The organism is Schlesneria paludicola DSM 18645, assembly GCF_000255655.1.
GTDB lineage: Bacteria > Planctomycetota > Planctomycetia > Planctomycetales > Planctomycetaceae > Schlesneria > Schlesneria paludicola.
The window spans coordinates 369,880-427,550 of the sequence record NZ_JH636435.1 but is presented as its reverse complement, the minus strand read 5'-3'; the positions used below and the strand labels follow the sequence as shown (position 1 = coordinate 427,550).

Sequence of the window (57,671 nt, the reverse complement as noted above, 5' to 3'; positions counted from 1 at the left end):
CAAACGGAAGGCTTCGACTCTTGCCAGCGCGATCGAAATCAATCGTCCGGTGAATTTGAAGAAGTGCTTGCGCGCCCTCGACACTTGTGATGGAGTCGTACGGCAAGTGACCGACCAGGAGATTCTCGACGCGAAAGCTCAAGTTGGTGCTGGTGGATTCGGTTGCGAACCCGCTAGCGCAGCGAGTGTTGCGGGGGCCAAGAAACTTCGAGCCGAAGGCGTCATCGCGCCCAGTGATCGTGTTGTCTGTATTCTCACCGGGCATCAGCTCAAAGATCCAGACGCCACTGTTGCGTATCACTCAGGCAACGCAGAACTGTTCGCCGAGAAATTGGGAAGCCGTGGGGTCGAAACGGCCGCCTACGCGAACAGCCCGATTGTCGTCGAAAACAATCTCCAGAAGATTATCGACGTGCTGAAAAGCTGACGTCGTCGATTGCCTTGATGCGGGGGCCGTAAAACGTGGTACGCACTTTTGAACGTGAGCCGGAATGCTCGCTTCGTTGCTCAACTTGGCTCCGTGAAATAGCGCAAGCATCACCTTGAGGGCCGCCGGCGAGAGATCGTTCGGTCTCTGCCGCGGCCACACAAGCTAACTCACCGACTGGCGCCATTCGTCCTGTCTCAGATAGTTGTTCCGATAAAGTTCAATCAGTCTTTCCAGCATCTCAATATCACACCGGAACTGCTCGCCGCGTTCCGTATCCGACATTCGGCGAGGGCGATCCCACTCGCGGATCACCGAAACACTGGGAACGATATCGACGCCTTGTCGTATGGCAGCGTCAACCGATTCAAAATGGTGGTGCTTGGCGAGAATTGTGCGATCGGCTTCCAGCACCAGTGTGTAACCGTGGTCGCCATACGCTTCCGAGAAGGCCCCGTCGATCGTGATGGCTTTCCCACTCCGCTTGAGTGGCGACTCGCCGTTCTCGATCTTCACCGGCACATGCCCGTTGACAATCAGGCCCCTGTCCGTGTCGACTCCGAATTCCGCGAGAACCTTTTCGCAGAACCAGGGTTCGTGAATCAGAGAAAAGTAGGGATCCTTTGTTTCGTGATGGGGTGTCTTGTCGGCAATGAAGTCGCGTTCCAGGGTGGCGATGCGGTCTTTCCCGAATAGAGGTGAGCGTGGGCCGCTCCACAGATACCACATCAGATCCAGGTCCTTTTCGCGTCGATCCTCTAGCGCCCTGGCGACGAGGTTCTCGATGGCATCGAACATCGCTCGACCACTCAACCATTGCCCGTCGACGGGCATCGGCAGGAAGTTGCCGGCTGTATCAGAGGGAATGCAGCCATGGAAGATCAAATGATTGTCGCGCCGCAGATACATCGATCCATTGGCGACGATATACCGCATATGTTCGGACAATTTCTGGCTGCTGACGAACGAATGACGCATGCGATTCATGCACAATTGTTCCTCGTCCGTCAACTTGTACGGATCGGCAGGATCAATTGTCGGAAAGAGTGTGTCGCGTAGTTCGTACGTGACGCCATCAACCTGGATTGTGCCGTTTCGATGATCAATTGAATGCAGCAGGCGGCGATGATCGAGATCCCATTCCGGGTTGCGTGCTAGCATCGGCCCTTCGAGCTTGAATTGCATGATGGCCATGGCCTTCTGCATCCTCGCCACGAGGAGATTTGGGCGCATTCCACTGGCCTTCGGCATGAAATGTACCGCGGGATCGTCGGCGTAGATCGTTCGTGCCAGGTGTTCGATGGGTGTGAGCGGAATACTGTACCCCTCGTCGAGCTGACCAAGTCGTCGATATCGCAGCGAAACTCGAAGTACGTGGCAGATCAGTGCATCGTGTCCCAGATTCGCTCCGAGCCACGCAATATCGTGATTGCCCCAGATGAAAGAGACTTGCGGTTGCTCACGCAAATAGTCGACCACACGGTCTCCGCGCGGTCCTCGATCCCAGCAGTCGCCTCCAATGATCAGCTCGTAAATTGCGAGATTGCGGATCAGGCGTCCTGTAATATGAATCAGATGGAGCGCACGTCCGCGCAGCAGCAATTCGTCGACGATTGCTTCGACGAATTCCGTTCGCCGATCCGCGGTGGGTTCGTGCAACATCTCGGCGAACAGGTCGGCATACTCGCGGGGAAAGACTTGCATCGCGCGTTTCAGGCTATATCGCGCGGCCAAGACGCGGACGAGATCAAACTGGTATCTCAGGGTACGACGAGCAAACGTACGCAGTTCCTCTCGGTCCGTGAGCGTCTGTTCCAGCCGGCGAGTGACCTCGGCAGGATAAAAGATCAGTGTCAAGAATTCTTGAAACTCACGCGGGTCCATCCTCTCTCGGAACAGCCGTTCCACCAGTGGACGCAGCGTTCCAGAGGCATTGTTGATCACGTGCCGCAGCTTTTTATCTTCGCCATGGACGTCACTGATGACGTGCACAGTCCCTTTCGGCAATGTGAGTACCGCCGAAAGGCGTGCGATCTCGGCAAGTGCCGAATCAATATTGGGGAACTGCCGCGCCAGTGCCCGCAACTGCGTCAGTTCGTACCGACTGGGTTTGTGATTCTGTCCTCGACACGCCTGAGCCTGATCGTCGTGATTTTCTGCGGTCACCATGTCGCGTCCACGCTGATGGAAGGATTGCCTTGGGTGTCATGAAACCTGAGAACGGAAGTCTAACGACGACGATAGTAGCGAGGCCACCCATATTCGAAGCGAAAAAACCGAATTGACGACGTCTGTTGCTCGATTGATTCGTGCCATCTGGAGAACCACTCAGGGCACTTTGAAATGTTGCTTCGGTTTCGATACACAATCCAATCAATTTCGATGAGAACGGTCGTGCAGTCCCCGCCATCCCGTCTAAATGCCGATATTCCGTCCTGACGCCGTGCAGGAACGAGTCGTTGTCGAGATGCATTCGGGGAACGCACAGCCTTATTTGTCGATGCTGCGAAACAGCGAATTGTGCGCCACACCTACTTAAAGCGAGTGACATTATGGTCCGACGTTTCCGACGATCGATGTTCGTCCACATGGCAATTCTTGTGAGTGGCATAACCGCGGGGGTGACTGCTCTTTCGGAGGCGTGCACCCGGGCCGTTTACTTCGGCAAAGACGAGCAGACCGTCACCGGGCGCACGATGGACTGGGTGGAGGACATGCACAGTAACCTTTGGATTTTTCCGCGTGGGATGAAGCGGGACGGAGGGCTGGGCGATGTCTCACTGAAGTGGACCAGTCAGTATGGCAGCGTGATCACTTCGGTTTACGAAGCAGGGACTGCCGATGGAATGAACGAAAAGGGTTTGGTCGCGAACTTGCTCTACCTGGCCGAATCCGAATACGCGCCCACAACGGATACGCGTCCGGCGATTATGATCTCGGCATGGGCGCAGTACCTGCTCGATAATTTTTCGACTGTCAACGAAGCGGTCGCCGAATTGAAGAAGGAGTCTTTTCGAATTGTCACGACCGAAGCTCCCAACGGGGCAAAGGGAACTGTGCATCTTGCCATCTCTGACTCCGCGGGCGATTCGGCGATTTTTGAGTACATCAAAGGAAAGCTCGTCATACATCACGGCAAGCAGTTCCAAGTGATGACGAATTCACCCGTCTTCGACGAACAACTCGCCCTGAACAAGTACTGGCAGCAGATTGGTGGAACAATCATGCTGCCAGGTACGAACCGTGCTGCCGATCGATTCGCACGCGCGTCGTTTTATATCAACGCCTGCCGACAATCAGGTGATTTACGCGAGGCCGTGGCCAGCGTCTTCAGCGTGATGCGGAATGTCAGTGTGCCACGAGGAATTGGTACAGCAGACCAGCCAAACATTTCATCCACTCTCTGGCGGACAGTCTCTGATCAAAAGAATCGCGTGTACTATTTCGAAGATACGTTCATGCCCAGTGTCCTCTGGGTGAAGCTTGATGAGATCGACTTCAACGCGGACGCAGGAACGCGTAAGTTGACCGTCACGGGAAAAACTCCCGTCGGAGGTGATCAGACAGGCAATTTTAAGAAGGCAGAGCCGTTCAAGTTTCTCGCCCCAGAGAAGTAGCTGTTGGGATTCGCGTCTCGCCGCACTCTGGCAATTGTGCGCGACGCGAGCTTGAAGATGTCGACGACCTCTCGTTGACTGACCGAAGTTACGGCAAATTTGAGATCGCGACGAGATTGCGGCACGAGTCCATATCTCACCAACTTCGAAGCGGGGCTCGTTCGTCAGTCCGACAACGGTGACGTCTGGAACCAGGATTCGAGACCCTTGGGTGGCGGTATGTTCTGAGTGATGGGACTATGCGCATTCCGTTCTGGCGCATCCAAACTGCTTCCCACCGACTGTCGGGACGATACAAAGCCACGCAATCAAGCAATTCGCCGCTGCGTTGGATGATGATTAGGCACGATTCGGACGAATCTCAAGCGGGCGTCCTTTCGGGCAGCGGGCGTCCGGAAATGAACTTCGTATTGACGCCCGAATGGCAACACTGATTCGAGGGATCGACGAAGCGAGTTAAATCTTTGCTGGTCGATGTAACCTCTCGAATTCATTCAGGGCGCGTTTGCTTCCAGATGTCCCGCCCTATTGCGTTCAATTACGCTGGATAATTCTTGCCGTCAAGGTCTACCCAGTCTTCGGAACCGGCAATCCCGTCACTTTGCGCCTCTGTGGTATCCATCGCACAAACGGAACGACGAATCGACTGCAACCTCCCTCATGAGAGGGCCGATAATTTCGGTACGTCGATTCTGGAATCAAGGATGATTCCTCTGGCCGCGAAAAGGATTGAACCACGATGCGATTCTGGTCCACTGTCGCACTGATGAGTGTGCTTTTTCATGTCGTTGGCTGCCAATGCGTGCAGACACAATCCGTCTATTGCCCAACCTGCCAACAGCCAGTTCAAACATATACATCAATTTCCTCGACCCCGCACGGTGGGAGCCAAGGGAACGCCCGCTGTCCATCGGGGCAGTGTCGTTCAGATGGATGCAATGGCTGTGGATCATTGAGTTGCCTTTATGGGCGATTGATCAGCGACGGAGACTGTGGAACAATTCGCGTGTGGGGTTATCCACAAACGCCATGCTGCACGCCGACGTGTCGGTGTCCAGGTCACTGACGCCATCATCCTTCGCCTTGCCGTCGCGCGATGCACTAGGGGATTCATGCGAGCGGACGATTCAACTCCGATTGTAATGCACGTCGTTCGTCGTCTCGATCCGACAACTCGCTCGGCCCAATATCTCGACGCACGCGAACCTTGTCGGCCGATTTGGCTCTGATACGATTTCAGAGGAGGTCGAGCTACGAATGACGGTTCTGGTTACTGGCAGCGCGGGACATCTTGGTGAAGCCCTGATGCGAACGCTGCGAAAGCTCAATCGCGATGCGATCGGCGTCGATGTGAAGCCCTCGTCTTACACGAATCACATTGGGTCCATCGCTGATCCGCATTTCGTCGAAAAGATCTGTAGTGGCGCCACTCACGTCATTCATACGGCCACGCTTCATAAGCCGCACATAGCCACGCATTCGCATCAGGCGTTCGTCGACACGAATGTCACCGGGACCTTGACGTTGCTTGAGGCGGCGGTTGCGTCCAGGGTGCAAAGTTTCGTATTCACAAGCACGACCAGCACCTTCGGTTCCGCACTCAATCCTATGCCCGGAATGCCTGCAGCTTGGATCACGGAGGACGTGACGCCCATTCCGAAGAACATTTATGGTGTGACCAAGCTTGCCGCGGAACACCTTTGCGAGATGTTCGCACGACGGGGGCGGCTTCCTGTGATCATCCTGAAGACCTCTCGATTCTTCCCGGAAGAAGATGATTCTGCAGAAGTTCGCTCTCAGTTCAGTCTGGAGAACGTTCAGTTGAATGAGCTGTTGTATCGACGTGTCGACATGGAAGATGTCGTGAGCGCTCATTTTCTGGCCATGGAGAAAGCTCCGGGACTTGGGTTCGGCTGCTACATCATTTCTGCGCCGACGCCATTTACGAAGAAAGACCTGCCAACACTCCGCGCCAACCCGACAGAGGTCCTGCTCAAGTACTTTCCCGAGAGTGACGCAATCTATCGTGCCCGCAACTGGACAATGTTTACGGAGGTCGATCGCGTCTACGTCAGCGATCGAGCCCAGACGGAACTCGGCTGGCGGCCCCAATGGGACTTTGGCTTCGCGCTCAAGAGCCTTCAGGCGGGACGCGGAATTCGCAGCGAGCTCGCTCTCGATGTTGGTGTGAAGGGCTACTACGCTCAAAGCTTTGATGTGGGGCCGTACCCCATCGAGTTCACGACGCCGCGCTGATTCAGTGGTCCGCGGTATCTCTATTCTCCATGATTCGCTGGCCAGACGGCGGTTACGGCCGTCATTGCGAAATTGGGCGGTTCGTACAGATCCGGATGCTTGTCCTTGCGGATCAGGGGTATCTTTGCACACCATAACCAGCTATGGATTCGCATTCTGCAATGCACCGCGCCGAATTCGACAATGAAGCCGTGGCGAATGCAGAATCGTGTTGGCGAAGTCATGCCCCCCAAGAGTGACATCATGAAATGTGTTTCTCGTCCTCACTTGGAAACGATCGGCATTCGAAGCTCTTTTGCGTTTTGGCAAAGGGCATTCAACTCCGCCTTGGTGCTGGGTGTGCTGTGCGCATCCGTGATCAGGGTGAGCGAGCTTCGTGGTCAGGATTTCGCGAAGCAGGCCACGGCAACCGTTACACGGCCCATCTGTCCGATGTTGATTCGTAATGCGTACGGGCCGTTGTTGCGCATCGTTGTCGCCGTGGAAAAAGGGGCTGCCGTACAGATCCGGACCCTGGGGTTCACGCTCAACGGAACAGACGACCTCGGCGACCTTGATTCGCTGATGTTGTTCGCAACGGGCGATCAAGACGTCTTTACGACAGGCACCGTCGTTGGCAAGACCCTTGCGCCTGCTGCGACGATTCTCTTTGAAGTCGATCAACCGCTTCACGAAGGCAAAAATGTGTTCTGGCTGGCATGCCGACTGAAGGACACTGCCAGTCTTGCGCATCGAGTTGCGGCGACTTGCACGGTCGTTGAAACGACCCTTGGACATCTCGTCCCGCAAGATCGTCACATAGAACTGCGTCATCGCATCGGCGTCGCACTGCGGAAGCACAATGACGACGGTGTTCACACCTACCGAATCCCGGCGATGACAACATCTCCGAAAGGATCTCTGCTGGTGGTCTGCGACATGCGCCGTCGTAAGGGCCGCGACCTGCAAGAGGATATCGACATCGGTCTCAGCCGCAGTACTGACGGCGGACAGACCTGGGACCCGGTGCGCGTCATCATGGACATGGGAGAGTATGGTGGCCTGCCCCAAGAACTAAATGGTTGCAGCGATCCCGGGATCATTGTTGACCAGCAGACGGGCGAGATCTTTTGCTTCGCCCTCTGGATGAGTGGCAAGCCCGGACAGCATCAATGGGTCGGGGACGGTTCAGAGCCGGGGTTTGAAATTGGAAAGACGGCTCAGTTTATGATGGTTCGATCGAAGGACGATGGAATCACGTGGTCCAAGCCCGAGAACCTGACTCGCAAGCTAAAGGACGAATCATGGTGGTTGCTGGCTCCCTCGCCACAGTCTGGAATCTGCCTGTCCGATGGAACGCTTGTGATGCCGGTACAAGGGCGCACTGGCCGTGAGAAACTGGAGACGTTTGCAACACTCATGGTCAGCCACGATCATGGCGAAACCTGGACCGTCGGCAAGCCGGGATACACGGGCGGAAACGAATGCCAGGCGGCGTTGCTGGATGATGGCTCAATCATGCTCAACGTTCGCAACGACCGCGAACGATTTCGAGCGGTTGTCGTCACGAGCGATCTTGGCCAGACATGGACCCCGCACGTCACAAACCGCTGCACTCTGATCGAGCCGAACTGCAACGGCAGTCTTTTGAGCGTCCGCTACCATCGTGCGAGTGAAACAAAGCACATCCTGTTGTTTGCCAATCCTCACACGCAGAAAGGGCGAATGAATCATACGATCCAAGTCAGTTTCGACGAGGGGGCGACTTGGCCAGATTCGCACCATTTGCTCCTGGACGAAGGTGTCGGTGCGGGTTATCCAAGTCTGACTCGCGTCGGTCAGGATGACATCGGAATCGTTTACGAAGGAAGTCAATCTCAACTCGTCTTTGAACGAATCGCTCTGGACGACCTTCTCGTTCCTGCCCGTCGACTGGCCGCGGCGGATGTTTGGCAGAGAGAGGTCTCGGCCGAGGGACGTCGGTACCTGGAGAAACTTCGCACGGGCACGCCATTTGGAACTCGGCAGTTTGATCTAACGGCGCTGCGTGCCGGGATGGGATCACGCCGAATGCCGACGATTGACGGTGTCAAACTGACTCGTGTGAACGTGGGAGACATTCCTTGTGAATGGGTGGTTGCTCCCGGCGCCGACCCAGACGTACGACTGCTTTATCTTCATGGAGGCGGATTCGTGTCAGGCGCGGGTGGGTTCTACTTACCGCTGGCCGCACATCTCTCGGCCACTGCCCAATGCGCAGTCCTTCTTCCGGATTATCGTCTCGCGCCGGAACACCCGTTTCCTGCCGGACTCGATGACTGCGTTCGAGCGCATGATTGGATGGTCGCGAACGGCCCCAGCGGACCCTCCCCAGCGCATTCAACATTCATTGCTGGGGATTCCGCAGGCGGCAATCTCACCTTGGCAACTCTGTTGGCGATTCGAGATCGCCACTTGCCGCTTCCTGCGGGAGCAATTGCGATTTCTCCATGTACCGATTGGACTTTCCAAAGTGATTCTCTGAAAACGGTCGACGATCCAATCATTAGCGCTCGAACAATGCCGGTATTCCGCGACCACTATTTAGGCACAGCAGATCAACGCGATCCGCTGGCGTCGCCTGTCTTCGGCGACTTTCGAGGGCTTCCCCCGCTATTGATCCAAGCGGGAGAACATGAAATGCTTCGTGACGATAGCATTCGAGTCGCCAAGAAGGCACGCGCTGACGGGGGTTCGGTCCGCCTCGAAATCTGGCCAGGCATGTTTCATGTCTTTCAGTCGCACGAACCATTGCTTCCTGAGGCACGTATCGCCATCAATCAGATCGGCGAGTTCATCAGAGCGCATGGGCGACCAGTGTCGCCGCCAGCAAATTGAGTTTGATCGGCAAACGACGAATGACGTCCCATCATCACGCTGAGTCGGATTGATGTTTTCGGACTCCACGGCCGGAAGCTGCCGAACACGCTTTATGGATCTGCACATCGAAATTGATGCGTCGACGTACTCGCTCAGAGCACGTATGCGTCTTTGCGGGCGATGCTCGCGATCCGGCCAGGACCGAGCACATCGCCTCTAGACGCTTACGGTTTCTTAAGGTATGATTGACCGTGCTTCAAGTTCGATTGCCGCGGGTTGATCGATCCCCCGCCCTTTCAGTGTGAGCACATTGCGTCCCCTTGCTCTTGTCGAACCCATCTTATTCGACAGTCGCAAGAGTCTTGATTGGATATCGAATGAATCTGAGTATGCACGGAGGTGCTTTCAGAGGGGGCTTTGTGGTTGATGGTTCGACTCCAGATGCCCTGCTGTGAGTAAGGCACTTTTGTTTCGAAACGCGCATCACGCCGGCCTGGCGCCGAAACTTATGCATTGTTGAATGCGGATAGAAAGGATCTCCCAGTGCCGTCTCGTCGTCTCTCTAAGCCCATTCTGAATTCCGGCGGCATCATTCGTCAGGGCAACCTGTTCCTGCGAATTCCGGTTAATCTTGAGCAAGAAAGCGATCAGGGGCGATCCGCTCGTGCAGCGCTTTTCGTCGCAGACGTTGAGCGCCGTTCGCTCTATCGACGACTAGTGCCTTTTGGCGGAAGTATTGTCGCGCTGACTGCCGCGGCCCTGATTGTGGGTTCAATCAAGGGGGGGTGGGTGTCCGCTGCCACACTTGGACTGATTGCGCTGGGGCAATGCGTTGCGTTCCTTGCACCGAATCGTCCTACCGCGGAAGTACTGAGAAACCAGTGAAATTGATTTCAAGCGAATAGAGTCTTTTCGCCCCCGCCACGACATACTGCTGTCAGTCTCATTTCACCGCGACATCTTCTCGCCAAGCTGGCATCATCAGCGTGATTCTTATTAATGACGCCCGCACGACGAAACTGTGGTTTTCGGTTGCTGACGGTCGATATTTCTTAGAAATCCCCTAAATTCACTTGGCTTCTCAGCTCGCCACGTGGCAATTCTGAGAAGCGCGAGCAGATCTTCTGCACGATTCCTGGAGGCTCTGCGGTCTTGACGAGAGCCGTTCCCTGTTTTCGTGTACAATGAGGTTCGTGATAAGTACCTCCGTGATAGAGACATAGCAAAAGGCTCTTTAAGAATGCCCCAGGCCACTCAACAGAGCCTCACCGAGGCGGAGGTTCCGCGCGGCGATGTGCGTGGATTCAAGCGTTATCTCTCCAATGACCTGTTGTCTGGATTCCTGGTATTTCTGATTGCGTTGCCGCTTTGTTTGGGGATCTCTCTCGCGAGCGGATTCCCGGCGATTGCTGGAGTCTTCACCGCGATCGTCGGCGCGATCATCACATCGTTGATCAGCAATTCGGAATTGACAATCAAAGGGCCTGCTGCCGGCCTAATCGTCATCGTGCTGGGAGCCGTTACCGATTTCAAAGCAATTCTCGGTGACGATCCAGATGCGGCGACACGTGCCTACCAAATGGCATTGGCGGTTGGCTTTGTTGCCGGCATCATTCAGATTGCATTTGGAGCGTTTCGGCTGGGGTTTTTGGGCGAATTTTTCCCAAGCTCAACCGTTCACGGGATGCTGGCGGCGATCGGCGTCATCATTATTTCAAAACAGATTCACATCGTTCTCGGTGTGATGGGAGTCACGGGTGAGCCGCTCCATCTTCTCGCCAAGGTGCCCGAGTCAATCTTGGGAATGAACCCCGAAGTCGCCGTCATTGGTCTGGTCAGTTTGGCAATTCTCTTTGGCTGGCCACTGATCAAAAATAAAAACATTCGCCGCATCCCGCCGCAGTTGGTCGTGATTCTTGTGGCGATCCCGCTGGGGCAGTATTTCGATCTTTCGCACGACCACACGTACTCACTGGCAGGTCATGAATTCAAACTGGGTGAACGTTTTCTGGTGAATGTGCCCAAGAATCTGATCGCTGCGATGGCGCATCCCGATTTCACGGCTCTAAAGTATCCGGCGGCCTGGAAATGGGTCGCCTTGTTTGCGTTGATCGGCAGCCTGGAATCGTTGCTTAGCGCCAAGGCGATCGACCTGCTTGATCCGTGGAAGCGAAAGACCAATTTCAACCGTGACGTATTGGCCGTTGGCATCGCGAATACGGTGGCCGCTTCGATCGGCGGCCTACCTATGATTTCCGAGATCGTGCGTAGCAAGGCGAACATCGACAATGGCGCTCGCACGCGCTTCGCCGATATGTGGCACGGATTGTTCCTGCTGGCGTTCGTCGCATTTGTACCCGGTTTGATTCATCAGATTCCGCTGGCGGCCTTGGCGGCAATGCTTGTCTACACGGGATTCCGCCTTGCTCACCCGCGCGAGTTCTTGCACGTCTACCACATCGGCAAAGAACAGCTTCTGATTTTTGCCTGTACTCTTGTCGGCGTGTTGGCGACCGATCTTCTGATCGGAATTGTGATCGGAATCGCAGTGAAATTTACCGTGCACCTGATCAACGGTGTGCCCATCAAGTCCCTTTTCAAGCAGTACCTGGATGTCGAGCAGACGGGTGAAAATACGTACCTTGTTCGTGCGTACGGCTCTGCTGTTTTCAGCAACTGGATTCCGTTCAAGCGTCAGCTCGAAGAAATCGGTTTGTTGCGACGGAATAACCTGGTGATCGACCTGTCCGAAACGAAACTGGTCGACAGCAGCGTGATGGAAAAACTGCTGCAGATGCAGCGAGACTTCGAACAGGAAGGCTTAAACCTGACGATCACTGGACTGGATCTGCATCGCCAACTCAGTGAACACGAGTTTTCCACGCGCAAACGTGGATTGGTTGCGATGCGCCGTCTGACAATTGTTGCCGACGTTGGTCTGCAGGAGCAACTCGTGACAGAATTCGTTCGCCTGGGGGCGTCCGGCTATACATTAATTCCTTGCCAGGGCGCTGGCCGCCGACACCTCTCAACCAGCTTCGAACCGAATTCGTCCCTTGTAAGAATCGAAGTCGTCGTGACCCGCGCCGTCTCCGACTCGATGCTCGACTACCTTCGTCGCGACATCTTGAACGAACATCATGTCACAATCTGCGTTGAAACGGTCGATGTCGTCAATCCCGATCAGTTTTGACACTCCTCACATGATTGGGCAATGCTTCTCGCACAAGCTGGCACGCGAGTGATCTGTCGTATGGCATGAATGAATCTCCAAGGACTGTGTGTCGAATGAGATTCAATTGCTCACACAGTTTGTTGGTACCGCACAGCGACAGCCGCTGGGGTTCGTTTCGAGGCGAGATGCGGATGCCTCGACGGACTAAAAGCGTAGGACTTGATTGTCCGTGGCCGTATCGTCGTGAGCAGTATGTTGTGCGGAATCCGAGTACAATCGTGAACGCTTCGCAATCACCATCTTGACTCAGCTTAGAAAGTGAGATCCTATGTCGGCACGGATGGAATTCGGATTTTCGTTTGCAAGCCCGCAGGTTCAATCAGACCGTCCGCGAGACGACGATGCGCCGCTGAAGGTTTTGGTTCTTGGAAATTTCTCTGGAAACGGCTCCGTCACGGGATCACAGCCGCAGCATGCATTACGACAACGGCCCGTGATCCGGATCGACATCGACCGCTTTGACGAAGTCCTGCAGCGTCTTGCGCCCCGTGTGTCACTTGCGGATGGTGTAAGCGCTACGACGAACCAGGATTTCGAGATCCGTGAATTGGATGACTTTCGTCCCGAACGGTTGTTGCAAAGGTTGCCGTCCGTTCGGGCTCTCATGGATCTGCGCCAAAAGCTGACGAACTCCGCAACATTCAGCCAAGCTGCCGCCGAACTCAGGCAAGGTCTGCTGGCAAATGCGTTGTCCGCCCAGCCGACTGTCGATGCCCCATCGGCCTCGCCATCGGGGCCGATGGAAGATGACGCCACCCTGCTTGAGCGACTTTTAGGGCAGCCTTCACCGGGGAGCTCAATGTCTGGCAAAGCACCGGCCCCAATTTCCGAGCCCCTTGGCGTTCATCAGTTGATCGAACAAGCCGTGGCGCCATACATCGTTCCCAAGGCCGATCCGCAACAGGGCGTGTATCTATCCGCTATCGACAAGGCGATCGGCGACGAATTGCGAAAAGTCTTGCATTCCCCTTCGTTCCAGTCGCTCGAAGCGTCCTGGAGGTCGTTGCAGAGTCTCGTGTCAAACATCGAGGATGACGGGGCAATTCAAGTGCACCTGTTAGATGTCGCCTATGACGAACTGCTCGCAGACATTCCTAAGGATGACGACCAACTTGGAAAGTGGGACCTCTTTCGGCGGTTAGTTGGCGATTCGAACCAAGGCGTCGGCGCCGTGCCTTGGGGGGTGATAATTGGAGACTTTACGATCGCCGCACGGCCGAATGATTTCGCATTGCTTGGGGCGCTGGCCGCAACGGCAGAACGAATTCAAACGCCACTCATCACCGGAGCCGCAAGCAGCCTTCTGGGATGCCCGCAGCTCTCCGACGCTTCAGATCCATCTGGATGGCAGCCGCTGGACGCTGAGCTTTCCGATCGTTGGCAAGCGATTCGTCGCTCATCCGCGGCGGCTTGGGTGGGGCTCGCATTGCCGCGTGTTCTACTGCGAATGCCTTATGGTCGCGAAACCGACGAAGTTGAAGGGTTTGCGTTCGAAGAATTCTCGCCGGACCGATGTCACGAGGCGTTCTTATGGGGCAACCCCGCCTATCTCTGTGCCGAGTTGATCGCGCAGGAGTTCGCGGCAGATGGTTGGGGGATGCAATTGCCACTCCAGACTGATGTGGGAGATCTGCCTGCATACACCTATCGCGATGATGGTGAGGTCAAACTTCAACCCTGTGCCGAGTTCGCATTGGGTGAACGTGCAGCAGATGCCATGCTGCAACGAGGGCTCATGCCGATTCTGAGTTGGAAAGATCGGAATGCCGTTCGATTCGTCCGATTCCAGTCCATCGCCGTCCCTGCTGCACCACTTGCGGGCCCTTGGTCTTGAGGCCCGGTACCGAGCGTCCGGACACCGCGGGAATTCCCGGTGGTGGCCGGACGTCACAGCGGGGCACCGCTCAAAACGGACCTTTCGGCCATTGAATTTCGACACCTTGTGCTCGCAGTCGCTCTTGGAATGCCGATCTCAATTCAACGCTGGCATGCACGGCCCGAGGGGTCGTGTTTCTCGACTTCGCAAATGCGATCAGTAGACCTGCCGATTCGCCAATGTTCCATTCAACCGGATGTAAGCGATACCCGCCGTTCGTGACGTGTGTGGTGCCGATATTCTTACATGCGGGGATCAGGTTCTCGACGCGGACCGGCACCAGCGAGCCTAGTGGAATCTGAAATGGCAGTGATGCGAAATCGATGTAGTTGTCGCCTGTCGTTGTGGGGTGCAAGTCGATCCGGTAGCTGCCAATACCGACGGAGTCCGGGTATGCCTTCGCGATCACGTCCGACTCGGCCTGGCCGATTGCGAGGGCTCGAGCTTCGACCCCGCAATCCTGTTCGACAATCGTTGTGACGGCCTGGATTCGCCGAGCTTCACGAATGTAGGGATATTTCGCCAAACCGTCTTCCGTACCAAGCACATCACCACGTAGGCGAAGTTCGCGCCACCCGGTCTTGCCATCGGAACGGGGCGCTTCCGTTTGCAGCCAATACAGCAATGACAGGCTGAGTTGCTTTGCGCGAGCAATATGAGCGAGGCGATCGTCGTCACTGACCCCGATGAGATTGCCGAGCAGATAGTCGTTCTGTGGCCAATTGACGAGTGTGATATCACCCGCATATGTTCCTATCTGGAAGTTGTCTTTGCTGGCAATCCGCCGATAACGCCAAAGATTCGGTTGATCACTTTTCGTTGCGCCAGTCGGATCAAATGCAAAACGACGCGGCTTCAGGTGGTGTGGATGGCTGCTGCCCAGATCCAGCAATTTGCCGCTCCACGGCGGCGTCAGTGGTGGCACATAATCACGCCAGAAGTTGTACTCCTTCGGTTTCTCGATGGTGTTGTCCGAATCCGGTACATAGTCCATGGCGAAACAAACCGTAAACGCTTGCTGGTTTGCCGGATCAGCCTTCTCTGGCATGTGTCGCTCGCCAGTCGCCGCCCTGCCCTCGCACCCGGTGACGAACTCTGTCTTTGTGAGCGGCAGCAGGTCCCCCAACTCTGTCGCATCAATGAAGTACGCTGCTTCGACTTCCCGTTTCGCGCCCGATCTAAGGCTGCGAACGGTGACGCCTCGCACTTGGTCATGCTCGATGTCTGCTGCGACGACCTGGTGTTCCAGCAGCAAAGAAAGTCGTCTCGTTGCGATGAACGGCGCGAGCCAGCTTTCCAGTACCGCGAGACACACTCGCGGTTCATGACAAAGTCGAGAAACGCCGCCACTTCCCGGGTTCAAGTTCCAACGTGCGCGGGCTTCTTCTGTGAGCGGATAATAGCGACGATAGTATTCGCGAATGTCGCGTCGCAGCTCACGGTACCATCTCGTGCTGCCGTATGATTCGATCCATTCATGCTCGTCTGGAGGAACTCCCTGTTGTGTCAGTTGCCCGCCGATCCAGTCGGTCTCTTCCGTCATCAATACCTTTAATCCAGAACGCAGTGCGGACAACGCCGCGGCGACACCCCCAAGTCCACCGCCAGCAATCACGACATCGAATCGACCTTGGCCAGTTGCCGACGCATCCACTGCGGCACGCGTAAAGCGAGGTAGAAAGAGCGTCGAACCTGCTGCAGCGCCGCAGACCGTCAGATGGAGAAAATCACGCCTTCTCATTGGTACAACACTTTCCGATTGAATTGTGACGCGGCCAAGTGCAGCAGGCTGACACGCGGTGCAATCATCAGGAAACGACGCCCCGTGTCTCAGTCTGTGAAAAGACGAGGACCAACGCTGCACGGATTCAAAAAACGCGATGGCTTCTTGAAGAACATGGTGTCTGTTCCCCTGATTTGAGTGAACCGATGCGGTGCTGGTGAGCCTGTACGCTTGATTTCAACGAGCCGGATCTGTGATCGTGGAACTTGCCTCGGGACAGGATACACCGATTGACGCAGACCAATCAATTGCCGCACCCTTCTCGACTACCACAGGATACTCTCAGATGGCCGCGTGCTTCCGAATCGTCTCCGCCTTCATCGTTGTCAGTTCGACTTGTTACTTGTCGGCGCACTCGCTGGGCGAGGATTGGCCACAATGGCGAGGAGTAAACTGCACCGGGATCTATCGTGCGGCCCAAAAACTGCCCACGACATTTTCGCACAGCGACAACGTGAAATGGTCGGCAGAGATTGGTGATGGAATCGGTGCGGCTACCATCGTCGGCGGCAAACTGTTTGTCACTTCAATGCGATATCTACCAGGTCAAGAACCGAAGAATGATCCTGCGAACGGCGAGACATCCGAGCTTCCAACTCAGTTTTACGTGTTTTGCTACGATTCGGCGACGGGTGACAACTTGTGGCAGAAACAATACTCCGCGGGCGAGAAGCGACTTCCGACGATTCACCACACGAATAGCTATGCCTCGGCGACGCCTGCAGCAGACCACGAACGCGTCTATATCTATTTCACGAGAATCGGCCTGGTCGCTCTGGATGTCAGGTCCGGTGAGCAAGTCTGGCAGCAGAAAGTTCCCGAGCCATTCTTCGTATTTGATTGGGGCCCCGGTATGTCTCCGGTGCTCTACAATGACTGCTTGTTTTTCTGCCAGGACGACGATCTGACGCCGACCCTCTACTGCCTCGACAAGAAGACCGGCGAAATTCTTTGGCGCGATCAACGCACCGATTTCGCTGTGAGTTATTCGCATCCGATCGTCTGTGAGACTCCCAACGGACCGGAGCTGGTCGTCGCGGGAACGGGAAAACTCATCGGTTATGACATCGCCAATGGGCAGCGCAAGTGGGCGGCCGAAATCTTCTGCCGCAATATCAAGACAACTCCGCAAACGAAAGATGGAATCGTCTATCTCTCAGTGGAAAGTTTTGGGATCTCGTATCAATGGCGTGCGACTGCAGACGAAAACGGTGATGGCAAGATCACTCGTGAAGAGATCATCAACAGCCGTAAGGACAAAGACTACGGCATCCCCGACGCATTCTGGGCGAAGTTCGCACGTGGAGACAAGAACAACGACGGAGTTCTGGAAGGGGACGAAATTGACGAAGCGTTCCTTGACCCATCCAACAAAGGCGGATTGCTTGCCAGCGAAGTGCAGAACCGCGGTGGTAACGAAACTGACTGGAAGAAATTCGATTCCGAATCGCAGACAGAAGCCTCCATTCAGGCGGTGCGGGGCGGCGGAGTGGGAGATGTCTCGCGATCGCACACCCTGTGGAAACACAAGACAAAGGCCGTCGATCATCTGGTGTCACCGCTCGTTGCGGACGGACGAATGATCCTCGTCAAATCCAATGGGTTTCTGAGTGCCTTTGAAACGGAGCAGGGCAAGCCACTTTTCGTGCGTAAGCGATTCAACAATACCAGCACGTATTTGGGCGCCCCGGTGTATGGCGATGGCAAGATTTATATTCCGGCCGAGAACGGTAAGGTCGTCGTATTCGCAGCAGGTGACGACTTTCAAGAGCCACTGGCGATCAACGACATGGGCGAAAGCGTGATCAACACCGTCGCGATCGCCGACGGGCGGATTTACATCCGGTCTAGGAATCACATTTTTTGCATCGGACAATAAGCCTTTGAAGGATCTTGAGCCGTGCATCAACGTTGCAAGGCCTTTCACAACCAGAGAGAATCCGTTACACGATCGGAAAACGGTTGCTCGCCCCATTTGAGGATCACCCCATGTTGTCCCGTCAACTTTCTCGCCGCAGGTTTATCGGTCAGGGCTCAATCGGTATTCTGGCACTGACGATCGGGACTCGCACAGCCCGATCACAGCAAGCGCCGCCAGCTGTAGCGGACCTGATCACTCGCCAGATCACTCCATTCAATGCCGAACCACCACTGCCAAAGTTGATTGAGAACTGGATCACACCGGTTAATTCGTTCTTTGTTCGCAGTCACGGAACGGTTCCGTCGCTCGACGCGAAAGAACTCACGTTGACAGTCGACGGGCTTGTCGAGCGGTCATTAACCTTCAGGCTGGCGGAGCTCCTCGAACGATTCCCCGCCGCCACGACGACGGCGACGATTACCTGTGCGGGAAACCGCCGCGCAGAATTCGCAGCGATTAAGAAAGTCGGTGGAGTCCAATGGGACGCAGGGGCCATCGGAAACGCAGAATGGCAAGGCGTTCGTCTGGTCGACGTGTTGAAGCTGGCAGGCATCAAATCGGGGGCCCGTCATGTCTGGTTCGAGGGACAGGACGAGGTTACCGAGAAGGACAATAAGTTTCCCTTCGGTGGCTCGATCCCACTTGAGAAGGCTCTGGACGAATCGTTAACCGGTGCGAGTCTGCTTGCAACACGTATGAATGGCAAGCCACTTACACCCGATCACGGATTCCCCTTGCGAACAATTGTTCCGGGTTTCATCGGAGCTCGTAGCGTGAAGTGGTTGAACAGGATCACAGTGGCTGACCGCCCTTCACCGAATCACTTCGTGGCCGACGTTTACAAAGTCGTCCCTGAAGAGAACGCCGAACTGATCGCGAAGACAACGCCGATTTATGAGTTCATGTTGAATTCGGCGATTTGTGTGCCTGCGGCAGGTGCGACGGTGGCCGGTCATTCTTTGAACGTGAAAGGCTTTGCGCTGACCAATGGAACCAAAGGACGCAAGGTGCAGCAAATCGATGTCTCTGCCGATGGCGGAATGACATGGAAAGCGGCAAAAGTGACGTCCCCGGTCCGAGACTTCTGCTGGGTTCTCTGGACAGCCGATGTCCCCGTCACCGCCACAACATCAAGCCTGCTCGTGCGTGCGACGGATTCTAGTGGAGAGGTTCAGCCCGAAAAGTGCCCTTGGAACTACAAAGGCTACCAGTTCAACGGTTGGCATAAAATTAACGTGAAGCAGAGCTGATGCTACCCGGCGGCTTTGATCGACTGACGGACTTCGGCGAGCAGTTGTATCTCATGGCGATTGAGAACGTTCACAAATGGAATCTGTGACGTTCGTTGACAGTCGTCAAATTGACTTTCCGCAATCATCGCCGCGATGGCTAAGTCGGAAAAGCAATTGAGGTTAGAGTCTGAATGGGAGCGGATCTGCTCAACTTCCACGAAGGAAATAGAAAAGCACTTTCCGCCGATCCAGACGGTGAAATTCCCGTTTGAATTCATCTTGGGCTGCTCTGGTTGGCGAGTTGGGTTTGAAACGTGAGAAACGGTGCAGATTGAGATAGGCAGTGCTTTTTACATCGGCTTATTGCGCTAAAAAAGCGCAGTAAAAAGTCGTCGACACCATCACTCCTGTGCGAGATTTCAGTTTTTTTCATTTAGATCGGGATACATCGCTGTCAAAGAACGCGAATTGCAGCGACCGATCGGTTCAACGAGCTGCTGTACGACTGTGTGTGCCCACACAGTCGAGGGCGTTTCGAGTTTCTGGAAGGACATAGGACTGCCGCGTTCGATACGATCTTGAGACGCTCGTTTCGAATCTCGCAGGACACTCTGAATGGCCATCAGCAACTTGATTTCGTCATGGGCCCCCGACTTTACGCTTCCCGGCGTCAAAAATCCGTTGTTGCCGGTGGAAACGCTCTCATTGTCGGACTATCGCGGATCGTGGTTACTTCTCATTTTCTACCCCCGCAATTTCTCGTTCGTCTGTCCGACGGAACTCACCAGCTTCAGCAGTCGATCGCACGATTTTCAGCAACGAAACTGTCAATTGCTGGCATTAAGCGTTGATCCGATTGAATCTCATGTCGAATGGCTTCGAACCGCACCTGCTGATGGAGGTCTCGGCTCGCTCGAGTTCCCCCTGGCATCCGATTCCGATGGCGTCGTCGCTCGCGAGTATGGCGTTTGGTCACAGGCGGAAGGGGTCTCGCATCGCGGTACGTTTATCATCGATCCAGATGGAGTTGTGCAGTACAGCGTCGTTCACAATCTGTCCGTTGGCCGCAGTGTTGATGAAACTTTGCGTGTGCTTGACGCCTTGCAAAGCGGAGGGCTGTGCCCTGCCAGTTGGACTCGTGCTGACGGAAACCTTGATCTCGAGAACGCGCTCAAACCAGGCAGGGTCTTGGGGCAATATCGCTTGATCGAAAGTCGCGGCGACGGGGCCTTCGGCCATGTGTTTGCTGCCTGGGACTCACGACTCGAGCGGTCGGTCGCTCTGAAGGTCTTTAAACGGCAGACGCGGCAGTCTCGCCAGGACATTCTGGGCGAGGCCCGCGCGGCGGCACCTCTGATGCACCCGAACATCTGCACGATCTACGCAGTGGATGAGATTGATGGGCTTCTTGTCATCGCGATGGAACTGCTGCATGGGCAGAGCCTGGCAGAATTTCTCAAAAAGCCATCTCCGTTGGTCGTCCGACTGCGCATTGCCGAAGGGATCGCCGCGGGGCTGGTGGCTGCTCACGCGAAGCAGATTGTGCACGGCGACTTGAAGCCAGACAATATTCATGTGGGGGAAGATTCCATGGCCCGCATTCTCGATTTTGGACTGGCTCGCAAACGTGAGTCCTTGCTGATTGCAGTGAGCCAGCAGACCACTTCAGGCTCTGTGCCTTCGTTCACAGATCACCCGATCGGTCCGCTCGACGAAACCGTGCGGATGCCGAAAGAGATCGTCAGCGAAAATGATGAAGGCGGCGGAATCAGCGGTACACCCGCGTACATGGCTCCAGAGCGATGGTCCGATCGGGCGGTGGCACCAGCGAACGATATCTACGCCTTCGGTCTGATTTTATATGAATTGACTACCGGTCAACGCGCCCTTAAGCAAACGGATCTCACTAAGCTATTGAAGGCAATTCAAGACCCAGGTTTACCAGCCCGACTTTCGAGCGAAATGCCACCAGAATTAGGCTCGTTATGCGCGATAATGTTGGCACACGAGCCTGAGCAACGTCCAACCGCAGTCGAGATTGGCAAACAATTGCAGTCGATTTCCGTTGCGTATGACCAAGAAAATACATAGCGCTGTGATTCATTTGCTAGGCTTCAAACCATGGCAACAGTTCACAGCCTGAAGAGAAGGCGACAGCCACAATTTCCCGGATTCATTCGAATTTGCAGTGCATCGACCAGAGCAACTCTTCCCTTTGCCACGGGAAAATGAGCCGGTCCTCGGCTTGTGAACGGTGACCATACCAAGGCGCACGACAACGATCTGTCGTGCACCTTGGCTCACCATCGGTATGGCCAAAAATGGGAACGTCAACGAGAAATGTCCACCGCGCTTTCAGGACCGCCGCCATCGAAGTTGCTGCGTTCGCGATCATTTGATAAGGACGGGAAATGTCAGAATTAACCAGGGAGGAATTGGATCAGCGAGGCGGAGCGACTGTGGTTGAGTTCGGCACCAGTTGGTGCCCGCATTGCCAAACCATTCAGTCAAAAATGGCGAGTCTGCTGACGCAGTATCCTCAGATCCAGCATCTCAAAATTGAAGACGGCCCCGGACAACGTTTGGGGCGATCATTCCAGGTCAAGCTTTGGCCGACGTTGGTATTCATGCGCGAGGGCCGAGTCATCGGTCAAGTGGTGCGTCCGTCGCAGAAAGAGATGGAGGACGGATTTTCCACGTTGGCATCGGCTGCTGGCGACTAATTCGTGGCAAGATCCCATGAAGGCGAAAGTAGCTCGCCGCGCAGTCATCGTTGTCGTAACCACTCTGGCCACGTCAACTCGGACCACCCAACATTGGGAATGAATTGTGAGGACGGCTTAAACGGCGTCGCGGGTGTTAGCGGGCGAGATGGCGGGACCGGCATAATTGGTGGCATCGGGCGATAGTCGCCGAGAAGCCCGGTCGGAATTGTACCAGCCAGCCAGGCAACTGGTTTCCCGTGATGGTCGAGGGCGCTCCCTTTGTTTAGCCGACCAAGCCAGCTCAGTGTCACGGACGAGAAGAAGTGACCATCAGCAACGAATGCCACCCAACTGATATTGGCATCGAACAAATTCGCTCCGTCGAACCAACCCACAAGGCCCGATGACTTATCGAATAGTGGCGTCACGTTTTCTCGTTCCTGGAATCGTTCCACAAGTCTCATATCTGCCGTTCGAACTTGCACTGAACAGCAACCCATGCATCATCAGCCCCTCGGCCGTAGACCGGTTCACGTTCAATCTCACTCAGACGTTATCGCCTGCGGTAGAAGTACGTCTCGGATTGGTCGGCCCTTTCGCCCCCCACTTCCATCCACTGATGGACGGCAGGTCATCACCATGCTCGTCAATGTATTCCTTGTGTTCGACAAGCTTCTCGTGGACGGCCTGTTTGAAATAGGCCGCTCGGGCACCTAGTTGAGGCAAGCGGTCAATGACGTCCTCAACCAAATGAAATCGATCGAGATCGTTCATGACGACCATGTCAAATGGAGTTGTCGTCGTACCTTCTTCTTTGTATCCGCGGACATGCAGATTCTTATGATTGGTCCGACGGTACGTCAGCCGATGAATGAGCGACGGATAGCCGTGGAACGCAAAGATGATCGGTTTGTCTTTCGTAAAAAGTGCATCAAAGTCACGGTCTGAAATCCCGTGCGGATGCTCACTCTGAGGTTGTAACCTCATCAGGTTGACGACATTGACGACGCGAACTTTCAGCTCCGATAGGTGTTGATGAATCAATTCCACCGCGGCCAGTGTCTCGAGCGTCGGAACGTCGCCGCAGCAGGCCATAACCACATCAGGTTCGCACCCTTTGTCGTTCGATGCCCACTCCCAGATGCCAAGCCCCGCGTTGCAGTGCTTGATCGCTTGATCCATCGTCAGCCACTGCGGTGCTGGTTGCTTGCCCGCAACGACGACGTTGACATAGTTGCGACTGCGTAAACAGTGATCGGTTACCGACAGGAGACAGTTGGCATCGGGTGGCAGATAAACGCGGACCACCTCTGCCTTCTTGTTGACGACGTGGTCGATGAAACCCGGATCCTGGTGACTTAAGCCATTGTGATCCTGTCGCCAGACATGTGAGCTGAGAAAATAATTGAGGGATGCGATCGGTCGTCGCCAGGGGATGTGATTGCAGGTCTTTAGCCATTTTGCGTGCTGATTAAACATCGAGTCGATGATGTGGATAAACGCTTCGTAGCAAGAAAAGAATCCATGTCGGCCTGTTAGAAGATAGGCTTCGAGCCAACCTTGGCACTGGTGCTCGCTCAGGACTTCCATGACTCGACCGTCAGGCGAAAGATGATCATCCTCCGGATAGATCTCGGCCATGTAACAGCGATTGGTGACCTCCAGCACGTCTTGCCAGCGGTTTGAGTTGTTTTCATCTGGACTGAACAACCTGAAGTTCTTGCTGTCGAGGTTAAGCTTCATGACGTCGCGCAAGAACTTGCCCATCTCACGAGCCGACTCCACGGTCGTGGCCCCCGGGCTCGGTACATCGACCGCATAATCACGAAAGTCCGGCATCTTCAGATCCTGCATCAACAATCCGCCGTTGGCGTGGGGATTGTCGCTCATTCGACGATGCCCTTTCGGGGCGAGTTCTGCCAACTCCGAACGGAGACAGCCCTGCGCGTCGAACAGTTCCTCAGGTCGATACGTCTTCATCCATTGTTCGAGAATCCGGATATGCTCGGGCTTGTCCATGTCGCCCATCGGGACCTGATGGCTGCGCCAGTACCCTTCGCACTTCTTTCCATCGATTTCAGCGGGGCATGTCCAGCCTTTTGGGGTCCGCAAGACGATCATCGGCCACGCCGGACGCTTGACGACAGCTCCAGTTGCACGTGCGTCTGTCCAGATTTGTTTGATCTCCGCGACAACCGTGTCGAGAACGCCCGACAGTTGCTGATGGACGTCGGCAGGATCGGATCCCTCGACGAAGTACGGCTTGTAACCCATTCCCTCGAAAAACTTCTGCAACTCCTCCTTGGGGATGCGAGCCAGAAAGCACGGATTGGCGATCTTGTAGCCGTTCAAGTGAAGGATTGGGAGGACACATCCGTCTCGAGCCGGGTTCAGAAACTTATTGCCATGCCAGCCAGTGGCCAGTGGTCCGGTTTCTGCTTCGCCATCGCCGATGATGCAGGCGACAATCAAGTCCGGATTGTCAAACGCAGCGCCATACGCGTGGCTGAGCGCATATCCAAGCTCGCCGCCTTCGTGAATACTACCGGGTGTTTCGGGCGCAACGTGGCTTGGAATTCCGCCTGGGAAGCTGAACTGCTTGAACAGCTTTTTCATTCCATCCGCATCTTGGCTGATGTTGGGATATACCTTGGAATAGGTGCCTTCCAGATACGCATGCGCCACCAGTGACGGACCACCGTGTCCGGGACCGATGATGTAGATCATATTCAGGTCGTCGTTCTTAATAACTCGGTTGAGATGAACACAAAGCATGTTCAACCCCGGACAGGTTCCCCAATGGCCCAGTAACCGTGGCTTGATGTGCTCTCGTCTGAGGGGTTCGCGAAGCAGCGGGTTGTCCATCAGGTAGATCTGGCCGACGGCCAAATAGTTTAACGCACGCCAATAGGCGTCCATTCGGCTCAGTTCGTCCGTAGTCAGTGGTCCCGTTGCCAACAGCTTTCCGTCTGACTGTGCATTTCGCTTTACTTCGGTGGTCGATCTGGACATCCGTTGTTCCTTGTCGAGGGTCATCAAGCGATCGGAAACCGGCGCGATGGTTGATTGCCTGAAGAGGGCCTGTTCTTCGGGGCAAACCAATGTTGTGGTGCGCGATCGAGCCGCAATGCCCTCCCGCCGTCAATCAGAATACCCCAGCAGGCAATTTAAATCAGGTTTATTCAGTTTCTCGCAGTGCCTCTTCAACTAACGTGGTGTCGAATTGGCAAGAGAATTTTCGCGCGGCATCGTTTTGCCGCCATCGGGGGCGAGGACCAACGCAGTATGATCGATGTCGAACTCACGTTTCATTGGCAGCAAATGTCCGCATTCGCGCATGCGAAGAAGTGAATCGACAGTCTTTGATTGACACCAATTGATGCAATGCACGTCGACCCGACACCAACCATTTCCAATGTTCTATTCTGTTGGATACGATCGTTCTGTCGCGACGGCTGCAGGGTTGGTGGCGTCTTGGACACAGAAAGATTTATCGTTCCACGCAGGTGCATGACGGGATTGGAAGTGAGCCTCGATCTGGCGCCAAATCCGTTGAGCGACTCGTCGGTGGACGGATTGCCGAGCCGGCTAGACATGTCTGCTATCTCATCGGCTCTTCCCTGGATGGATAGACGCGATGCTTCGATAACTTCTTCGCACGACAAGAATTAATGGCACACACGTGATCGAGCCCCAATATCCGTTCCTGTACGGGAGCGGACATTGGGGCTCGATTGTAGACCGTGAATCGTAGCCTGTCCTAAACAACTCGTCTTGGGAAGGTGGGCCGCGATCGATGCGATTCTGGCACACCGATGTCGTTGAACGGTGAACTACTCGTCCTTTTTTTCGTCGATCTTCTCGTCCTTCTTGTTGAGAGCCGCCGCCAGCTTCTCCTTCAACTGAGCGAGTTCATCGTTTGCTGACTTGAGGTCCGCGGCCACTTTCTCTTTTTCTTCAGTGGCCTTCTTGGATTCATCGCTCGCTTTTTTGGCCTCTTCAGCCGCCTTTTTCGCGTCCGCTTGAGCCGCATTCACTCGCTTCGTCAGATCGTCAACAGCCGTTGCCAATTCCGCTTTGGCGTTGGTTGCAGCAGATTCGGCTTCAACTTTCGCCTTGGCGGCAGCTTCGGCGGCCTGCTTTGCTGCAGTCGCCTGAGCCAGTTGATCTTTTGCGTCTTTGGCCGACGCGGCGGCTTCCTGGCGAGCCTGATCTCGTTCTGCGACAGAGGCTTTCAGCTCTGCTTGGACCTTGGCCAATTCGGCCTGCAGGTCGTTCCGTTCTTGTGTGACTCGGGCGAGCGCTGCTTCTGCAATCGTCGCGTCGTCCGCACGCTTCAGTGCAACGTGATACGGCAACAAGGCTCCTTGGCAGCACCTCGCTTGAATTTGTGCAGGTACCGAATCACATTTTTGGAGTCGCTCGCCAGCACCTGCGGCGGACGCAAAACTCATGGCCGCGACCAAACCGCAAGAAATCAAATGTTTTTTCATGACGGAACTCCGCTATTTATATTGATGGAAATCTTCAAAAGTGTTGTGATGCGCGTTGTGCGCAAGCCCGCAACAGAGCGCCGTGGCCGCAGGCAACTACGACACTCGCCACAGCTTTGCACATATTTGGCGGCGAATGGACGCGCTGTCCAACATTCAAAGACTTCCGCCCAAGAAACTTGTGCAAGAAGGGCAATCTGTAGTCGCTGTAGCGATTTTGCCGTCGTGATCACGACCCGCCAAGAAGGCATCAGTGACGATGGCGACTCTTTTCATCGCAGCCAACAGAGCCGGACTTTGGCCCTAACCCGATTCAATGGGGCGTCCAAATCAAACACCGTCAATCCGGGAAATGCGAAGTCCCGCAACCTACCAAACTACTGTGCTGCGGCGTCGTTCCCATCGGATTGATTGGACGTTCCAAGATCCAACTTTGACCACTTCCGTGCGGACAATTTTTTGAGTCCTTCAGCGGTGATTGAGCCATTTTCCTTGAAGGTCAAAGATTGAAGACTTTTCATGGTGAGAAGCTTGTCAATCGCGCTGTCAGTGACTCCCGTGACTCTGATTGACAGATCCTTCAAGTTGGGTAACTGGCTAATCACATCAACTGTCTCATCCGTCATCTGAGGCACGGTCCAGATATCCAGCAACTCCAGCGACTTGAGGCCTGCGAGATGCTTTAAGCCCGCGTCACCCACGGACGTTAGTTCGTGGAGATAGAGCCTGCGTAGTTGGGGCAGATCGTCGAAGACCTCCATGGCGCGGTCGTCAACATTGGGCAAGTCGCGTAGCGTCAACCGGATGAGCCCCATTCCCTTGAGGGCCAGCACCCCGTCGGACCCGAATCCCTGGCAGCGGAAGATTTCGAGTTGCGACAGCTTGCTGAGTTTTGCCAGATGCGGGCCGGATTGATCGGTGATTACGAAATCCTGCAGAAGCAGTGACTCCAATGCCTGCCCCTGACTGAGATACTCAAGTCCCGAATCGTTGACGGCAGTGCTTCGATGCTTGAATGACTGAAGATGAGGCAGTCCGGCGACCACTTCCAATGTCATATCGCCCGCCTCCATGTTGCCACGCAGGTCAAGCGAACGAAGCTCTTGCAACTTCGAAAGTCGCTGAGCACCGATATCGTTGATCTGGTTTTGAACCAACGTCAGTCGTTGCAGCTTGCCAAGATTGCTAATGATCTTGACCACGCCGTTTGTCATGTTCGTGTTTGAGGACAGATCCAGTTCCGTCAACTCCGGGAACGACTTTACGATCGTCTCAACGCCCGAATCATTGATCACCGAGTTCGTCAGGGCCAGGCTTGTCAGGCCCTTCAAGCCACTCAATTGGGCAACCATCTCGTCATTCAAGGTACGACAGTTGAAGATTTGGAGCTTCTTAAGGTCGCTGAGCTTGCCGAACAGGACAAGGTCTTCTGATTGCAGATTTGATCCATCTTGAATGACGATTTCCGTCAGCAGATTTCCGTCTTTTGGGGCGTACTTCGATCGCGATCCCAGGGCGGCGATCCGAGCTTTGGCTGCCGTGACATCTTTCGCTTCGGCCGTGGATGCGGCTTTCGAATCGACTTGCGTTGCGAGTTTCGAGCTGCCTTCGGTCGATATCGGTGTTTCCGAACCGCTTTGCGGCTTGGTACACCCCGTCAGACAACTTGATCCGAGCACGATGCAGGCAACTGTGCCACGCAACCAATTGAAATTTGCCACGATCCTCGCCTCATTCAATGATTTGACGCAAGCCTAAAGCAATCCAGGCGAACTCTGCCCGAATTTCCGAATGGATTGGTCACTTCAACCTCGCACAACGAAGGCAGTGGCCAATCCGAATTCGACGTATTTTTCAGAAGCAACACACTTAAAAACAACCGTAGTACAGCAAGCTGTACTACGGTTGAAGATCTACGGCTCACAACGTGGATTGCAAAAGCGCAGACACACCATGAGCTGCTTTCAGCGGTCGGCAGCAGCCACTAGTCCAACCGGTGGCCTTCCGCATAGGCGGGCTTAATCAGGTCTGCAACACGTGGGGTCTTCAATGCCGCAAGGTTGGTGACCTTGAGATTCTTTGCATCCCACTCAACCTTTTCACCCCACTCGCCCATGGCGCCTTCAGTTCCACCATTGGCGGCGGCCCACACCGCGAGATTGCCCAGCAAAATGGTTTCGGTCAGTGGTCCCGCGCGCTCGATGAAATTCGACTTACAGATCATCGGATTGCCGGCACGCTTCGCTCGGAACAACTCGTACATGTTGTTGACGTCGTTGTTGCCTTTGACCTCGGCCTTCTCGTAGTCGACTTTGACCTTTTCGACGCCTTTCAACTCGTAGTTGCCGCAGTAGTCGTCAGTGCTATAGAAGGCACCCTTTTCGCCGATAATCAGCACGCCACTGTCCGAGACCTTCGTGATCCCGTATTTTTCAAAGACTTCCATCGGCGGCTTGTTGCCCTTGCGGTCATACCACCAGAATGGAATCGCAGGTCGTTCGGATGTCTCGGGGAACTCAAACCGAATGACCGAACTGGCTGGGAAGCTATCAAAATCGTGCCCCGTGGACTTGGCAACCACCGAAATCGGATCGCGCAATCCGCATGAAGCGAAGGGCACTGTCAATTGATGGCAGGCCATATCGCCCAGTGCCCCGGTGCCGAAGTCCCACCAGCCGCGATGCTGGAACGTGTGGTAGATGCCGGGCCAGAACTCTCGTGGAGGCGCAACACCCAACCAGGCCTTCCAATCGACGCGTTCGAGCGCCTTGGCGATCTCTTCCTTCTTCTTTTCGATCAACTTATCCGCATTTTCTGCATCATCCTTCTTCGCCTGAGCGATGAATTTTTCCAGCGTCATGCGGCGACCAGGGCCTTGTGCCCAGACAGGTCGGTTCGACCAGGCGAAGACTTCTTTCAACGTGCCCAACACGCCAGACTTGATCTGGGCAATCGCTTCCCGGGACGAATCGAGCGCGGTCCCTTGATTGCCCATCTGGGTGCAAACGCCCGTTTCTTTTGCGACCTGGCCAAGGAGTCGCGCTTCGTAGATTGTCCGCGTCAGCGGCTTCTGTGTGTAGCAGCCTATCCCCAGTCGCATGGCTGCGAGTGTGATCGGGCCGTGCATGTGATCGGGCGTGCTGACCGTGGCAATATCGATCTTCTTACCGAACTTTTCCAACAGCTCCCGGTAGTCCACAAATTTCTCTGCGGCTTCGAACCCTTTAGCCTTTCCTTTGGATTCCAGCGTGTTTCGATCGACATCGCAGATTGCAACGACATTTCCGAACATTGCTGCGTTGTTCGAATCGCCGCCCCCTTTACCGCCTACGCCGAAGCAGGCGACATTCAGTTGCTCGTTGGCCGATCGCTCCTGACCGCGAAGATCGACGGCTCCACCGACGAAAATGGCGGCTCCGATCGCGGAGGTGTTTTGTAGGAACTCGCGACGTGATGATTTTGCACTCATGAAGTCTCTCCTGGAAGCATTCCTGTGATGCCGCAGACCTGTAATGGGCTTAAACCCGAGATTGGCAGTCAACCGGCCAAGCAAGCTCACATTGTAACCGTGCGGCCGGAAAATTTGCAGCCTAACGAACACGCAACTTGCGTCGCGAAGTGCATCCCTAGGTCGAAGATTCAGGCTGGATTAGCAGGTCCGCGACACCTGCCGTCGGGCTATCGGCGAGAATTGCGGCGTTGTTTGCGCATCACCACGTTGGTTCGACTCCACGTCATGGGCTTTCACGGCAGATGCCATCGCCTTCGCAATCGCCCTTATCACAGATTGGGGCCCCTCACTCATGTTCGTCGCTGGTCTTCTGTTGGGCGACGGCCGGCAGTAGACCAGCGACGCCACGATTCGATGGGGGGAAACCCGTGAAATTGAGAGACGCGTGACCTCGTTAGACGACGCAACAGGGAATTGAGATCGAGATGAGCGTGTCCATAAATCGATCAATAATTTTAATACAGATAAACGGGGGCTGTTCACTATATATGGCCAATGGAACGTAATTGTGTTGAATGCCATACTCCTTGACTTCCTACACACAAGTTATCTCTAATGCGCGCTTTAACTCGACACTCAATGGAGATAGACAATGGCTAAGAAGGCAGCTGCAGCAGAATTTAATATGTCCGAAGCGATTCGTGAGATCCTGACTGAGAACCCCAAGCTCAGCAGCCAGGAAGTCAACGACGCAATTATGGTGAAGTACCCGACAGCTAAGATTAACAAGAATAGCTATTCGGTCGCCTACTACACTGGCAGAAAGAAGCTTGGAATCGGTTCGCCTCGTCAAGGAAAGAACGTCGGTATTCGAAAGTCGGCCTCGGCCACGAATACAACGATTGACATCGGTATGATTCAGTCCGCCGCGAAGTTCATCCGTGAAGTTGGCAGCCCAGAAGCGGCGCTCGAAGTCATTAAGTTGCTTCAGGTGCAGTGATTTTGTGCGGCGATGAGCAGATGTCAATCCATAGACTAACGTGTCGATGGTAAAAAGAATCGTCGGTTAACCGTCTGTTGAAATACCGCGCGATTGCTCCGCCCAGATTCAAAAACTGCCATGACATCGTGAAGACCATGGCGCCCCTCCTCCCTGCCCCCAAAGGCTGTTAAGGCACATTGGAACAGGCGGTTGTGCGTCTTCGCGCGTTAACGAAACCGAACCGATTTCATGGGCTGTTCGTTCACGTCTAGTTGGAAGACATCCGGTCGGGAATAGTGACCTACCACGTCAAAGTCGAATTTAGCTCGAGCCAATTCCGCTCGATGAATTTCGGCCGTCAGAATGCTCTCTTCGCCAAAAATCGGACCCGCCAGGAGCTGCCCCAATGGGCCGATGATACAGCTTCCGCCGCGGATCAAGTCCTTTTGGGATTCCGGGAATCGCCCCGCCGGGTAACCGGAAGGAAGATCGTTTCGCTCAAGGAATTGGCAGGCTGATAGCACGTAGCATCGTCCTTCAAGGGCGATGTGGGTGACCGTAGGCAACCAGGTGTCGCGATCATCGACCGTGATGGCGCAGTACAACTCGATCCCTTTGGCATACATCGCCGTCCTGAGGAGAGGCATGTAGTTTTCCCAGCAGATCACCGAGCCGATTTTGCCGAGCTTCGTATCCACAACGGGAAGCGTTGAGCCATCTCCGCTGCCCCAGATTACCCTTTCCATCGCGGTTGGCATCAATTTGCGGTGCTTGCCAAGCAAGGTCCCCTCAGGGCCAAAGAGGAGTGCCGTACAGAAGAGCGAGCCTCCGTCTCGTTCGATCACCCCCACAACAAGGTGAACGGCATGCTTGCGGGCAACTTGACCAATGAGCTGCGTGTCGTTGCCAGGGACGTCAATCGCATTCTCAAAGATCCGACGAAATTCATCACGACCATCCGACGTTCGCAGCCCCATGCTGACACCGAAATCGTGCCCTTTGTAGTAGCCACCGATGAAGGCCTCAGGAAAGACGACAAGCTCTGCTCCCTTGCGGGCAGCATCTGCGGCAAAGCCCGCAAGCTTCTGGAGTGACTTTGGCGTGTCGAATAATACAGGAGACGCCTGCACCACGGCGACGCGTGCTTGTCCCACAGTAGATTGCTGACTCGCCATCATTTCGCTCCCAGACGGATGATCTGCGACCAGTACGGCGACCTCATTTGCTGACTCCACATTATTGAGCGATGGCAGACGTCCATTCGGTCATGCATAGAAGAACACTCGCTCTGCCGTCTTGCGCAGCAACCACTCGCGGTCCTCGTTAGAAATGAAATCGAGGCGATCGCGTACGAGGCTGATGGATGCCTTGTAGCGATTCACACCCTGAATCTGATATGGCGAATCGCTGGCCCACATCAGTCGCTGTGGACCAAACGCGTCAAACAATCGCTTGATCATCGGAATTAGTTCATCATGAGGGGGCTTCTTTTGGCCGAGCGCGTAGAATGCCGAAATCTTGACGTTTGTGTGTTTGTGGCGAGCCAGTCGACACAAATTTGAAATGTCGACGTCACGCATCTCGCCATCGACACCAATCCGGGCAAAGTGATCGATCACAACAGGTGTGTCGGGATGCTGCTCGCACATCCGGTCGGTGGACGGCAGATCTGCGGCGTCGATAAGCAAACACATCGCCTGTCCCGTCGTCGCTCCAGTCTTCCACATCTCAATCATCCCTGGAGTTTCCAGCCATTTCTGCCTTTCTTCCGGTTTGCGAATAAAGGGCGTGATACGAAACCCTGTCACACCTTGCGGCAGTAACTTTTTCATTGCCTCACCGGGGCGTGTCGCGTGATCATCGACCATGCCCTGAATGCGAAACAGCTTGGGATGCCGTCTCACCGCGTCGATCAGGTACGAGTTATCAAACAGGTGATAGATGGAATGCTGGATCAACACGACCCGGCCGACTCCTTCCGGTCGGGCAATGGCCATCAATTCCACGTCGGTGAAACTGGCCGGCTTGAGGTCGCTTTTGGTCTGTCCAGCCGCGAGCGGAAATGCGTCTGTCTCCGGCGGCCAAATGTGCGAGTGCGCGTCAATCCAAGGCAATTCAGAGTCTGCCGCGGATAATGTGGTCGTCATCAGTCCCCCCATGACAGCAATGCTGGCAGACAGAAGTTGGCGGCGATTCAGGCTTAGGCGATCGGACATTCGTGATCCTGATCTTGGATTCGTTGAGATAACAATCAGTTGAACTAGCGGTGACTAGCTCCGCACGGATTCAAAAACGCCATGACGTTGTGAAGACCAAGGCCCTTCCCCATATTTTCACAAGCCGATACGTTGACTCAGAGTGAATTCATCGCGGATTGAGCATCCGCCCAATTTACCAAGATACGGTTAGCCCGACTATTGCCGCGTGCGTCATTGCCGGCCCGCAAAGTTCGCGGATCTCGATCCAGAAACGTGCGGGGAATTCAGTGAGCGAAGACCGCCAAGAGAATTTCGATCACAATTAGAAGCACGACCGCGATTTCGAGCATCTCCGTTCGGTAGCTCCCGGCCTGATTGGAAACGACCTGGTAGATGCTTTCCAGGACTGCAATCGACCGACGAATGTTCTGTCCCCATTCGTCGAGGTGAAACCGGGAGGCAACCTGATGGTAAACACGAGCCACATAGGGGTCGCCCACCAAGGTCAAGGCATTGCTGGCCTTTTCGAACATGAGGTTGACCTCGACTTTCAACGCTCCCAAATCTCGCAAACTTCGAGCATGCCTTTGCCAGACCGGGCGGTTGGTTTGCGCGAGCTGTTGGATCAGTCCATAGGCGGTTTTCAACCGTTCGTCGAGACGGTTATCGATATGCCGAAATTCCAGAAGTTGCAGATTCGCAAACGCCAATGTCTCAAGAATCTCGCCACAGTCGTGGTCAAATGCGACGGCTGCGGTCCAGTCGGTCACGATCAGATCCTGTGGACTATATCCGAGTTGACAGCGTAGCGCTTCAGCGATTTCGCTGTCGCTCAACGGTGCAGATTCGAGCCTGACCAGTCCGGCTAGCCAGCCAGGATATCTTTGCAGCAATTGAGCCGGAGTTGGCGTCTCTGCATCGGGAAATATCTGGAAAACGAAATACTCTTCGCTCAGATCAATCCAGTGCGGATGGTCAATCGCGGGCAGGAGTTGATTGTACGTCGACTCCGATGCTGCGCGTGCGGCCTGAACGAAAATCGAAGGATCGGACAACGCCCCCGCAAGTCGCGCCAATTCCGTTGCCACGAGATGAAAGGGAAGCTGCAACCTGACGCTAACGGCTCCGAAGTCGAACAGCATGAGGTCAGTTTCAACCTGAATCGGCCCAAGTACCGGAAGGACAAGCGTCGAGGGCTTCAGGTCGAACCGAAGCGGCGGTGACTGGTACGCAATCGACGCCGGAGTTCGCGACTTGCGGGGAAGATTGTGAACCTGAGCTGGAACAAGCTGCCGTGCTTTTCCAAGGTCGACTTCCTCACCCCAGTCAAACGCGACGAAGCAATGCAAGATGCCGGAAAACGAAGGCATCGTTTCAGTGGGCAAGGTATCAGACAAGCGTGAGCTCTCATTTGATCGGCGTGATTCGACATTTGCACATTGGCAATTCTAGCCTTCCGACCATGCCCGAACAAATCTGCTTGGCCACATGGGCTGGACCGTCAGTTGTTCTTCGCAATGCGTGCGTTGTCACCCGCCATGAGACGCGATGAGAGAATCCATTTCGCGACTTCTTCATCGAATTCATCGAAATGCGTTTTCGTTGAAAGCCGAAGGCAACTCGATGAACATCCTGCTGCGACATGCCTGACTGGCGATCGCCTCTCGGTGAACCGACCATTCAGCTCAGCCGTAGTTCGGCTCGCAGCTAGAAGCGGCAGCATATCAGCGGGACAGCAACACACGGAGGATTGCATCGAGTGCGGCATCAGGATGCTTGCCGACATCTTCCGTCACCAGGTGCTCCCCGAAGAGATTCTGGAGGACGCCCGGCAATTCAGTGTCGTTGCCCGGATCGAAGTCGGTCGGTGTATTTGATGAGTGCATCTTGGCAGGCAGTACGCGCCCTTGCTTGGGTATCGGCGAATCAGATATCGCGTCCCACCGCATTGACGATTGGAGCCGAAGTTGACATCCCAATGTCGCGCATCCAGACCTTCGGTTTTGATTCGTCCGATGTGCGGCGGATTAGGCTGCGGCTTCGACTTGTTGACTTTGAAATGGGAGACTGTTCGGAGAGCGTTCGGACGAAAATGCGGGCAGATCCAAATGGGACAGCACCCGTTCGCCGAGTTTGGAAACCGAAAAGTGCTCGGCGACATGCAGGGCACCGCGCGACAGCCTGGCATGACAGGCGTTGTCGTTCAGTAGTTGCTCCAACCGGTTGGCGAGTGATCCTGAATCCCAGCAGCCAAAACGTAAGCCTCCTTCAGCGCCGGCCGCCGCGACAACTCCCGCAATCCCTCCCACGTCCGGTACCAGGACTGGCGTTCCTTGTGCCATCGCTTCGACTGGAACCATCCCAAACGGCTCCTCATGAATCGATGGATACACCACCGCTCGGCTCGTTCGGAACAAGGCAGATCGCAGCTCGTTTGAGACAAAGCCCGCAGAGAGGACATTAAGTCTCAAATGCTCTGCGATCTGGCGGCAGGCCACCGAATAGGTTCCCCCAAACGCTGTTGGGCCACAGATGGCGAACTGCAAATTAACTCCACGATGCTTCAACATCCGTACCGCATACATCAGAAGGTCAAGGCCTTTTTCTGAGTCTTGGCGGCCGAGATAGGTGACCAGTGGCACGTCGGGGCGATAGCTCGGAAAGTGTGACGCGACCATTTTTTGAGCGGCATCACGGTCGACGACATCCCCAACAGGGACTCCGGGCGGAATTGTTGCAAGTTGTCGTGCATCGAGGCCAATTTCTCGCTCAATGCGCGACGCATAGGCATCGCTGACGACGACGGCAGGCCAATCCGAGTCTCGCGTCACTTCGGCCAGTCGATCGTAAAATGGCTGCTCGATCCCCGCGTCGCGTGCGTAGTTGCCATACACCTCATAACCCTGAAACGTGACCAGATAACGCGGACGAGAAGGGATCAAGTTCCGAGCGGCTCGAGCAAAACAAGCGAGGATTTCGATGTTGGGAAGTAAGTGGGTCACTTTCGTCTGAACGAGTTCGCGAGCGAACCGCTCGATCAAATGCCGATCGTGTTCCACACCTCGGCAAACCGCCTTCAAGACAAATCGAACTTGCCGACCAATGAAGCCAGGCACCGTCTGGGCAATCAAGGCTCGAAATCTCTCGGACGACACGTGGTACATCGATCGCGAGAGCGTATCCGCGACGGCTGGTGTTCCCCAAGGCGCATAGCGTGACCAGCCGAACAGCCAGCGTTGTGTGATTCGCGGATCGAGTGGAGAGACACTGGGTCTGTCAAACGCCCACCAGACATGCACTTGATAGCCGCGTCGTGCCAATTCATTCGCCAGGCGAATGTCGCGAACCTGCGCCCCGACCAGAGTCCCCCCCACCAGGATGAAGCCGAAGACTGGTCCAGAATCTTGGCTCAAAGCGGTCGTCGACGGAGCGTCTGGTGCGAACAAATCAAGTTGCAACTTCGTGGTCCTTCGTGGGATGGCCGTAGAAGGCACATCGAATGCGGATGCCATGCAGTGCCTCGCCGAACTGCTATCGACCAAAATGCGCAACCCGGTCGATTTGCGCCGTGTTGTCGGCAGATTCGTTACAACCGGCAATCTCGCATTTCACTGGGGTGGTACCGTGGAACACGATCGCCGTGTCCGGCGTCGCAGCATCCGCCAGACAGAGAACTGGAGCATGGTTGTGTGTGCACGAGATCCATGCCGCGCGTTAAGGTCACGATGGCTCATGGTGACTGTTCAGCGACAGTCTTAGTCATTGACATAACTCTGGGATGACTCAGAGGGAAGTTGTCGCGACTCGTCGGTTTCGCCGACCGCAGCGTAATGGTCATCAACGCTCAAGTCGCAATTAAGTGCAAAGCCGTTGACCGCTTGGAATCGACGCGGCCAACGGCTGAATAGGTGCTCGGTTCGGCGATCCGTCATCGGTATTGCGAGACAAGCGTCCTCGCTTCACGTTCATCGTCGATCATATAATCTCGCACAATCGGTACGGCGTCGCGTTTGTTTGCCAACACGAGATGAAACACCATCTCCGAGCCCGTCAAAAATGCCAGTTGCGCGGAGATCAAATAGAATTCCCACATCCGGCACATGCGCTCATCGTAGATCGACGCCGCCTTTTCCCAATTTGCCATGAACCGAGCGCGCCAGTCGCGTAGCGTGTAGTAATAGTGCAATCGCAGAATTTCGCAGTCGGCGACCCAGACCCGCTGACGTTCGGCCGGAGCGAAGATCTCGGACAAGGACGGGGCGTATCCCCCTGGAAAAATGTATTTGCGGATAAACGGACTGGCTGAGCCGGGGGGCGCGTTGCGCCCGATGCTGTGGACGAGTCCAATTCCATCTTCCGTGAGCAGGCTGCGGAATTTTTGAAAGAACTCGTCGTAGTGTCCGAGGCCAACATGCTCTAGCATGCCCACCGACACAACACGATCGTATTTTCCTGTCAGCTCGCGGTAGTCCATATGCTTGAAGTGGACTCGATCCTCAAGCCCCAATCTCCTTGCTCGTTCACGTGCTACGCGAATCTGCTCAATCGAAAGATTGACCGCGGTGACTTCCACATCCGCCATCTGAGCGATGTGCAGCGCTAATCCGCCCCAGCCGCACCCCAGTTCGGCAATTTTCATTCCATCTTCAATCTTCAGCTTCGCACAAACATGCCGCTTCTTATTGAGTTGAGCTTCCTCGAGCGTATCGTCAGGACTGGAGTAATAGGCGCACGTGTACTGCATGTCCTCATCAAGAAAAAGTCGATAGAACTCGTCCGACAAATCGTAGTGATGCGCCGCGTTTTTCAGTGCCTTGCCGATGGGATTGTGTTGCTGAAATCGTCGAAGCCCTCGCCAGACACGCCGCAACACACTTTGGACAGGATGCGAAGTGAGCCCGGTTCGATTGTTCGAGAAAAGGTTCAGGAAGTCGAAGCAGGTCGATCCTTCTTCAAACGTCAGTTCGCCATCCATGTAGGCTTCGCCGACGTAAAGCTCGGGGTTAAAAAAGAGTTTTGTGTAAAGCGACTTGTTGTGCAGTCGAATTGTTACCACGGGCTCTGCCAGCGTTCCCGAAAACGTGTGCAGTCTGCCGTCGGCGTCATAAACGCGCAGTGTTCCGCTTTGGATAAATCGCCGCAACAAGGTCGATAGAAGTTTCATGTGAGTCCTTCACGAACAGCAGGCTTGATCCTACGAAGCGTAGTCCGCAACCGAGCAGCGAGGCGTCAACGGCAATTGACCACGAGAACGAAATCACTCTCGAGGCGCGTCAAACAATGAACACCAAATCAATTACGGTCAACCCCGATCTGGAGATCGCGACAGAATTGAAGAGGGAAAGCGCAGGGCTCAATCCTTCTGCTCAAAGGAAACGGGACCGCCCCAGAAATGCCTCGCGAGGACAGATTCAACGTCAACTTACCAAGGCATGGCGTGTCACAAGCGGCCTGTCGACGTTGCGTCTACGAGAGTGCAATCACGACAATCGTGGCAACCATCGGAACGACGACCGAAACCATGGCGATGTCCCAATACGACTCTTTGTGAGTGGCGTTACAGATCAGCAATAGAGTGATAACCGCTCCGTTATGCGGAAGCGTGTCCAACCCGCCGCAGGACAACGACGCGACGCGATGCATGACCTCGGGGCTGATCCCTGCCGCTAATCCCCGTTCAAAGTACGTTTGCCCCAATGCTTCGAGGGCGATGCTAAGTCCACCCGAAGCCGAACCCGTAATTCCAGCCAAAACATTGACACTAATCGCTTCCGAGACCAGCGGATGTGCCGGTGCAATACCCACCATCCATTCCTTGACCAATCCAAATCCGCTCAATGCCGCAATCGTGGAACCATATCCAAACTCGGAAGCGGCGTTGAAGACCGGTAACAAAGAACTGTTCGCACCTCGGGAGACAATCTCCTTCAATTCACGACCTCGCCGCCAATGAATCGCCACCAGGCAAAGGATTGCCCCCAACATAGCCAGGATGGTCGCCCATAGCCCTTGTACTTTCACTAGGCTCGTGGCTCCAAATCGCTTCTCGGCCAAATAGTCAACCTGCCAGTTCGGGACCAGCACCTGAGAGAACGCGAAATTCAGCACCACGAGACAAACTAGTGGAGCCAGCGCTACCGTGAGAGATGGATACATTGCCGAAGTCGTTTTCGCGTCAGGTTGAAGAGACTCTGAAAGCATTCCAGCCCCAAAGCCATCTCCCCGCAGTACAGCCATCCTTCCGCGGTGGCTTAGCCACAACATACCCAACGCAAACATGATGGCAGCCGCCAGACACCCCATGCCTGGTGCGGCGAATGATGTTGTCTTGAAGAACGGCATCGGAATCAAATTCTGAATCTGAACGGACCCCGGCAATGCCGTCATCGTGAACGTGAACGCACCCAGCGCGATCGAAGCGGGAATCAACCTGGGCGGCAAGTTCGCTTGTCGAAAGAGTGCCAGACCCAACGGGAATACCGTAAAGACCACCACAAATAATGATACGCCTCCATAGGTCAAGATTGCACACGTCAAAACCAAGGCAAGAATCGCGCGACTGGCCCCAATCCATCGCACGACCCACTGAGCAATCGATGCGGCGCTGCCGGTTTCTTCCATCAGCTTGCCAAACACAGCCCCGAGCAGAAACAGCGGAAAGTATCGAACAATGAACTTGCCAAGACTCTCCAGAAAAATTTGCGTATAGGTCGCCAGGAGCGGCAACTCCCCCTCTACCGCCACGGCAAGCAATGCACAGATCGGAGCGATCACAATCACGCTGTGATTTCGATATGCCAACAACATCAAGACAAACAACGACAATAGAATCCCGACGACACCAAGCATTCTGAAAACCTCTGATAGTCCCGTCGTTCTTGTGCTGAGGTATTCGCAGCTTGCTGAAATTGCGGGAACGGGCGACGTACCGATTCAAAAAGACCATGGCATCGTCAAAACGAAAGTGCCAGCGTCCCTTATATCAACAGGCAGCGAATGCTTCACGTCTTCCTACGGGTTCTTGACGCATGGCTCCAAGTGGGCTACAAAATCAATCGGACGGGCGCGTCCGTCCGATTGCGCGAGCGGGAGTAGCATGGATGAATGACACAGATCCCACTTCAAAAGCGTCAGCAACACACGGCGTCATTCTGACCGCCGCTGTGAACGTGTTCGCCGCGGAAGGATTTCGAAACACCGACGTTCAAGTCATTGCCGATCGCGCGAATGTGGGTAAAGGAACCGTCTACCGCCACTTCGGAAACAAAGCACAACTCTTCGTGGCGACGGCGCAGTTTTGCATCGAGCAACTCGGCGAGTTTGTGTCTCATCAGTTGGGCAAGCATCCCACGATCGAGGCTTTCATCGAGGCCAAAGGCGCAGCGGAGCTGTTGCATCGGATCGCCCGGGCCTGCGCTCAGTTTTATCAGCAGAATCCGCCATTTTTAGAAATCATGATCCAGGAACGGGTCGAATTTCGCGAGGCGGAAAATCCTCTCCAAGTGGTGTTTCGACAGAACGCCAGGGCGGGATTGGACAGAATCATGGAGATCGGCATCAAGAGAGGCGAATTTCGTAAGGGCGATGCCACATCGGTGTCCGACGCCTTCAGCGATCTCCTCTATGGATGCCTGGTCAAAGGCTGTTTCGAAGGAGATGCGAGCAAGCTCGTTGAACGCGTCGAACACGCGATTGAGCTACTGCTCAATGGAATCGTCAGGCGAAGCCCTCGCTCGACAGGATGACGGTGATGTCATTTGAACCCAGTTCAACATGGGAACGCGACTGGTCTCACAATTTCCAATCTCTGTGGTGTCGGGAAATCGAATATGACTCATCTGCGGAAACCTGAGACGAATACATTCCACCGCCATGAGGCACATCATCAACCACCATCGCATGACACTTTCGAAGGGCCCGAAGAACTGACATCGAAGCTAATGCCATACTTCGATGCAGACGTCGCCGGTATTGATGACCTCTTGCGACTCATCAAGCTCCTCTATCATGCCAGCCTGATTCCCGAGGAAGGTCGATACCCCCAATTCCGAGCCATTTGTGGCAATGAAACGTTTGGACACACGGTCGAATTCGACGCCCCCTGGCCCAGCATGAATTCGGTGGAAGCCATTCGTCGAATTGCTCCCGCGATCTCCGATCCTAACACGGCCGTCCGAATTGTGGGCGACGCACGGCGAGGTTTCAGCGCCTGTCAAATCCTGGATTTTCGGGAACACTCCGTCCGCGGCGATGTTGAAGCAATTAACGAAGGCTCGCTCCCGGAAGGAACGCTGACCGTACGCGTGGACGGACCCGGAGAACTTCGCGCCACGATTCAGCCGGGCCCCGTGTTTCATCTGCGAGGAAACAAGATCAGGGAGTTAATCGCTTTTGACAAAGCAGTCCTTCCTTTTCGAGCTCGCGTGCGTCAACTCTGCGAGCGTTTTCAGCGATCTCTGGATGAGCGAGCGAGCATACCGGGGTTGTCTGCGGAGTTACTTGTCGACGGATTTCTCTATCTTTGGGCAACGATGATGGCGGATGTCATCAATTCCCCGAACGGCGGAGCCTTCCTGATCGTTCCGCAACGTGATTGCTCGTGTGTGGAACCGAGGTTTCGTGCGGACGGCAATCTCTTTCGCGCCTTCGAGACCACCATCGTGACGTTAACTCAGCGCTCGGGTAAAAACCTCGCTGAAGGCCGAAAACAATGGCTCCTTCAACGGGAACATTTGTTGCGAGTCGCGCGAATGTACGGACGACTATCGGCAACCGACGGAGCCGTTCTGTTCGACAGCGAATTGTGTCTTTACGGATTCGGAGCAAAAATATCTGGAGCGGTCCCCACGTTGCCACTGCACGATGCGGTCACGGGGAACCTACTCGACGACGGGTTCAGTAGTGGCATGCGACACCGATCCGCTGCCGAGTTTGTACGAGCGGTTCCCGGTGCGATTGCGTTCGTGATTTCCCAAGATGGCGACCTGTCGGCGTTCTACAACGATGACACCCGAGCCTATCGCCTTACGAACCTTGACGCATGGGGAACCGTTTCGGACTTCCTTTGATCGACGCTTGTTCTGTTTGAGGCATTCGCAACCGAGCCCCTTGCCGATGAGAATGCGCCTGGCGCCTCCCGCTGGCCCGTGATCGGTGACCATCGCCGAACCCAGCCCCGTGATTTGGTGTCGTTGAATCGAAAACACCCAACAAGCATGCCAGCCGAGAGCAGCGATCATGTATATCCCCCGATCATTCGCGGAAACCAACCTTACCACGTTGCACGAATTCATCGAGCGAAACAGCTTTGGAGTGCTGGTTTCCCAAGCCGAGGGCCATCCATTCGCCACACACCTTCCGTTTATCCTCGATCGAATGGCAGGTCCAAATGGGACGTTGATCGGACATGTGGCGCGAGCAAACCCTCACTGGCACCACGTCACCAACCAAAAAGTTCTGGCGATGTTCAGCGGACCGCACGCCTACATTTCTCCGACGTGGTATGACGCCGAAAACGTCGTACCGACGTGGAACTATCTTGCCGTTCACGTCTATGGTCAGGTCACACTGATTGAGGATTCGTCTTTGCTGCTGGACATCGTGCAGCGCTCCGTTTCCGTCTATGAGTCTTCGCTACCGCAGCCCTGGTCGCTGGATTCGTCAGCCTCATATGTGAAGCCGCTACTCGATCAAATTGTGGGCTTTCGCATCGAAATTGCGAAGATTGAAGGCAAGTTCAAGCTGAGTCAAAACCATCCTGTCGAACGTCGAGAAAAGGTGGTTGCAGCGCTCCATGCTCGAGGTGGCGAGGACGCCGAAGCGATCGCAAGCGCGATGGAGCGAACTTTGCCACAATGAGATCGCGTCTTTGGCTCGCCCGAAAGTCACTGCCAAGAACGCCACTAATGGTATCGCACATCCAACGGAGATTGCGGCAAGCGATTTCAGCGAGCTCAATTCCCGGTTGATAGTGGGGTAACACGTTCCTCAAAGAGTCGTCGGCCGAAAGCATAGGCGCTCACCTGAAGGCGGCCATAAGACGCACTCCAGCTACACTTCCAGCCGACGCACTCCTTGATCGAATCAACAACAAAACGGCCCTGCCGCCACGTTGGACCAACAGGCATCCCAATATGAAGGCGTCATCAGCCCGTTTGACGCCTCCGAGAACATGTCTAAGTCATGTTCTCCGCAAGCCGCGCGTCGGCATGCGCGAGAAGCAGAATCGTTCGCTCAAAATGGCACGATTCTGCCAGTGGAATTTCCTGCCGAATCCCTCCCAGCTTCTTTCGCCAGTAGTTGAACGCGACAATCGAAATGCCCTCCTGCTGGCAAAACTCCGCGACTGTCGCGTGCGATGAACGGTATCGATGAAGAGTCTGAAGCCACTCGATGGCTCCCCAATCAGATCGATTCTGAATCATGATCACCTCCCGTGAATGCATTCCGCTGCCGAAGTCCGACGAGTCTGAGAGAGCTGCCTGATTGGGGCTTCTCCGCGTTCAAAACCCGAGAACGATGCGAGGATGAAAGCAATACTGGTGCCACAGTGGCCTCAGTCGACTTATCCTTTTGAAATGCAAGCAGAAACGACGTTTTCTAACGGGAATGCAGAGAGCCAAACGAATTGCGGTTCGCACGAATCACCATGCGATTTGCATTCTTTCCTTTCGCTGAAGGGGCATCTCGCCAACAAAGTCGACCTGCCGAGCGTTGCCTTGATGGCAATCGCCGACAAATCGTTCGAGAGACAAGACGATTCGTCTCGCTCTCGAACGGCGATAGAGTCCTCGAGCGGATCGCATTCATCGAATGAATCGGCGCACATAGAACGCGTGATTGTCTCTTGGTACAGTTTGTCCAGACAACGAATGCCAATGTGGCTGTCCGACGTATTGCAAATCGGAATGGAGTCGAAATGCGTCAACGCTCATCGATTGGTTCGCACGTCAACCGTCACCCGCACTGTCAACAATCGATGCTCGGGTGGTGGAAGGCCGGACTTGCGTCGCTAGTCATTGTCGCAGCAATAACCAGCGAATGGACGCTTGCCAAATCGCAAGCGGGGCCGGCAGACTCGAGTCGTGCTGGAGCTCAACCTGAACCTGCCGCTGGCGGACAAATAGAGGCTGCCTCGCACATGCGGATCTCTGGCACGGTGCGCGATCTTGCAGGCGATGGGATACCAAATGCCAAATTAAAAGTGGTCGCTCGTGCTGATTCCAACACTCCTGACTCTGAAACAAGAGAGAATCTTCCCAGCGATCCGGTCGTCACCAATGTCAATGGTGAGTTCTCATTCGACGCTCCCCCGATTGAGAGTGATCTGTTTGTCTTTGCCATCAATGCCGTTGGATTCGAAACGAACTGGACGGAGTGGATTCCGGTGGGAACCACGAAGTTTAGAATCGTCCTGAAATCACATTCGGAAGCAGACGAAGAAAAGGGAATGCCGGTCGAAACGATCTCGGGTCAGGTGTTTGATCGCGTCACCAAAAGGCCGATCCCTGGCGCACTCGTCGGTTTGCAGATCGTGGATGTCGACGCACGTTCCGGCATCTACGCAAAAAAATGCGGTCCATTCGTGGCCACCGCGATCACAGACGATGACGGGCAATATCGAATCGAGGTTCCATCCGCAATTGCGAAACGGAATTCATTCGTCGCGATTTGGGCCCACGGCAAGACATATCAACCCTCCCGCGAGAATTCGAGCGGTGACCTACAGCGATTCGAGCAAACGGGTTTTGAATCGCCAATATGGCTGACGCCCTGTGAGGGCGGCACGATTTGTCTCGCCGACGCTGCGGGCAATCCTGTTGCCAATGCCAAAGTGAAGGTCCCCTCGCAAAAGTTGCACGAGAGCGTTCCGTTTTTGACACCAGTTGATTGGACACATCTTGTCAGTGGCACGACGGACGACGACGGTTTCGTGACGTTGATGAACGTAATCCCTGTAGCCATCAATGAAGTCGAAATTCAAGTTCCAGGGCACGACGCACCGATCTGGTTGGATTCAAATCTGTTCTTGAATATTCGCCCTGCCGCCGATGTGCCTCATTTCGAATGGAGCCTACCGGACACTGGAGAACTCAAGGGGCGACTCGTCGCAGGCAGAGAAGTGCTTCCAAAAAACTTGTTTCTGGAGATCTCGACAAATTCAAAGATGCAGAATGTTCCCGAGGTGGGAATCCATTCAGTCGCGAGAGTCAAAGTTGACGAGGATGGTTGTTTCCGAGTTCAGAATCTGGCTGAGGGGCTCGTGTTCATCAAGCCATTCCTGCCAATGAACCAGCCGTTGCGAGCTCAAATCCCTGTCAACATCCATGTCTTCGCAGGAAAAACGACGACGATTGAAATTCCCATTGAGAACGGTGTTCACGTACGCGGTCAAATCATTCAATCGGATACGGGCAAGGGCCATCCCGGTGTCCACTTCCAAATGATTTACGGACAATCGGCACGGCCTCCCATGGATCTCGAAAGTCCACTCGAACTCAAGACCGATCGCCATGGTCGGTTTGAAACATTGGTGCCTCCAGGTCCCATCGTCTTACGACTCCCTTGGACCGCAGACGACTACAGTTCTCAGGAATGGTGGAGTGATCGGATTGACCGATACGGCAGCGTCTTTGAAGTCCCAGCAGGCGATGAATATGAATTGGAAGAAATCGAATTCGTTCCAACGGAAAAAGTCTCGGGAAAAGTCTTCGATATGGGCGGCAAGCCGATGTCGGAATGTACCATCTATGGTTATCCCGACATCCCAGGAAAGGAGCGGTGGTTGATTATGAATAGTGTTGCGGGAGTCTCAATCGACACCGAAGGACAATTCGACGGACGGTATCCCAGCACGTATCCTCCCAAGTTTTGGAAGGTAAGCCATCGCCGCTGGCCAACGCCGACTGAATTTGTCGACGAGAAATGGTACGCAGAAATCGAATCCGAAGATCCACTCGTACTCAAGGTCGATACCAAGTCCCCACCGCTTGGGCCATTTGAGTAATCCGTGCGACAGGTATTCGTCTTGAGCGCGCCGAGTTCTTGTGGGCCTGCACACACACACACACACACACACAATCGCGAGGAGAATCGAAATGACGGAAGAATCCAATGATAAGATTGAGAATTGGGTATTGCACGAGCCCAATTCAAACCCGAACACATTCCGCGATCCGATCGGAAACCCAACGACTAAGCCCGAAGAAGCTCAGACATACCCCAGCGAAGAGCTGGCCAAAAGAGACAACAGCAAAACGGGACGCTATGCGCCCCGACGCCTTAAGGAGTTTTGGCCCCCAAAAGAGTGAAGTACAATTGGAAATGGGTCACCGATTACGGGTGCTGCACTGACGCATATTCATTGCAGACGTTGCGTGATGTCTTCGCAACTCATTGAAAACGTCCATTGAAATGAAGGGGAACGCGCAGTGGGAGATGCGACAGGTCGTTGCATCGCGGAGGCTCGATGCGGGCTACGGCGACTCGATCGTGAGGCCCTCTCGGGTGGTTCGGACGCGGAGGCCCCGAAGTGCTTCAGATCCTCTGATAACAGCCCGGAACGGGCGTCGTTCTTCAAGGTTCCATGACGAGATGCACTTGCCAATACCGGTCGAACCGCCTCAGAGATGGAGGAACTTTCGACATGAAACGCCTATTTGTCGTTTTGCTTTGCGGAGTTTTCGTCGGCTTCAGTCGCCTCGCCTGGGTAGGACAAGCCGAGGATCAAAAATCACTTGGCACGCATCGCACGATTCCCGAAGGGCCGCTGGGAGAGGCGATTCGTCTGGGAAAGGAACTCGTCGAAAAGACCACCAGCCACGAGCGGACCAAGCCATATGTCGGCAACTCGCTGAATTGCACATCGTGTCATCTGAAAAATGGTACCGATCCGCAGGCCGCTTCGTTCATCGGCGTCGCAGCAGCCTATCCGGCATGGTCGCCTCGGGAGAAATCCGTCATTACACTCGAAGACCGCATCCTCAACTGCTTCATGAGAAGTTGTAATGGCATCCGCCCGCCGCTGGGGAGTGACGTATCCATTTCGATTGCGGCTTACATTACCTGGCTGTCCACAGACCATCCGCTCCGCATGAATGCGGAGCGCCCTGCTGGTCCGCACGCAGTCCCGCAACTCAAGGTGGATGTTTCTCAAGCCGATTTTGAGCGTGGCCACCAACTCTATTTGGACCGGTGTGCAACATGTCACGCCGAGAATGGACAAGGACAGAAAGAAAATCCGCCAGTTTGGGGGCCTCAGTCATTCAACGACGGCGCCGGCCTGGCAAACATCTCTCAGCTGGCCTCGTGGCTGAAAGTCGCCATGCCATTGGATGAGGCGGACTTGACTCAGCAGGAAGCCCTGGACTTGGCCGCTTATATCAATTCTCATGAGCGTCCCAAGTTCCGATTGAGCGAACATCTCCCACCAAGCTCGCCGTCGGAAATCTTCTCCCCCAAAGGGAAATAGTGAGGGACCGCCGATTCGGATCAATCGTGTGTCTCACAAAGTATCTCGTCTCGCGAGCCATGAAAAGGTTCCAAGGACACGAACGATTCCTGGAACCTTTTCTCAATTCCATTGTGCCTTGTAGGAGTCGCATGTATTCGATCGAGTGGCCACCTGTTGAAATTGCGGAAGTGGGTTCTGCATATCGCGGTGCATAGATGCGACGGTAAGCTCGGTGAGGAGGCGATGGCTTGCACCAACAGTTCCAACGATCCTCTGCCCTTCTGCCCAAACGTCTGCGGACATTTCGCCGCCCCGCGGTAACAATTCCCCCTGAATCCCGTTCGTGCGACACAGAAGCCGATTCAATAACCTATTGAGAGAAAACCATGCGAATCCGCAACATCGATCGACCTGTCCGGGCAACGATGAATATCGCGGGTTTTGCGAACGGAGTCATCGTTTTCGCAATCGTCATTTTCTCAGTTCCTGCGTTCGCGGAGTCGGTTCAACTGGGGGACGTCACCATCCAGCGTGATGAATGGGGCGTCGCCCATATTCATGGGAAGACGCACGTCGACACGTTCTTCGGCATGGGCTACGCGCAAGCCGAAGACTATTTCTGGCAGTTGGAAGAGACCTGCGTGCGCTCGCTCGGCCGTTATGCCGAAGTGGTTGGTGATGCCGGAATGGCCAATGACATTCTAAACCGCAGCTTTGAAATTCCCCAACGCTCCAAGGAAGACTTTCAAAAGCTCAAACCCAACCACCAGCTCATGGCGTCGGCCTATGCCGAGGGGATTAACCGATACCTTGCGACGCACCCAGAGACGAAGCCTCGCCTTCTCACTCATTTTGAGCCTTGGTACGTCCTGGCGATGGATCGTCACATGATCCTGGATTTTCTTTATCGCAGATTGCATGTCAAACGACCAACCGACCGTGGTCCGTTGGAAATTGCACACCACAGGCAAATGGCTGATGACCATCGCACCGCCACGCACGCGTGGGACATCCAGAGTCCCACAGTGACAGGATTCGCGACCGAAGTTCAGGCCGCAATCGGCTCCAACGCCTGGGCCATTGCCGGATCGAGGACACACTCGGGATCGGCAATGCTGTTCGTGAATCCCCATCAACCCTGGTACGGGATGGGGCAGTTTTACGAAGTTCATGTTCGCAGTGATGAAGGCTTGAATTTCAGCGGCGCCTGTTTTTTCGGAAACCTGTTTCCGACGATTGGACACAACGAGCACCTCGGCTGGACGTATACGGTCAACAGTCCCGATGTTGCTGATGCTTGGAGAGTCACGTTCGACGATGCCACTGAACCGCTCCATTACCGATTTGATGGAGCCTATCGTGAAGCCGTCCAGTGGACCGAAATCGTGAATGTCGTTCAAAGTGGAAAAATGGTTCAGCGGCTAATCACGTTTCGCAAGACGCATCACGGTCCGATCGTCAGTAAGGAAAACGACACGACGTTTCTGGCAGTGCAATTAGCGGGGCTGTTTGACGTGAAACGTGTCGACCAGGGGATGGGCATGATCCTGGCCACGAATTTCGCAGAATGGCGATCGGCAATGAGCCACTGTGCGATTCCCATGTTCAATGTCGTCTATGCCGACCGAGCGGGAAACATCTTCTACGCCTACAACGGGACGATCCCAATTCGAGATCCGCAATTCAACTGGACACAACCAGTCGACGGCAGCGATCCTCGCACGGAGTGGAAGGGAATACATACGTTCGATCAATTGCCACAACTCCTCAATCCGAAGTCCGGCTTTGTGCAAAGCTGTAATTCGTCCCCCTACACGACAACTGGAAACCCCGACGAGGACCCTCGACCGGAAAACGTCCCCAAGTACATGCTTGAGGATCACGATGTCGACATGCGGCGATCGAAAATGTCACGGTTGCTACTGGGAAAAGCAAAAGATCTCACATTTGAACAGCTTCAAGTGCTCGCCTTCGACACAACTCTTTACTGGCCACTAACAGAACTGCCAGACCTTCGCGAAGAATGGACGCGACTTCAAACAACCGACGCGGAACTTGCGAAAGAAGTCGCGCCCTTGATGGACCATCTCAGCGACTGGGACTGCAAGTCGTCTTCAGACTCGACGCAAACCACATTGTGTGTCGCCTGGTATGAAGAACTGTACGGCTTTGGCTATCCCGCCGAGACCTTGAAAGTCAAATACACGGATCGCCAGCAATGGTTCACGGCACTGAAGATTGCGGCAAAGAAGCTCAAGGGCCTTTACGGCGACTGGAAGCACCCCTGGGGGAAAGCACATCGACTGCAGCGCATTGCAGACCAGCCGGACGTGCAGAGTGCCGGAATCTTCGTGAACAATATCGAGCGCAGTCTGCCGATTGCAGGAGCTCCCGGTCCACTTGGAATCATCCATACGGTCTATTCGACGCCTGAAATCCCCCTCCTGCGACCGCAACGCTACGCCGTCGTAGGAGCCTCATACATGTCAGCTGTCGAATTCGCAGACCCGGTTCGCAGCGTCAGCGTGATGCCGTTCGGCACAAGCGGAGAACGGAAATCCCGCCACTTTTTCGATCAGGCCGAATTGTATTCGTCACACCGCTTCAAACCCGCTTGGTTTACGAAAGAGGAAGTTGCAACTCACGCAAAATTCTCGCTTGAGCTGAATCGATGAATCCAGCGACTGTTGAATCAACGCACGCAAGTTCCGATTAAGGTCGAAATCGCCCTGACGTTGGGATTTTCGAATTGCCGGTCACTCCGATTTCAGCAGGCGGCCAAAACAAATGCGGCCCGATAGTCTGAGTTCAAAGGCGATCGAAAGAACGTTAAGAATGCGAAACGCGAAGTGGGTGTTCGACGGTGAACCCTTAGTGAGTTTGATCCGTACGGCTCTTTGGTGGCGTGAATCCTTGCATTCCGGGCCGTCTTCCTCCCTCCACGCACAGATTGACGTGATTTTCTCGCGGGAGGAGGGTCACAAGCAAAGACGTCGTTCGAGGGTCGGCATATTTTCCGCTCAGTCGGTCATGCAGCAGAGGATCGGCACATTCACAGTCATCGGCTGGAATCGAGTCATCCGGCCAGGTGACAGTCACTCTGTAGTCTCCGGCTGGCGCACCATCGAGCATCGTGTAGGTGGTCAACTCGAATGCGCCATCCCGCTGTGTCATCGCGACAGAGCATCGACTCGGCGAACTTGCTTCAACAATTGGAAAGAACGCGATACAGGCTTTCGCAGCCAATTGGTCGTCAACGAACAGTCGCCCCTTCACCCGAAATGCAGGTGCAGGCGGTGATTCCTGGCAACCGCAAAGGATCGTCAGGACAAGAAGACAGAAGTTAGTCCGAGAGCGTCGCATATTGTGCCGCACGAGTAATGTCAATTCCGTGGTGTCGGCTGCTGATTTCTTCAGCGGCAGCGGGGGGATGAACGGCGTATCGCGAATGCCCAATCTGGCCGTGAGTTGCCAAACTTTCAGCAGGGCAACCGGACTGCGTTACTGAATCTGAAACGGATCAAGCACGTTTTCTCCATCATTCAAAATGACAGTCCAGTTATTTTTATATGGATCACTGTAGACGCCCTTCAGCCGATCCAACTCGGACTCCAGTCCGTCTTGAGGATCGACACCGATGTATGGCATTTCCAGTGTCACCAGATATTCGCCCTTGGGGGCACCGTTGCCAGGCTTGCCGGTGCTCAGGACATACTTGCCATCAGCTCCAGTCTCTCCATACGGGACGAAATCCAACTTCCCGATATTGAACTGAGGATGGAATTTAACGCGTACTCCAGCAGCCGGTTTTCCTTTGTATGTGACCGACCCGCTTACTGGAACCGTTTTGGGTGGAATCAATTCCGAGTTCGAACAACCTGACGCGACAATAACCGCCATCATCGCAGGACCGAAAGGAAACAACCGCCGAAACGTCATGTCGAATCCCTTGGCTCGATCGATCGAATGGGGAATGATTGTGCCCGCGATTGCTGGTCGAAAACTAGTTTTCGCCTGTTAATTCCCCGCCTGCACGACTCCCTCGCGCTTTGTACAGGACCATGTCGATGTTCTCGGACACAAAGCCCACTGAGCCGTCGCACGAGAGGAAATTGCAGCCACCAGTATGCGTACTACGGAACGAAAACAGCGGACTCAAGATTGTTGTTGCCAACCATGCCGGGTCCAGATTGCCGCGTGCGTAGTATCGGGACGTCGCATTGTCGACAGTCAATGTATTGATCCGGATATTCATCGTCCCTTCGCAGAAATAGTCACCGCCATCCGCTCCCCATGCGGTGGGGCCGCTCCCTGCCGTTTCTGGAACCGTCACTCCGTTGACGGTCTTCGTCGTGTACCCTTTGCTAATCGTGTGCAACTCGCCAACCGCAAGCGTGTTGGAAAGGCCATCCGTGATGTTACGAAAACTCTGCTTGTTCATGCTGTGCTCTCTCCATTGCGGAGTGCCTGCAGCAATGAGTGGAACATTGGCGTTCGACAAAGACTTGCCCTCATCATACGTCATGCCACCATCAAATGCGGTGACGAAAACGCCATCGCTATGACTCCAGCCATACGTCGTATTCGTTGCGGTATTGAAAAGATCGCCGGTTTGCTGAGGGGCGTGAATGCCATAGCTTCCTCGACTCCATCCATAGCTGGACCAGCAGGGGAAATCCGGGTTGACGGGCACCGGCATCGACGGACAGGTAAAAATGGGAAGCGGACGATTTGCCAGCTGGATGTTCGTCTTTCCACCGGCAACACCGGGAGTTGTGTTGTCGGTCCCCGCTTTGTTGATGTTCCAGGCATTAAAGATATTGGACTGATCCAAGAACGGAAGGAGATAAACGGACGGAGGAGTATGGCGAAACTGAAACCAAATATTCTGCATTCCTGGGTTCAGATCTTCAGGCCCAGAGCCGCAGAGGGCGAGTCCTGGAAGAAATCCAAAAGTGTCATGGAAATTGTGCAGAGCAATTCCGATCTGCTTGAGATTATTCTTGCATTGTGCTCGCCGCGCCGCTTCTCGCGATTGTTGTACCGCCGGCAATAACAGCGCAATCAGTACTGCGATGATGGCGATGGAAACCAGCAATTCAATCAATGTAAATCCATCTCGTGAGACAACATGAACGCCTCTCGAATGTTTCACGCGATCGTGGCGGAATCGATTCGATTGGGGTCGATACCTTGAGTTCATCACGAGGCTCCAGCGTGTTCATGGTCGAACTGTACAATCAGGTGATTCGAAGACGATCGCGCGTCATGCATGCGAATTCTGGACCACCCAACTGACATGCAATGTTTTTGATCAAACCCTGAATCTTCATTCAAAAGATTCGAATGACGTACTCCGTTATTGGTGAACGTTTCCTCAGTGAGGCGGAATATTTCACCGCCCAGGAGATCGATCCACCTTGGGTGGTCGCTATCGATCGATTTGACGCGAAGTGCTTGAGAAACTGAAAATCGCGAGATACTCATGACGGCGATGCGAATCTTTCAAATTTGTCATCAAGATGGGTTTTGAGGAGACTCGGACATAAATTGACACACTGATGAACTCGTGGCCCACATATCAGCGAGTCCACTTGTGCCGTTCGAGGACCGGGCCGAACCGTGTGACTGCGTCAGAAAATTCGGGTAACATTAAGGCACCGTCAGTCACACCAAGGAAATCGTAGCCGATGGCGAACACAACATATGGACGAGCGAACGTAGGAGCCGGAGAGTCGGTGATTGAGTGGTTGCTCGATTCGGATGCGGTGATTCGCTGGCAGGTGAAGCGAGATCTATTGGATGAGTCTCCCAACGCCGTAGCCATGGAACGTTCGCGCATTGAGGCAGAGGGTTGGGGGTGTCGGTTGCTCGATCTTCAAGCCGCTGATGGTCATTGGGGCGGCCGCAGCTATGTTTGTCCCGGATGGACATCGACGACGGACAGCGTGTCGCTGCTAAGGGAGTGGGGTGTTGATCCGCAGGGCGAACGAGCCCAAAGTGCCATTCGTCTCGTTCGCGATCGCTGTACCTGGGGGCCGCAATTTGGGAACTCGCCCTTCTTTGAGGGGGAGGACGAGCCCTGTATCAATGGACGAGTTCTTGCTGCAGGTGCGTACTTCGGCCAGGCGAGCCAACGACTGGTTGAGCGGCTTTTGAGCGAGCAGTTGCAGGACGGCGGCTGGAATTGCGATCCGAAGAGTCAACGGTCGTCGTTCCATTCAACAATCTGCGTCCTCGAAGGCTTGCTGGAGTTTGAGCGTGCGAGTGCGAATGAGGTCATACCAGCTGTGGCCGACGCGCGCATTAGAGCGCAACAATACCTCCTTGAGCGGCGGATGTTCCGATCTTTATCAACCGGTGAGGTGATCGATGCCGACTGGACGCAAATATCTTTTCCCACCCGCTGGCACTACGACATTTTGTGGGGGCTGGACTATCTGCGACGAGCAGGCCTAAAACCTGACCAACGCGTCGCAGAAGCGATCGCTCTGCTGGAAAAGAAGCAAGACGACGCGGGACGATGGCCGCTTGAGAACAATCATGCCGGCAAGGTCCACTTCGAATTGGAATCCGCCGACAATCCCAGTCGCTGGAACACGCTGCGGGCATTGCGTGTATTGCGCTGGTACTCCACCTGCGAATAGTGCCATGGCTCAAGTTTCCAGCCCCCAAGGTTCAATCATCACTCTGTGATCTTTTGGCGACGTGGGGTTCCGGTCGACTTCGGTGGCGGGGGCGTAGCTGCTAAGATGACGGTCATGGAGAACAGCTACGCCGAGACAAAGAGGTCTGCCGATGGTTCGCGATTTCGTCAATGAAAGTCTGTCACACGATCCCGTACACGGATACATCCCATTCATTGCCCGATCCGGTTTGCCTCGCGGGGAAACGGCCGAACAGGATGTGATCGATCATCCCTGGGTGCAGCGGATGCGACAGATTCACCAGTTGCAGACAGCGTGGTGGGTGTTTCCTTCGGCAGAGCACATGCGATTTCAACATGTGCTGGGGGCCATGCATTTGGCCTCAGTGGCGATTGAGCACTGGTATGAGTCGCTGTGCGATTCCTGCCGAAACGTTCCGTCTCGGCCGTATGTCGAGAGCCTCTTGCGGATGGCGGCTCTGCTGCATGATGTTGGGCACGGCCCATTTGGGCATTTCTTCGATGATCACTACCTGGATCAGTTCGGTATTACGCACGAAGACATCGGCGGGGCGGTCATCGAAAAAGAGCTTGCGGACGTGCTGCGAGGCATTCGCCGTAATCCAAATGGCAAGCTACAGCCCCTGGAAGAACTCGATCCGCAGCAAATCTCCTGGCTAATCCGTCGCCCCAAACCGGGGAGTGCCTCAGAAGAAGGGCACCCCGACTGGCTACGCAAATTGCGTGGCATGTTCAGCGGAATCTACACGGTCGACAATATGGACTTCGTCCTGCGCGATGCCTATATGTCGGGCTACAACACGAAGGCGTTCGATCTCAACCGAATTCTCCACTATTCGTTTTTCACGCCGGCGGGGCTGACAATTCATGCCCGCGGCCTGCCCACTCTGATTAATTTCATCGAAACGCGGGCCAATCTGTTCCGGACGATCTACTTCCATCGAACGGTGCGTGCAGTCGACCTGGCCCTGGAGGAACTCTTTCCGGAAACTATGCGTCGCTTGTTCCAGGGGAACCCGCTGGAAAAACTGGACGACTACCGCAAATTTACGGAAACGACGTTCATGGTCGACGTCCAGCGATGGGGCGACAGCGACGATCCGGAACTGCGTGACCTGGGCCAGCGTTGGCGGCAGATTATTTGTCGCCAGGTCCATTGGAAGATGGCCTGCGAGAAAACACTGAATTTCCATTCGGGGTCCGCCGAACGAACAACCATTTTTTCCGAACCCGATCTGGTGCTCAGTCGCGTTCGTAAGCGACTTCCGCCTGAACTGAAAGAGATCGAACTCAAGATCGACGTGGCGCGTCACTATCACCGCCCCAGCAGTCGACTTCCCGCCAGCGGACAGAACTTTTTGCTCGACCCGGCCGTGGGATCGCCGCAAGAATTGTCAGACGACGATTTGTTCCGTGCCCTCCCGATCAGTTTCTGCGTGTTCCGCATTTACTCCCAGGATCATCGCCACGACGCCGTCTTGAATTCGGCCTTGAATGCGATTCTCGGGGAGGCGACCGACGCAAAATCGAATATGTAGCCCCGCCCCGACAGATTGCCTGCGGAGATTTTTCCCATGAATCTTCGACTTCGAATCCTTCGTGATGGCCCGAGGCTGGCGGCACGGGTGGTTTCAAAAGGTTACTTGGCAGCTTTGGACTTCGTGTATCCTCCCTCGTGCCTCCTCTGCGCTGGCGAGATGCCGGAGGGGGAGCATTTTGTGTGTGGCGAGTGCCGACTTGTCCTGAGGCCACCACTGACGAACGAATGCGATCGTTGCGGTGCACCCGTCGGCGCGTATGCAAATCTTGAAAAAGGGTGCGGTCAGTGTCGACATGAGGTGTTTTCCTTCGATGGCGTCATTCGGCTGGGCACTTATGACGGGGCGCTACGAAAGGCTTGTCTACGAGCGAAGTCCTCCAGCGGTGCTGGGCTCACCCGTGGTCTGGCGCGTGCGCTGTTTCGCGAGAAAGAGCAGGCGTTCCACAGGCAGTCGATTGACGCCGTGATTCCTGTTCCAGAACACTGGACACGTCGAGCGTTTCACGCCCACTACGCGGCCGAAACCTTTTCTCGGGAACTGGCGCGACAGCTTCAGTCACCCTGGGCACATCGAGTGCTCATCAAGCGACATCGTACAGCCAAGCAAGCCACCAGTCCCACTCCAGTCCGCCGCCGCCAGCAGCAAGGCACTTTCGGCGTGCGGACTGGAAGCGACCTGAAAGGAAAAACAATTCTGCTTGTCGACGACATCCTGACGACAGGCTCGACCGCAAGCGCCGCCACCAGAACATTGAAACAGGCCGGAGCGAAACAGGTTGTCGTGGCCGTGATTGCGGTAAGCCCACTTCGGAAATAAGTAATCGCCGATGCGAGCGGTTTGCGGTTGATCATCGGGGGCATCTCATCTGCTCATCGGCGACTCTTTGCTGGAACACGTCAGAAATTGAACAATTTACGGAGAAACTTTGAGGCGTAATCCGAAAGGTGATTGACAGAGAAGGTTTACGCCGATTTGACGTTCCTGTAATCCACGCAATAAGTCGAATTGCCGGATAGCGTCGGATTGCGGTTTCTGATTCAATATGCTGCTGAGAAAACTGGCAATTCAATCTCGAGTGGCGCAATCTGTGCAGACGGGATTCGACCTGCTACCATTCGATGTCGTATGGGTATGAGCGATACACGGTAACACGGTTATCGGACTGGGCGATGATCCGCCCGAGTGCCGCAGGAAGCGGTTCGTTCGCTCGCGATCGCGGTGCCTGAGTTTAAGACGAGGTTGGCGAATAACATGGCAAGTGTACTTCAAGCAGCTCCCGCAAGTCGGCGAGCGGAAGTCGCAACGACGACTCCTGCCGCGGCTTCTTCCGAAGAATTGTCCGACGTTCAGGTCCCCGTCATTGATCCACAGGAAATGGATGAATGGCTTGAATCCGTCGACGATTTCCTTCATCGCTATGGCCCAGAAGCGCTCGGCCAAATGCTGACGCGGTTGTATTCGCGCGCGCAGGGACTGTCGGTCCCTGTCGTACCGTCGATGACGACACCTTACGTCAATACGATTCCCCCCGAAGCCGAGCCAGAATTCCCCGGTGATCGCGACATTGAAAAGCGTTTGCGGAGCATTATTCGCTGGAACGCGATGGCAATGGTCGTGCGTGCCTATCGTACCGGCACAGGTGTCGGCGGCCATATTTCGACCTTCGCGTCGTCGGCAACGCTTGTGGAAACCGGGTTCAACCACTTCTTCCATTCCCGGACCAAAGATCACACGGGCGATATGATCTACTTCCAGGGGCATTCGTCACCAGGGATGTATTCTCGCGCGTTTGTTGAAGGTCGCCTGACCGAAAAGAATCTAGAAAACTTCCGGCGCGAGCTGCCTCGCGGCCAAGGATTGTCGTCATATCCTCACCCGTGGCTGATGCCTGATTTCTGGCAATTCCCCACGGTTTCGATGGGGTTGGGGCCAATCTGCTCGTTGTATCATGCGAGATTCTTGCGGTACCTGCAGCATCGAAATCTGATCGACACATC

39 protein-coding genes (2 of these 39 only partly in view) are annotated in these 57,671 nt (G+C 54.8%); 23 read left to right on the top strand and 16 right to left on the bottom strand.

Going from position 1 to position 57,671, the window contains the following annotated elements; translation table 11 throughout:
- On the top strand, positions 1-427 hold the end of the coding sequence (gene thrC, locus OSO_RS0119185; RefSeq protein ID WP_010584806.1) for a threonine synthase. Its footprint begins 956 nt before the window's first position; the window shows 427 of its 1,383 coding nt (coding positions 957-1,383); the start codon falls outside the window, past its left edge; the stop codon is at positions 425-427.
- Between the two features lie 165 nt (positions 428-592).
- Here thrC and OSO_RS0119180 read toward each other — a convergent pair whose 3' ends face one another.
- Positions 593-2,596 (bottom strand): fructose-bisphosphatase class III, encoded by a 2,004-nt coding sequence (locus OSO_RS0119180; RefSeq protein ID WP_010584805.1) that lies wholly within the window; start codon positions 2,594-2,596, stop codon positions 593-595.
- Between the two features lie 419 nt (positions 2,597-3,015).
- On the opposite strand from OSO_RS0119180, the gene OSO_RS0119175 reads away from it, so the two are divergent.
- From OSO_RS0119175 to OSO_RS0119145, 6 genes are all read left to right on the top strand, one after another.
- Positions 3,016-4,044, top strand: coding sequence for a bile salt hydrolase (locus OSO_RS0119175; protein WP_202799959.1), 1,029 nt, complete (start codon positions 3,016-3,018; stop codon positions 4,042-4,044).
- A gap of 1,257 nt (positions 4,045-5,301) precedes the next feature.
- Complete coding sequence (locus tag OSO_RS0119165) at positions 5,302-6,300, top strand: NAD-dependent epimerase/dehydratase family protein (protein WP_010584802.1); 999 nt, start codon at positions 5,302-5,304, stop codon at positions 6,298-6,300.
- Positions 6,301-6,498: 198 nt separating this feature from the next.
- Entirely contained in the window at positions 6,499-9,156 is a 2,658-nt protein-coding gene (locus OSO_RS48250) for an alpha/beta hydrolase fold domain-containing protein (RefSeq protein WP_010584801.1), read from the top strand.
- A 525-nt stretch (positions 9,157-9,681) separates the two neighbouring features.
- Positions 9,682-10,023: a hypothetical protein gene (locus OSO_RS0119155; RefSeq protein ID WP_010584800.1), complete on the top strand. Its 342-nt coding sequence runs from the start codon at positions 9,682-9,684 to the stop codon at positions 10,021-10,023.
- Positions 10,024-10,378: 355 nt separating this feature from the next.
- Positions 10,379-12,331 carry a SulP family inorganic anion transporter gene (locus OSO_RS0119150; RefSeq protein ID WP_010584799.1) on the top strand — a complete coding sequence of 651 codons (1,953 nt, stop codon included), beginning with the start codon at positions 10,379-10,381 and terminating at the stop codon, positions 12,329-12,331.
- Positions 12,332-12,641: 310 nt separating this feature from the next.
- Positions 12,642-14,207, top strand: coding sequence for a type VI secretion system contractile sheath domain-containing protein (locus tag OSO_RS0119145; RefSeq protein ID WP_010584798.1), 1,566 nt, complete (start codon positions 12,642-12,644; stop codon positions 14,205-14,207).
- Positions 14,208-14,277: 70 nt separating this feature from the next.
- Here OSO_RS0119145 and OSO_RS0119140 read toward each other — a convergent pair whose 3' ends face one another.
- Positions 14,278-15,990: an FAD-dependent oxidoreductase gene (locus OSO_RS0119140; RefSeq protein ID WP_010584797.1), complete on the bottom strand. Its 1,713-nt coding sequence runs from the start codon at positions 15,988-15,990 to the stop codon at positions 14,278-14,280.
- Between the two features lie 328 nt (positions 15,991-16,318).
- Here OSO_RS0119140 and OSO_RS44205 point away from each other — a divergent pair, with 328 nt between their 5' ends.
- The 4 genes from OSO_RS44205 (at position 16,319) to OSO_RS0119105 (ending at position 21,908) form a co-directional block, all read left to right on the top strand.
- Positions 16,319-17,911 (top strand): BamB-related PQQ repeat family beta-propellar protein, encoded by a 1,593-nt coding sequence (locus OSO_RS44205; RefSeq protein WP_040592857.1) that lies wholly within the window; start codon positions 16,319-16,321, stop codon positions 17,909-17,911.
- Positions 17,912-18,021: 110 nt separating this feature from the next.
- Positions 18,022-19,203, top strand: coding sequence for a molybdopterin-dependent oxidoreductase (locus OSO_RS0119130; RefSeq protein ID WP_010584795.1), 1,182 nt, complete (start codon positions 18,022-18,024; stop codon positions 19,201-19,203).
- A 597-nt stretch (positions 19,204-19,800) separates the two neighbouring features.
- A complete protein-coding gene (locus OSO_RS49470; protein WP_010584792.1) occupies positions 19,801-21,276 on the top strand; it encodes a protein kinase domain-containing protein in 1,476 nt (491 codons plus the stop codon).
- 320 nt (positions 21,277-21,596) lie between these two features.
- Positions 21,597-21,908: a thioredoxin family protein gene (locus OSO_RS0119105; protein ID WP_010584791.1), complete on the top strand. Its 312-nt coding sequence runs from the start codon at positions 21,597-21,599 to the stop codon at positions 21,906-21,908.
- A 44-nt stretch (positions 21,909-21,952) separates the two neighbouring features.
- Here OSO_RS0119105 and OSO_RS0119100 read toward each other — a convergent pair whose 3' ends face one another.
- The 5 genes from OSO_RS0119100 to OSO_RS0119070 all read right to left on the bottom strand — a co-directional run bounded on the left by OSO_RS0119100 (position 21,953) and on the right by OSO_RS0119070 (position 29,852).
- On the bottom strand, positions 21,953-22,318 hold the full coding sequence (locus tag OSO_RS0119100; RefSeq protein ID WP_040592854.1) for a 4-fold beta flower protein: 366 nt from the start codon (positions 22,316-22,318) through the stop codon (positions 21,953-21,955).
- 118 nt (positions 22,319-22,436) lie between these two features.
- On the bottom strand, positions 22,437-24,902 hold the full coding sequence (locus OSO_RS44195) for a phosphoketolase family protein (protein ID WP_010584789.1): 2,466 nt from the start codon (positions 24,900-24,902) through the stop codon (positions 22,437-22,439).
- 821 nt (positions 24,903-25,723) lie between these two features.
- Positions 25,724-26,383 carry a hypothetical protein gene (locus tag OSO_RS44185; protein WP_010584787.1) on the bottom strand — a complete coding sequence of 220 codons (660 nt, stop codon included), beginning with the start codon at positions 26,381-26,383 and terminating at the stop codon, positions 25,724-25,726.
- Between the two features lie 377 nt (positions 26,384-26,760).
- Positions 26,761-28,104, bottom strand: a complete 1,344-nt coding sequence (locus OSO_RS0119075) for a leucine-rich repeat domain-containing protein (RefSeq protein ID WP_010584786.1) — start codon at positions 28,102-28,104, stop codon at positions 26,761-26,763.
- A 263-nt stretch (positions 28,105-28,367) separates the two neighbouring features.
- Entirely contained in the window at positions 28,368-29,852 is a 1,485-nt protein-coding gene (locus OSO_RS0119070) for a Gfo/Idh/MocA family protein (RefSeq protein ID WP_010584785.1), read from the bottom strand.
- Positions 29,853-30,486: 634 nt separating this feature from the next.
- Between OSO_RS0119070 and OSO_RS0119065 the strand changes: the two genes are divergently transcribed.
- Complete coding sequence (locus OSO_RS0119065; RefSeq protein WP_157605343.1) at positions 30,487-30,834, top strand: hypothetical protein; 348 nt, start codon at positions 30,487-30,489, stop codon at positions 30,832-30,834.
- Between the two features lie 209 nt (positions 30,835-31,043).
- Here OSO_RS0119065 and OSO_RS0119060 read toward each other — a convergent pair whose 3' ends face one another.
- From OSO_RS0119060 to OSO_RS0119015, 6 genes are all read right to left on the bottom strand, one after another.
- On the bottom strand, positions 31,044-31,994 hold the full coding sequence (locus OSO_RS0119060) for a nitrilase-related carbon-nitrogen hydrolase (RefSeq protein WP_193378345.1): 951 nt from the start codon (positions 31,992-31,994) through the stop codon (positions 31,044-31,046).
- Positions 31,995-32,081: 87 nt separating this feature from the next.
- Positions 32,082-33,032 (bottom strand): amidohydrolase family protein, encoded by a 951-nt coding sequence (locus OSO_RS0119055; protein WP_010584782.1) that lies wholly within the window; start codon positions 33,030-33,032, stop codon positions 32,082-32,084.
- A 266-nt stretch (positions 33,033-33,298) separates the two neighbouring features.
- The gene (locus tag OSO_RS0119050; protein ID WP_157605342.1) at positions 33,299-34,411 is read right to left on the bottom strand and encodes an RMD1 family protein; all 1,113 of its coding nucleotides are present in this window, start codon (positions 34,409-34,411) and stop codon (positions 33,299-33,301) included.
- Between the two features lie 630 nt (positions 34,412-35,041).
- Positions 35,042-36,526, bottom strand: a complete 1,485-nt coding sequence (locus tag OSO_RS44180) for a glycosyltransferase family 4 protein (protein ID WP_010584779.1) — start codon at positions 36,524-36,526, stop codon at positions 35,042-35,044.
- 416 nt (positions 36,527-36,942) lie between these two features.
- Entirely contained in the window at positions 36,943-38,178 is a 1,236-nt protein-coding gene (locus OSO_RS0119020; RefSeq protein WP_010584777.1) for an SAM-dependent methyltransferase, read from the bottom strand.
- Between the two features lie 302 nt (positions 38,179-38,480).
- The gene (locus OSO_RS0119015) at positions 38,481-39,863 is read right to left on the bottom strand and encodes a GntP family permease (protein ID WP_010584776.1); all 1,383 of its coding nucleotides are present in this window, start codon (positions 39,861-39,863) and stop codon (positions 38,481-38,483) included.
- A 251-nt stretch (positions 39,864-40,114) separates the two neighbouring features.
- On the opposite strand from OSO_RS0119015, the gene OSO_RS0119010 reads away from it, so the two are divergent.
- The 3 genes from OSO_RS0119010 (at position 40,115) to OSO_RS0119000 (ending at position 42,872) form a co-directional block, all read left to right on the top strand.
- Positions 40,115-40,759: a TetR/AcrR family transcriptional regulator gene (locus OSO_RS0119010; RefSeq protein ID WP_010584775.1), complete on the top strand. Its 645-nt coding sequence runs from the start codon at positions 40,115-40,117 to the stop codon at positions 40,757-40,759.
- Positions 40,760-40,843: 84 nt separating this feature from the next.
- The gene (locus OSO_RS0119005; RefSeq protein WP_010584774.1) at positions 40,844-42,082 is read left to right on the top strand and encodes a putative sensor domain DACNV-containing protein; all 1,239 of its coding nucleotides are present in this window, start codon (positions 40,844-40,846) and stop codon (positions 42,080-42,082) included.
- Positions 42,083-42,251: 169 nt separating this feature from the next.
- Complete coding sequence (locus OSO_RS0119000) at positions 42,252-42,872, top strand: FMN-binding negative transcriptional regulator (protein ID WP_010584773.1); 621 nt, start codon at positions 42,252-42,254, stop codon at positions 42,870-42,872.
- A 317-nt stretch (positions 42,873-43,189) separates the two neighbouring features.
- On the opposite strand, the gene tnpA is transcribed toward OSO_RS0119000, so the two are convergent.
- Positions 43,190-43,438: an IS66 family insertion sequence element accessory protein TnpA gene (tnpA, locus tag OSO_RS0118995; protein WP_010584772.1), complete on the bottom strand. Its 249-nt coding sequence runs from the start codon at positions 43,436-43,438 to the stop codon at positions 43,190-43,192.
- 494 nt (positions 43,439-43,932) lie between these two features.
- Between tnpA and OSO_RS0118985 the strand changes: the two genes are divergently transcribed.
- The 4 genes from OSO_RS0118985 to OSO_RS0118970 all read left to right on the top strand — a co-directional run bounded on the left by OSO_RS0118985 (position 43,933) and on the right by OSO_RS0118970 (position 50,141).
- The gene (locus OSO_RS0118985) at positions 43,933-46,020 is read left to right on the top strand and encodes a carboxypeptidase-like regulatory domain-containing protein (protein ID WP_157605341.1); all 2,088 of its coding nucleotides are present in this window, start codon (positions 43,933-43,935) and stop codon (positions 46,018-46,020) included.
- Positions 46,021-46,111: 91 nt separating this feature from the next.
- Positions 46,112-46,324, top strand: a complete 213-nt coding sequence (locus OSO_RS0118980; RefSeq protein WP_010584769.1) for a hypothetical protein — start codon at positions 46,112-46,114, stop codon at positions 46,322-46,324.
- Between the two features lie 335 nt (positions 46,325-46,659).
- A complete protein-coding gene (locus OSO_RS0118975) occupies positions 46,660-47,484 on the top strand; it encodes a c-type cytochrome (RefSeq protein WP_010584768.1) in 825 nt (274 codons plus the stop codon).
- Positions 47,485-47,852: 368 nt separating this feature from the next.
- Positions 47,853-50,141, top strand: a complete 2,289-nt coding sequence (locus tag OSO_RS0118970) for a penicillin acylase family protein (RefSeq protein ID WP_010584767.1) — start codon at positions 47,853-47,855, stop codon at positions 50,139-50,141.
- Positions 50,142-50,967: 826 nt separating this feature from the next.
- On the opposite strand, the gene OSO_RS0118955 is transcribed toward OSO_RS0118970, so the two are convergent.
- Together OSO_RS0118955 and OSO_RS0118950 are read right to left on the bottom strand one after the other, a co-directional pair.
- A complete protein-coding gene (locus tag OSO_RS0118955) occupies positions 50,968-51,405 on the bottom strand; it encodes a transthyretin-like family protein (protein ID WP_010584765.1) in 438 nt (145 codons plus the stop codon).
- A 64-nt stretch (positions 51,406-51,469) separates the two neighbouring features.
- Positions 51,470-52,669, bottom strand: coding sequence for a DUF1559 family PulG-like putative transporter (locus OSO_RS0118950; protein WP_010584764.1), 1,200 nt, complete (start codon positions 52,667-52,669; stop codon positions 51,470-51,472).
- Positions 52,670-53,156: 487 nt separating this feature from the next.
- Here OSO_RS0118950 and OSO_RS0118940 point away from each other — a divergent pair, with 487 nt between their 5' ends.
- The 4 genes from OSO_RS0118940 to aceE all read left to right on the top strand — a co-directional run.
- The gene (locus tag OSO_RS0118940) at positions 53,157-54,113 is read left to right on the top strand and encodes a hypothetical protein (protein ID WP_010584762.1); all 957 of its coding nucleotides are present in this window, start codon (positions 53,157-53,159) and stop codon (positions 54,111-54,113) included.
- Positions 54,114-54,264: 151 nt separating this feature from the next.
- On the top strand, positions 54,265-55,671 hold the full coding sequence (locus OSO_RS0118935; protein WP_010584761.1) for an HD domain-containing protein: 1,407 nt from the start codon (positions 54,265-54,267) through the stop codon (positions 55,669-55,671).
- 36 nt (positions 55,672-55,707) lie between these two features.
- The gene (locus OSO_RS0118930) at positions 55,708-56,490 is read left to right on the top strand and encodes a ComF family protein (protein WP_010584760.1); all 783 of its coding nucleotides are present in this window, start codon (positions 55,708-55,710) and stop codon (positions 56,488-56,490) included.
- 435 nt (positions 56,491-56,925) lie between these two features.
- On the top strand, positions 56,926-57,671 hold the 5' portion of the coding sequence (gene aceE, locus OSO_RS0118925; RefSeq protein WP_083843024.1) for a pyruvate dehydrogenase (acetyl-transferring), homodimeric type. 2,008 nt of this gene lie beyond the right edge of the window; 746 of the gene's 2,754 nt are visible here — the first part of the coding sequence; its start codon is at positions 56,926-56,928; the stop codon falls past the right edge of the window.

What these genes read in the sequence shown, in the direction of transcription:
- OSO_RS0119180 (WP_010584805.1), bottom strand. Translation starts at nt 2,596, where the DNA reads ATGGTGACCGCAGAAAATCACGACGATCAGGCTCAGGCGTGTCGAGGA.
- OSO_RS0119175 (WP_202799959.1), top strand. Translation starts at nt 3,016, where the DNA reads ATGGCAATTCTTGTGAGTGGCATAACCGCGGGGGTGACTGCTCTTTCG.
- OSO_RS0119165 (WP_010584802.1), top strand. Translation starts at nt 5,302, where the DNA reads ATGACGGTTCTGGTTACTGGCAGCGCGGGACATCTTGGTGAAGCCCTG.
- OSO_RS48250 (WP_010584801.1), top strand. Translation starts at nt 6,499, where the DNA reads ATGCAGAATCGTGTTGGCGAAGTCATGCCCCCCAAGAGTGACATCATG.
- OSO_RS0119150 (WP_010584799.1), top strand. Translation starts at nt 10,379, where the DNA reads ATGCCCCAGGCCACTCAACAGAGCCTCACCGAGGCGGAGGTTCCGCGC.
- OSO_RS0119145 (WP_010584798.1), top strand. Translation starts at nt 12,642, where the DNA reads ATGTCGGCACGGATGGAATTCGGATTTTCGTTTGCAAGCCCGCAGGTT.
- OSO_RS0119140 (WP_010584797.1), bottom strand. Translation starts at nt 15,990, where the DNA reads ATGAGAAGGCGTGATTTTCTCCATCTGACGGTCTGCGGCGCTGCAGCA.
- OSO_RS44205 (WP_040592857.1), top strand. Translation starts at nt 16,319, where the DNA reads ATGGCCGCGTGCTTCCGAATCGTCTCCGCCTTCATCGTTGTCAGTTCG.
- OSO_RS0119130 (WP_010584795.1), top strand. Translation starts at nt 18,022, where the DNA reads ATGTTGTCCCGTCAACTTTCTCGCCGCAGGTTTATCGGTCAGGGCTCA.
- OSO_RS49470 (WP_010584792.1), top strand. Translation starts at nt 19,801, where the DNA reads ATGGCCATCAGCAACTTGATTTCGTCATGGGCCCCCGACTTTACGCTT.
- OSO_RS0119105 (WP_010584791.1), top strand. Translation starts at nt 21,597, where the DNA reads ATGTCAGAATTAACCAGGGAGGAATTGGATCAGCGAGGCGGAGCGACT.
- OSO_RS44195 (WP_010584789.1), bottom strand. Translation starts at nt 24,902, where the DNA reads ATGTCCAGATCGACCACCGAAGTAAAGCGAAATGCACAGTCAGACGGA.
- OSO_RS44185 (WP_010584787.1), bottom strand. Translation starts at nt 26,383, where the DNA reads ATGAAAAAACATTTGATTTCTTGCGGTTTGGTCGCGGCCATGAGTTTT.
- OSO_RS0119070 (WP_010584785.1), bottom strand. Translation starts at nt 29,852, where the DNA reads ATGAGTGCAAAATCATCACGTCGCGAGTTCCTACAAAACACCTCCGCG.
- OSO_RS0119065 (WP_157605343.1), top strand. Translation starts at nt 30,487, where the DNA reads ATGGCTAAGAAGGCAGCTGCAGCAGAATTTAATATGTCCGAAGCGATT.
- OSO_RS0119060 (WP_193378345.1), bottom strand. Translation starts at nt 31,994, where the DNA reads ATGATGGCGAGTCAGCAATCTACTGTGGGACAAGCACGCGTCGCCGTG.
- OSO_RS0119055 (WP_010584782.1), bottom strand. Translation starts at nt 33,032, where the DNA reads ATGTCCGATCGCCTAAGCCTGAATCGCCGCCAACTTCTGTCTGCCAGC.
- OSO_RS44180 (WP_010584779.1), bottom strand. Translation starts at nt 36,526, where the DNA reads ATGGCATCCGCATTCGATGTGCCTTCTACGGCCATCCCACGAAGGACC.
- OSO_RS0119020 (WP_010584777.1), bottom strand. Translation starts at nt 38,178, where the DNA reads ATGAAACTTCTATCGACCTTGTTGCGGCGATTTATCCAAAGCGGAACA.
- OSO_RS0119015 (WP_010584776.1), bottom strand. Translation starts at nt 39,863, where the DNA reads ATGCTTGGTGTCGTCGGGATTCTATTGTCGTTGTTTGTCTTGATGTTG.
- OSO_RS0119010 (WP_010584775.1), top strand. Translation starts at nt 40,115, where the DNA reads ATGAATGACACAGATCCCACTTCAAAAGCGTCAGCAACACACGGCGTC.
- OSO_RS0119005 (WP_010584774.1), top strand. Translation starts at nt 40,844, where the DNA reads ATGACTCATCTGCGGAAACCTGAGACGAATACATTCCACCGCCATGAG.
- OSO_RS0119000 (WP_010584773.1), top strand. Translation starts at nt 42,252, where the DNA reads ATGTATATCCCCCGATCATTCGCGGAAACCAACCTTACCACGTTGCAC.
- tnpA (WP_010584772.1), bottom strand. Translation starts at nt 43,438, where the DNA reads ATGATTCAGAATCGATCTGATTGGGGAGCCATCGAGTGGCTTCAGACT.
- OSO_RS0118985 (WP_157605341.1), top strand. Translation starts at nt 43,933, where the DNA reads ATGCGTCAACGCTCATCGATTGGTTCGCACGTCAACCGTCACCCGCAC.
- OSO_RS0118980 (WP_010584769.1), top strand. Translation starts at nt 46,112, where the DNA reads ATGACGGAAGAATCCAATGATAAGATTGAGAATTGGGTATTGCACGAG.
- OSO_RS0118975 (WP_010584768.1), top strand. Translation starts at nt 46,660, where the DNA reads ATGAAACGCCTATTTGTCGTTTTGCTTTGCGGAGTTTTCGTCGGCTTC.
- OSO_RS0118970 (WP_010584767.1), top strand. Translation starts at nt 47,853, where the DNA reads ATGCGAATCCGCAACATCGATCGACCTGTCCGGGCAACGATGAATATC.
- OSO_RS0118955 (WP_010584765.1), bottom strand. Translation starts at nt 51,405, where the DNA reads ATGACGTTTCGGCGGTTGTTTCCTTTCGGTCCTGCGATGATGGCGGTT.
- OSO_RS0118950 (WP_010584764.1), bottom strand. Translation starts at nt 52,669, where the DNA reads ATGAACTCAAGGTATCGACCCCAATCGAATCGATTCCGCCACGATCGC.
- OSO_RS0118940 (WP_010584762.1), top strand. Translation starts at nt 53,157, where the DNA reads ATGGCGAACACAACATATGGACGAGCGAACGTAGGAGCCGGAGAGTCG.
- OSO_RS0118935 (WP_010584761.1), top strand. Translation starts at nt 54,265, where the DNA reads ATGGTTCGCGATTTCGTCAATGAAAGTCTGTCACACGATCCCGTACAC.
- OSO_RS0118930 (WP_010584760.1), top strand. Translation starts at nt 55,708, where the DNA reads ATGAATCTTCGACTTCGAATCCTTCGTGATGGCCCGAGGCTGGCGGCA.